General features: G+C 35.7%; 52 protein-coding genes and 1 pseudogene (2 of these 53 only partly in view). 23 read left to right on the forward strand and 30 right to left on the reverse strand.

Annotation, left to right across the window (positions count from 1 at the left end; all coding sequences use genetic code 11):
* The 10 genes from AC07UM_RS15465 to AC07UM_RS15510 form a co-directional block, all read right to left on the reverse strand.
* Positions 1 to 749, reverse strand: the 5' portion of a protein-coding gene (locus AC07UM_RS15465) for a hypothetical protein (protein ID WP_494684002.1). The gene continues 16 nt to the left of window position 1, outside the view; the window shows 749 of its 765 coding nt (coding positions 1–749); the start codon lies at positions 747 to 749; the stop codon falls past the left edge of the window.
* 211 nt (positions 750 to 960) lie between these two features.
* Positions 961 to 1,341, reverse strand: coding sequence for a VOC family protein (locus tag AC07UM_RS15470; protein WP_494684003.1), 381 nt, complete (start codon positions 1,339 to 1,341; stop codon positions 961 to 963).
* A gap of 276 nt (positions 1,342 to 1,617) precedes the next feature.
* Positions 1,618 to 2,295, reverse strand: a complete 678-nt coding sequence (locus AC07UM_RS15475; protein WP_494684004.1) for a DUF2306 domain-containing protein — start codon at positions 2,293 to 2,295, stop codon at positions 1,618 to 1,620.
* A gap of 26 nt (positions 2,296 to 2,321) precedes the next feature.
* A complete protein-coding gene (locus tag AC07UM_RS15480; RefSeq protein ID WP_494684005.1) occupies positions 2,322 to 2,780 on the reverse strand; it encodes a DUF2750 domain-containing protein in 459 nt (152 codons plus the stop codon).
* Between the two features lie 62 nt (positions 2,781 to 2,842).
* Positions 2,843 to 3,217: a hypothetical protein gene (locus tag AC07UM_RS15485; protein ID WP_494684006.1), complete on the reverse strand. Its 375-nt coding sequence runs from the start codon at positions 3,215 to 3,217 to the stop codon at positions 2,843 to 2,845.
* Between the two features lie 98 nt (positions 3,218 to 3,315).
* Positions 3,316 to 3,897 carry a GDP-mannose pyrophosphatase NudK gene (nudK, locus tag AC07UM_RS15490; RefSeq protein ID WP_494684007.1) on the reverse strand — a complete coding sequence of 194 codons (582 nt, stop codon included), beginning with the start codon at positions 3,895 to 3,897 and terminating at the stop codon, positions 3,316 to 3,318.
* Positions 3,898 to 3,952: 55 nt separating this feature from the next.
* Positions 3,953 to 4,858: a TIGR01777 family oxidoreductase gene (locus AC07UM_RS15495; protein WP_494684008.1), complete on the reverse strand. Its 906-nt coding sequence runs from the start codon at positions 4,856 to 4,858 to the stop codon at positions 3,953 to 3,955.
* A 27-nt stretch (positions 4,859 to 4,885) separates the two neighbouring features.
* Positions 4,886 to 5,230: a hypothetical protein gene (locus AC07UM_RS15500; RefSeq protein WP_103233509.1), complete on the reverse strand. Its 345-nt coding sequence runs from the start codon at positions 5,228 to 5,230 to the stop codon at positions 4,886 to 4,888.
* Between the two features lie 3 nt (positions 5,231 to 5,233).
* Positions 5,234 to 5,836, reverse strand: a complete 603-nt coding sequence (locus AC07UM_RS15505) for an HPP family protein (protein ID WP_494684009.1) — start codon at positions 5,834 to 5,836, stop codon at positions 5,234 to 5,236.
* Positions 5,837 to 6,742, reverse strand: coding sequence for an arginase family protein (locus AC07UM_RS15510; protein ID WP_494684010.1), 906 nt, complete (start codon positions 6,740 to 6,742; stop codon positions 5,837 to 5,839). It abuts the gene before it with no gap.
* A gap of 157 nt (positions 6,743 to 6,899) precedes the next feature.
* Here AC07UM_RS15510 and AC07UM_RS15515 point away from each other — a divergent pair, with 157 nt between their 5' ends.
* Entirely contained in the window at positions 6,900 to 7,925 is a 1,026-nt protein-coding gene (locus tag AC07UM_RS15515; RefSeq protein ID WP_494684011.1) for a methyltransferase, read from the forward strand.
* 65 nt (positions 7,926 to 7,990) lie between these two features.
* On the opposite strand, the gene AC07UM_RS15520 is transcribed toward AC07UM_RS15515, so the two are convergent.
* The 3 genes from AC07UM_RS15520 to AC07UM_RS15530 all read right to left on the reverse strand — a co-directional run bounded on the left by AC07UM_RS15520 (position 7,991) and on the right by AC07UM_RS15530 (position 10,971).
* The gene (locus AC07UM_RS15520) at positions 7,991 to 8,713 is read right to left on the reverse strand and encodes a polysaccharide lyase family 7 protein (protein ID WP_494684012.1); all 723 of its coding nucleotides are present in this window, start codon (positions 8,711 to 8,713) and stop codon (positions 7,991 to 7,993) included.
* Between the two features lie 148 nt (positions 8,714 to 8,861).
* Positions 8,862 to 10,028, reverse strand: coding sequence for an iron-containing alcohol dehydrogenase (locus AC07UM_RS15525; protein WP_494684013.1), 1,167 nt, complete (start codon positions 10,026 to 10,028; stop codon positions 8,862 to 8,864).
* Positions 10,029 to 10,095: 67 nt separating this feature from the next.
* Positions 10,096 to 10,971, reverse strand: a complete 876-nt coding sequence (locus AC07UM_RS15530; RefSeq protein ID WP_494684014.1) for an AraC family transcriptional regulator — start codon at positions 10,969 to 10,971, stop codon at positions 10,096 to 10,098.
* Positions 10,972 to 11,331: 360 nt separating this feature from the next.
* On the opposite strand from AC07UM_RS15530, the gene AC07UM_RS15535 reads away from it, so the two are divergent.
* From AC07UM_RS15535 to AC07UM_RS15585, 11 genes are all read left to right on the forward strand, one after another.
* Positions 11,332 to 11,664, forward strand: a complete 333-nt coding sequence (locus AC07UM_RS15535; protein WP_123871508.1) for a single-stranded DNA-binding protein — start codon at positions 11,332 to 11,334, stop codon at positions 11,662 to 11,664.
* Positions 11,665 to 11,678: 14 nt separating this feature from the next.
* Positions 11,679 to 12,134, forward strand: coding sequence for an HRDC domain-containing protein (locus AC07UM_RS15540; RefSeq protein WP_494684015.1), 456 nt, complete (start codon positions 11,679 to 11,681; stop codon positions 12,132 to 12,134).
* Between the two features lie 124 nt (positions 12,135 to 12,258).
* Entirely contained in the window at positions 12,259 to 13,611 is a 1,353-nt protein-coding gene (gene hisS / locus AC07UM_RS15545) for a histidine--tRNA ligase (protein WP_494684016.1), read from the forward strand.
* A gap of 192 nt (positions 13,612 to 13,803) precedes the next feature.
* Complete coding sequence (locus AC07UM_RS15550) at positions 13,804 to 14,667, forward strand: SHOCT domain-containing protein (protein WP_494684017.1); 864 nt, start codon at positions 13,804 to 13,806, stop codon at positions 14,665 to 14,667.
* A gap of 12 nt (positions 14,668 to 14,679) precedes the next feature.
* Positions 14,680 to 15,522: a PH domain-containing protein gene (locus AC07UM_RS15555; RefSeq protein ID WP_494684018.1), complete on the forward strand. Its 843-nt coding sequence runs from the start codon at positions 14,680 to 14,682 to the stop codon at positions 15,520 to 15,522.
* A 17-nt stretch (positions 15,523 to 15,539) separates the two neighbouring features.
* Positions 15,540 to 16,190, forward strand: coding sequence for a GNAT family N-acetyltransferase (locus tag AC07UM_RS15560; RefSeq protein ID WP_494684019.1), 651 nt, complete (start codon positions 15,540 to 15,542; stop codon positions 16,188 to 16,190).
* 20 nt (positions 16,191 to 16,210) lie between these two features.
* Entirely contained in the window at positions 16,211 to 17,293 is a 1,083-nt protein-coding gene (locus tag AC07UM_RS15565) for a leucine-rich repeat domain-containing protein (RefSeq protein ID WP_494684020.1), read from the forward strand.
* Between the two features lie 115 nt (positions 17,294 to 17,408).
* A complete protein-coding gene (locus AC07UM_RS15570) occupies positions 17,409 to 17,948 on the forward strand; it encodes a PH domain-containing protein (RefSeq protein WP_494684021.1) in 540 nt (179 codons plus the stop codon).
* Between the two features lie 262 nt (positions 17,949 to 18,210).
* Entirely contained in the window at positions 18,211 to 18,663 is a 453-nt protein-coding gene (locus AC07UM_RS15575; protein WP_494684022.1) for a hypothetical protein, read from the forward strand.
* A 27-nt stretch (positions 18,664 to 18,690) separates the two neighbouring features.
* The gene (locus AC07UM_RS15580; RefSeq protein WP_494684023.1) at positions 18,691 to 19,428 is read left to right on the forward strand and encodes a hypothetical protein; all 738 of its coding nucleotides are present in this window, start codon (positions 18,691 to 18,693) and stop codon (positions 19,426 to 19,428) included.
* A gap of 20 nt (positions 19,429 to 19,448) precedes the next feature.
* Positions 19,449 to 20,240: a class I SAM-dependent methyltransferase gene (locus tag AC07UM_RS15585; protein WP_494684024.1), complete on the forward strand. Its 792-nt coding sequence runs from the start codon at positions 19,449 to 19,451 to the stop codon at positions 20,238 to 20,240.
* Between the two features lie 137 nt (positions 20,241 to 20,377).
* Here AC07UM_RS15585 and AC07UM_RS15590 read toward each other — a convergent pair whose 3' ends face one another.
* The 3 genes from AC07UM_RS15590 to AC07UM_RS15600 all read right to left on the reverse strand — a co-directional run bounded on the left by AC07UM_RS15590 (position 20,378) and on the right by AC07UM_RS15600 (position 22,672).
* Entirely contained in the window at positions 20,378 to 20,614 is a 237-nt protein-coding gene (locus AC07UM_RS15590; RefSeq protein WP_124531899.1) for a YtxH domain-containing protein, read from the reverse strand.
* Between the two features lie 99 nt (positions 20,615 to 20,713).
* Positions 20,714 to 21,556: an isoaspartyl peptidase/L-asparaginase gene (locus AC07UM_RS15595; RefSeq protein WP_494684025.1), complete on the reverse strand. Its 843-nt coding sequence runs from the start codon at positions 21,554 to 21,556 to the stop codon at positions 20,714 to 20,716.
* A 228-nt stretch (positions 21,557 to 21,784) separates the two neighbouring features.
* Positions 21,785 to 22,672: a cyanophycinase gene (locus tag AC07UM_RS15600; RefSeq protein WP_494684263.1), complete on the reverse strand. Its 888-nt coding sequence runs from the start codon at positions 22,670 to 22,672 to the stop codon at positions 21,785 to 21,787.
* Between the two features lie 201 nt (positions 22,673 to 22,873).
* Here AC07UM_RS15600 and cphA point away from each other — a divergent pair, with 201 nt between their 5' ends.
* Positions 22,874 to 25,504 (forward strand): cyanophycin synthetase, encoded by a 2,631-nt coding sequence (gene cphA / locus AC07UM_RS15605; protein WP_494684026.1) that lies wholly within the window; start codon positions 22,874 to 22,876, stop codon positions 25,502 to 25,504.
* 193 nt (positions 25,505 to 25,697) lie between these two features.
* On the forward strand, positions 25,698 to 27,116 hold the full coding sequence (locus AC07UM_RS15610) for a tetratricopeptide repeat protein (RefSeq protein WP_494684027.1): 1,419 nt from the start codon (positions 25,698 to 25,700) through the stop codon (positions 27,114 to 27,116).
* A 49-nt stretch (positions 27,117 to 27,165) separates the two neighbouring features.
* Here the strand turns inward: AC07UM_RS15610 and ampC are convergent, their stop codons facing one another.
* The 3 genes from ampC to AC07UM_RS15625 all read right to left on the reverse strand — a co-directional run bounded on the left by ampC (position 27,166) and on the right by AC07UM_RS15625 (position 32,549).
* On the reverse strand, positions 27,166 to 28,335 hold the full coding sequence (gene ampC, locus AC07UM_RS15615; protein ID WP_494684028.1) for a class C beta-lactamase: 1,170 nt from the start codon (positions 28,333 to 28,335) through the stop codon (positions 27,166 to 27,168).
* Positions 28,336 to 28,654: 319 nt separating this feature from the next.
* Positions 28,655 to 29,839 carry a hypothetical protein gene (locus tag AC07UM_RS15620; protein WP_494684029.1) on the reverse strand — a complete coding sequence of 395 codons (1,185 nt, stop codon included), beginning with the start codon at positions 29,837 to 29,839 and terminating at the stop codon, positions 28,655 to 28,657.
* An 802-nt stretch (positions 29,840 to 30,641) separates the two neighbouring features.
* Complete coding sequence (locus tag AC07UM_RS15625) at positions 30,642 to 32,549, reverse strand: S8 family peptidase (RefSeq protein ID WP_494684030.1); 1,908 nt, start codon at positions 32,547 to 32,549, stop codon at positions 30,642 to 30,644.
* A gap of 732 nt (positions 32,550 to 33,281) precedes the next feature.
* Here AC07UM_RS15625 and AC07UM_RS15630 point away from each other — a divergent pair.
* Positions 33,282 to 34,508: pseudogene (locus AC07UM_RS15630) on the forward strand (IS3 family transposase).
* A 235-nt stretch (positions 34,509 to 34,743) separates the two neighbouring features.
* Here the strand turns inward: AC07UM_RS15630 and AC07UM_RS15635 are convergent.
* The 7 genes from AC07UM_RS15635 to AC07UM_RS15665 form a co-directional block, all read right to left on the reverse strand.
* On the reverse strand, positions 34,744 to 35,580 hold the full coding sequence (locus AC07UM_RS15635; protein WP_494684031.1) for a type 1 glutamine amidotransferase: 837 nt from the start codon (positions 35,578 to 35,580) through the stop codon (positions 34,744 to 34,746).
* A gap of 33 nt (positions 35,581 to 35,613) precedes the next feature.
* Positions 35,614 to 36,732 carry a carboxylate-amine ligase gene (locus tag AC07UM_RS15640; RefSeq protein ID WP_494684032.1) on the reverse strand — a complete coding sequence of 373 codons (1,119 nt, stop codon included), beginning with the start codon at positions 36,730 to 36,732 and terminating at the stop codon, positions 35,614 to 35,616.
* Between the two features lie 27 nt (positions 36,733 to 36,759).
* On the reverse strand, positions 36,760 to 37,713 hold the full coding sequence (locus AC07UM_RS15645; RefSeq protein WP_494684033.1) for an ATP-grasp domain-containing protein: 954 nt from the start codon (positions 37,711 to 37,713) through the stop codon (positions 36,760 to 36,762).
* A 56-nt stretch (positions 37,714 to 37,769) separates the two neighbouring features.
* Positions 37,770 to 38,483, reverse strand: a complete 714-nt coding sequence (locus tag AC07UM_RS15650; RefSeq protein ID WP_124531883.1) for an alpha/beta hydrolase-fold protein — start codon at positions 38,481 to 38,483, stop codon at positions 37,770 to 37,772.
* 271 nt (positions 38,484 to 38,754) lie between these two features.
* Positions 38,755 to 39,969 (reverse strand): ATP-grasp domain-containing protein, encoded by a 1,215-nt coding sequence (locus AC07UM_RS15655; RefSeq protein WP_494684034.1) that lies wholly within the window; start codon positions 39,967 to 39,969, stop codon positions 38,755 to 38,757.
* Between the two features lie 141 nt (positions 39,970 to 40,110).
* Positions 40,111 to 41,526, reverse strand: coding sequence for a leucyl aminopeptidase family protein (locus AC07UM_RS15660; protein WP_494684035.1), 1,416 nt, complete (start codon positions 41,524 to 41,526; stop codon positions 40,111 to 40,113).
* Positions 41,527 to 41,605: 79 nt separating this feature from the next.
* Positions 41,606 to 42,730 (reverse strand): alpha/beta hydrolase, encoded by a 1,125-nt coding sequence (locus tag AC07UM_RS15665; RefSeq protein ID WP_494684036.1) that lies wholly within the window; start codon positions 42,728 to 42,730, stop codon positions 41,606 to 41,608.
* Positions 42,731 to 42,926: 196 nt separating this feature from the next.
* Between AC07UM_RS15665 and glgB the strand changes: the two genes are divergently transcribed.
* The 7 genes from glgB (at position 42,927) to apaG (ending at position 53,622) form a co-directional block, all read left to right on the forward strand.
* Complete coding sequence (gene glgB / locus AC07UM_RS15670; protein ID WP_494684037.1) at positions 42,927 to 44,873, forward strand: 1,4-alpha-glucan branching protein GlgB; 1,947 nt, start codon at positions 42,927 to 42,929, stop codon at positions 44,871 to 44,873.
* A gap of 3 nt (positions 44,874 to 44,876) precedes the next feature.
* A complete protein-coding gene (locus tag AC07UM_RS15675; protein WP_494684038.1) occupies positions 44,877 to 46,283 on the forward strand; it encodes a glycogen synthase in 1,407 nt (468 codons plus the stop codon).
* A gap of 98 nt (positions 46,284 to 46,381) precedes the next feature.
* The gene (locus AC07UM_RS15680) at positions 46,382 to 47,650 is read left to right on the forward strand and encodes a glucose-1-phosphate adenylyltransferase (RefSeq protein WP_494684039.1); all 1,269 of its coding nucleotides are present in this window, start codon (positions 46,382 to 46,384) and stop codon (positions 47,648 to 47,650) included.
* Positions 47,651 to 47,879: 229 nt separating this feature from the next.
* The gene (locus AC07UM_RS15685) at positions 47,880 to 48,920 is read left to right on the forward strand and encodes an SRPBCC family protein (protein ID WP_494684040.1); all 1,041 of its coding nucleotides are present in this window, start codon (positions 47,880 to 47,882) and stop codon (positions 48,918 to 48,920) included.
* A 125-nt stretch (positions 48,921 to 49,045) separates the two neighbouring features.
* Entirely contained in the window at positions 49,046 to 51,859 is a 2,814-nt protein-coding gene (locus tag AC07UM_RS15690; protein WP_494684041.1) for a 2-oxoglutarate dehydrogenase E1 component, read from the forward strand.
* 39 nt (positions 51,860 to 51,898) lie between these two features.
* A complete protein-coding gene (gene odhB / locus AC07UM_RS15695; protein ID WP_109738590.1) occupies positions 51,899 to 53,152 on the forward strand; it encodes a 2-oxoglutarate dehydrogenase complex dihydrolipoyllysine-residue succinyltransferase in 1,254 nt (417 codons plus the stop codon).
* Positions 53,153 to 53,232: 80 nt separating this feature from the next.
* Positions 53,233 to 53,622 carry a Co2+/Mg2+ efflux facilitator ApaG/CorD gene (gene apaG / locus AC07UM_RS15700; protein WP_065398091.1) on the forward strand — a complete coding sequence of 130 codons (390 nt, stop codon included), beginning with the start codon at positions 53,233 to 53,235 and terminating at the stop codon, positions 53,620 to 53,622.
* A 37-nt stretch (positions 53,623 to 53,659) separates the two neighbouring features.
* Here apaG and AC07UM_RS15705 read toward each other — a convergent pair whose 3' ends face one another.
* The 3 genes from AC07UM_RS15705 to AC07UM_RS15715 form a co-directional block, all read right to left on the reverse strand.
* Entirely contained in the window at positions 53,660 to 54,214 is a 555-nt protein-coding gene (locus tag AC07UM_RS15705) for a 3'-5' exonuclease (protein ID WP_494684042.1), read from the reverse strand.
* A 194-nt stretch (positions 54,215 to 54,408) separates the two neighbouring features.
* The gene (locus tag AC07UM_RS15710) at positions 54,409 to 55,386 is read right to left on the reverse strand and encodes a glycosyltransferase family 2 protein (protein WP_494684043.1); all 978 of its coding nucleotides are present in this window, start codon (positions 55,384 to 55,386) and stop codon (positions 54,409 to 54,411) included.
* A 6-nt stretch (positions 55,387 to 55,392) separates the two neighbouring features.
* Positions 55,393 to 56,277 (reverse strand): lysophospholipid acyltransferase family protein, encoded by an 885-nt coding sequence (locus tag AC07UM_RS15715; protein ID WP_494684044.1) that lies wholly within the window; start codon positions 56,275 to 56,277, stop codon positions 55,393 to 55,395.
* 80 nt (positions 56,278 to 56,357) lie between these two features.
* On the opposite strand from AC07UM_RS15715, the gene AC07UM_RS15720 reads away from it, so the two are divergent.
* Positions 56,358 to 56,930 carry a thioredoxin family protein gene (locus tag AC07UM_RS15720; protein ID WP_494684045.1) on the forward strand — a complete coding sequence of 191 codons (573 nt, stop codon included), beginning with the start codon at positions 56,358 to 56,360 and terminating at the stop codon, positions 56,928 to 56,930.
* Between the two features lie 102 nt (positions 56,931 to 57,032).
* Here AC07UM_RS15720 and AC07UM_RS15725 read toward each other — a convergent pair whose 3' ends face one another.
* Positions 57,033 to 57,671 carry the 3' portion of an aldehyde dehydrogenase gene (locus AC07UM_RS15725; RefSeq protein ID WP_494684046.1) on the reverse strand. 723 nt of this gene lie beyond the right edge of the window, so the window shows 639 of its 1,362 coding nt (coding positions 724–1,362); its start codon lies off the right edge, out of view — the gene reads right to left on this strand; the stop codon is at positions 57,033 to 57,035.

Consider the following 57,671-nt stretch of genomic DNA (forward strand, 5'->3'; position numbering starts at 1 on the left):
GTTCTCTTCAGTTTTGTAAAGATCTTGTCAAAATCCTTATAAGATGTTTCTTCATCATTACGTTTTTGTCTGAAGCTGCTGTTGGCACAGTTATGAAAGCCCAGACCTATCATATCGATCAAAGCATAATCTTCCTTTTGTGGGTCACTCATCTTCGTATTGAATCTTGACATTACCCCCTGTGGATCAGAATTGTTTTTGCTTTTAAGCTCAATATAGTTTTTCCAGGCGGCAAACATCTTTTCTCTGTCAGGAGACGATATAGCGTCAATCTGCTCTCTGCAGGTATTATAATATTTACTGTTTTTAAGGGTGAAAGGATCAGAATACGCGATAATTTCTTCTTTATTCAGCTGGTATTCGTTTTCAAATGATTCCATGACTTCTTGCTGAAGCTTTTTCCATCTTGGAAGATCAATTATTTTAAGGCTGTACAATTCCTTTTTCTTTTCCTCATACTGCTTTTCAAGATTCTCTAGGTAAGTTTCTCTGTTTTGACGGATTTCTTCAAGCTGGGAAAGTTTAAAAACAGGTCGGGTATCAAATACAACCCCATTGAATTGGTATAAAAGCTTATTGACTCCGTCTATTTCTTCTTTTTTATATTTAGCCGAGTCAAAATACCCTTGATTGTCACAATTAAAAGTCTGATAGCTGTAAGGAGTCAGATTGTTTGCTTTAGCAGGAGTTTTTTGCCCCCATATAGTAATGGATAAGGCCAAAGCAAGCCCAATCATCATTTTTTTCATGCACATAAATTGTTGAAAGAATCCGAATTTTCTGAATTTCTATGCAAAATTAAGGCTTTAAATTCGAAATCTAAAGGATTAAATAGATTTTTTCAATTGATTTTGCAAATTTTATATAGATTTTGTACCATTATTCTAAAATGGTACATGTTGAAGAAAATGGAATACTAAAAAACGGGTGAAGAAAAACGAATATCAGGATCGATTTTACTTAGTAATAGTTACTTACCTCAATGAGATTCTGATCAGGATCGCGGAAATAAACCGATTTTATTTTTCCTACCGCTCCTGTTCTGTCTACAATTCCTTCAATGATGTCCACATTTTTCTGCTTGAGTTCCTCCATCACATCACCAATGTTGGTGTGAGCAATAAAACAAAGATCTGCGGAACCACAGGTTGGACTTTCTGCTTTGGGCTCAAATTCATGTCCTTTCTGATGCAGATTGATTTTTTGATTTCCGAAAATCAGAGCTTTTCTGTTGTCTCCAAAAGTAACCTCTTCAAATCCCATTATTTTAGTATAAAATTCAATGGTTTTATCAATGTTGGCCACTGTTAATACAAGATGGTCCAGATTCTTTATTTCCATAATTTACCTTTTGTTTTCACTCATAAATATTGATCAAAAATAAGGTTATTTTTAAGCCTGTTATTGCTATTACTGATTGTTTTTTTGGATTTAAAATAATAGATTTACACGAATTAACACAAGACTATGATATATTATTTTTTTCTTTTATTTATTATCGCTGTTTTTGGAGGGATCGCTTATCTGATGATGCGTTTTTTCAGCAGATGGACCCGGAATAATAAATATGAAGTGCTTTTTAACACCTTATTATTTATCGGATCATTTTTTCTGGTATCATTTCTCAGTCTCTATATTTTCTTTTCCACTGTTGATTTTTCCAGGTAAGACTGCACTTTTTCTGAGAATAAAATAAGCAATGAAAAGGTTTATAGAAAGGGCTGCCCAGACATTCAAACCATAAAAAAGCTGGTAATCATGATGTCCTTCATTATAAAACATATTTTTAACGATTCTGAAAGTAATCGCTGTGGTAGTTACTGCATAGCTTAAAATCATATAAGTTCTATGCCTGCTGACATCTTGTTTTTTAATAGAAAGTACAGCAGCAATGGTGAAAAAAGCCCAAAGGATATCCTGTATCAGAAATCCTGTAATTCCGATAATTCCTCCGTTGGAAAAAATTCCCAGTACAAAACATGCCGGAACATTGATGATAAGAATGTTATAAACATATATTTTACCAATGATTCTATGAAGCTTTCTGTTTTCAACCAAAAAGCGATTTGAAAACTGAGTCAGACCAGCCAAAAGACAAAGTGTGATTGAAAAGATATGAATGTAGAAAAAAGCCATCCAGTATGGATTGCCTACTACCTGCTGCTTAAAAGCCAGAAATCCAATGTTTTTGTCAAGAGCGGTGTACTGCGAAATAGTTTTCAGCATCAGAATACTGAAAATAAGAATTGAAAATAAACCGGTTATTTTAATGATTTTTATTCCCAAAGACTTCATCTTTTCTTATTAAAAGTTTTGAATATCTAATCTTTCAAAACTTCCCTGATCTGATTTTCCAGATCTTCCATATTTTCAAATTTTCTCAGTTCCACAGTTTTCCCTGTGCTTCTTAGTTCTGTAATAACATCAAGGATCAATTCTAAAGGCTCTGCTTCATAACCAAACAGATTATTGTCAAAATTGGTTCCCACGATGAGTCCGTCACTATTCATTCCTAAGCACCAGTTTTCTAGGAATTCATTCAAGGGAATAGAAGAAGCCTCATACTGATTCCACTCATTTTCTATACACGATTTTGCTCTTGCAGCATCTGACCAGAAACAAATGATCTGTACGGGTTCACCGTCTTCATACTCTATTTCGCTGGAATAGGAGGTAGCATATCCTTTTTCATCCTTTAAGGCATACACTATTTCTGTCTCACTGATTTTTTTGATAAAGTCTTTATGGCGGTTCTGAACCGTAGCATGGTCTTGAAGCATTATTTTAATTATAAATGATTAGTTATGAATGATGAATTGACTGGTAAGTCTTATATTATATTTTATGAAATTTCACTGCTGTTGATATGAATAATTTGGGGATTTTGACCATCTGAATCTCTTTTAGATCTACCGTAAAGTCCTATTTCAAGATCATTTGGGGATTCATTGTCCAGTTCGGAAGGATGTACATACGTATACATACCATATCCATGCCCGGACACCAACCATCCTTCAGTAAGGGTTAAATGAATTACACTGAAATCTCCGGCAGGACCTCCGGCAGAAACCGGGCCGAATTCTTTCATTAATTGTAATGCTTCCTCTTTTACATTTTCAATAGTACTGATATCATCAAAAATAATATAAGTGTCATTTTCAAAAAGAACCCAATCCTGAAATTTGGGATTAATGGCAAGCTTCACATGTTCAATCATCTGTTAATAGTTTAAAATAAGAGTTATAAGTTAATATTTTTATTTGGATATGCAGTTTTCAGGTATCAATTATGATCGTCATTATTGATATCTCATTCCTACAATATCCCTTTGATGCGTAAGTGCTGCAAAAGCATAATGGTTTTAGCATCCTTGATCTCTCCCGTGTCTACCATGCTAAGGCCTTGCTCAAAAGGTAATTCCAGAACTTCTATATTTTCTCCTTCTTCTTCCAATCCACCACCATCATTAATTTTCATTTCATGAGAATATTCTGCAATAAAGAAATAGAGTATTTCTGTCACAGATCCGGGCGACATATAGGCCTCAAATATCTTTTCAACTTTGGAAATTTTATACCCGGTTTCTTCTTCTGTTTCTCTTTTTATACAGTCCTCCGGATTGTCATTATCCAAAAGTCCTGCACAGGCTTCAATAAGCATTCCTGTAGAGTTTCCGTTGATGTAAGTAGGCAGTCGGAATTGTCTGGTTAAGATGACTGTGTTGGAAGTTTTGTTGTAAAGAAGAATAACAGCTCCATTTCCGCGGTCATACGCTTCTCTGCTCTGGGTTTCTGTGGTTCCGTCTTTTTTTGAAACGGAATAGGTCACTTTATTTAAAGTATACCAGTTGTCTGAAAGAATTTCTGTGTTTAATAAGGTTATATTAGGATTTTTCATTAGGAATAAGTAGGTGTGAAATTTTTTTATTTGAATATGATGTTCTATTGTGTGGTTACTTTTTTAATAAATCTTTTAAGGCCTCAGTAAGATCCGGAAATTTAAAATGAAAACCCGCATCCTGAATTTTCTTTGAAGAAGCTCTTGAACCTTCCAATATAGCGGTAGCCAGCTCTCCAAAGATCAGTTTTAAAACAAATCCTGGAACATTGGGCATAAATAAGGGCTTTTCAAGCACTTTTGCTATTTTTTCTGTCAGATCACGATTGGTGGCATGTTGTGGAGAAACCGCATTATAAGCGCCTTCTGCCGCTGGATTTTTTAAAGCAAATTCATAGATAGAACAGATATCCTCAATATGAATCCATGGCATATACTGTTTGCCACTTCCTAGGGGAGAACCAATATAATATTGAATAGGAGGAACCATTTTCTTTAAAGCTCCGTCTTTCTCAGAAAGTACGACAGCAGTCCGTATTTTGACCACTCTTTCAGCCAGATTTTGCTCCTTAAATTCATCAGCTGCTTTTTCCCATAGAACAACGACTTCACTTAAAAAATCATTGCCCGGCGGATCGGTTTCGGTATAAATTTTTTCTGAAGTTTCTGTACCGTAAAAATTGATTCCTGAAGCTGAAATAAAAGATTTAAGCTTTATATTTTTTTTTCTTAAAGTAGTTCTGAGTAACTCCGCTGAATCAACTCTGCTGGAAATCAGTTCTCTTTTTCTTTCCGTTGTCCAGCGTTTTTCTGAAATATTGGCACCCGCAAGATGGATAATATGGGAGACATGATCTAAGGCAGACTCATCCATACTTCCTTTTCTGATGTCCCATTCATAGTCATAATCATGCTTCTTTTTTCGGGTCAGAAACCTGATTTCGTATTCCTTACCTATTTTTTTTGCCAGTTCTTTGGCGATCATACCGCTGGCTCCAGTGATCAGAACAACTTCTTTCATAATATTCTATTTAAGGTGTGTAAGGTTTTATGCCTGATTTTTTACAATCAGCACAAAGTCTTCTTCCAGAAGTTTATAACCGTAATCATAAATAAACTTGTATTCAGAACCGTTTTTATAAACTTTCAGGTTGGTGAAATAGTCAAAATCAAAACCTAAGCCATCCAGTCTGGCTCTCGTAACTTTTGTTTTGCCATCGGTATTGATTTCCATAAGGATGCGGTAGTTTTTGCGGAGTTTGTTGTTCACATTCCGCATCAGATTACTAGAATCTTTATTCTGCTTATTGTTGTAGGCATTCCGGCAGGCGTCGTTGCAGAATTTTTTATCTGACCTTCCGATTATTTTCTCGCCACATTCCAGACAATTCATTATTTATTTTTTTATTTTGTGAGCATGTGTGTGTCTTTTCTTCAGCAGCTTTTTAAACATGCTGTGCGTAGGATAGCTTCTGTTGGGCGTAATATTATTAAAAAATAAGGCTATAATGAGAAGAATAATACATCCTGAAAGAACAGGAGAGATGACATACCAGTAGCCTAATTCCGGAATTTTTCCCGTAGAACTTACTGCAATCAGAGCGGTAGCACCACCCGGCGGGTGCAGGGTTTTTGTATACTGCATCAGTACAATAGAAAAAGCCACTGCCAAAGGAGCCGAAAGCCAGATGATATCTGGGATGAACTTATAGACTGTAACCCCCACTAATGCTGACAGAACATGTCCGCCTATAAGATTTCTGGGTTGTGCCAGCGGACTCTGAATGGCTCCATATATAAGAACACTTGAAGCTCCAAAAGAACCAATCAGAAATATATTCTCTGTCTCCGTTAATGAATGAGATTGGATAAATGCGATGATCCCAATCCCAAAAAATGCACCCAGAAATGACCAGAAATGTTCTTTGTAATCTACAAGGGTTTCTTTATAGATCACATATTTGGAAACTCTGAACGTTCTTTTTATCGTCTTCTTCATTTAGTCTTCTTTATTTTTTATAATTTCAATTAAGTTTTCTACAAACGGGCGGGTATAAGTCCCATCTTTATCATAATCAGGATCTAAAATGGTAATTTCTATCCCAAAGCACAATGAACTTTGAAATAAAGGTTCCAGTATTTCTCTGAGATTATTGTAGCTGATACCGTCCTCCATTCTGCTGTCTACAGCTGGCATTACCTCATCTTTCAGAACATCTACATCAAAATGAATGAAAAACCCATCCAACCCTTTTTCATTAACCATTTTCAGGAAATTATCAGCCGTTTTTCGGAAGCCATTTTTCCTAAGCTGATAAAGATCAAAATAATGTATATCGGAATTCATGATCTGGCTGACGTATTCATCATCATCTGTTTCTGCATTTCCACAGCAGAAAATATTTTCCTCGGATATGTAAGGCTTTAAACCATTAATATTAGTCAGCTTTTCATGGCCTGTTCCGGTAATGATGGCGAGATCCATTCCTGCGATGCCTCCGGTTTCAGAAAGTTCCGGCGTGATAAAGTCGGTATGTCCGTCAAGATAAAAAAGTCCGAAATTTCCCAGTTTTTTCAATGCAATCGCGTTTCCGATCAGGATGCTGCAGTCTCCTCCAAGAATAATATTGAATGTGTCTTTTTCATAATTATTCAGAATATAGTCAGCTTGCTTTTTTGCATATTCAATAATAGGGTCTGCATTTCTAGTATTTGACTCCTTATCAAAACCCATTGAATACTTTGGGGCTTCAAGCCTGAAAACGTTGTTAGGAGCAATTCTACTATGAAAATCAAATTTCCTGAGCCAATCCGGAAGTTTTCGAACTCCGGGTTCTGTCTCATGTTCCTTTTTTGTAAGTCCCAAATTGAGAGGAAACTCAAAAATATTGATGTCCCTTTTCATAGATGAATTTTGACAAAGATACGGAATTATCCGTTTGTAAATGGATAGGATTTCAATGCGATCATCGACTTTTCTTTAAAAAGAAGTTAAAGGTTTAATATAAATTATTAAATTCACATACTGATGAAATATTTACATCTAACATAAAACTATTACTATGAAAAAACAACCCATTAAACCGGAATCTACTTTCAAAATGTTTGAAATATTAGGTGGTTTGTGGCTCACCGGGTGTGTAAAAACAGCTGTTGAACTTAATATTGCAGATCTTTTGACGGGTGGTCCGAAGACGGTCTCTTTGCTGGCTGAAGAAACTCAATCACATGAAACACAATTGTACCGGATCATGAGAGCATTAAGTAGTGCAGGAATTTTCGAAGAGTCAGAGAACAGGACTTTTGCCCTGAATGATTTAGGGGCAGCATTACAAACCGATGTTCCCGGAACTGCAAAAAATTTCATACTCACTATTATGAATGAGCATTTTCCTGCGTATGGAGATCTTACCTATGCTGTTCAGACAGGGAAAATCCCATTTGATCATATTCATGGAAAAGATCTTTGGGGATTTTATAAAGAATACCCTGAAATAGGAGAAAATTTCGGAAAGGGGATGACTGGAATGTCCGGGATGGAACTGAAAGGTATTATAGAAAACTATGATTTTAGACCCTATAAGAAAATGGTAGATATAGGTGGTGGTAACGGGGTAATGATTCATACAATTCTGGATAATACTCCAAACAGTGCCGGAATTATTTTTGATGAAGCGAATGTGATTGAAAAAACAGTTCAGATGATACCCGACCGTCTAAAAGAAAGATGTTCTGTAGCCATTGGAAGTTTTTTTGACAAGATTCCGGAGGGAGCAGATCTGTATATGATGAAATGGATCATTCATGACTGGAGTGATGATGAATGTGTGCAAATTCTGAAAAACTGTTATAATGCGATGCCCCAAGGAGCAAAGTTACTCATAATAGATGCTGTGATTCCCGATGATTCTTACAATCAGCCTCATATGGCCAAGCTGTTGGATATTGTTATGATGGCTTGTCTTACGGGAAGAGAAAGATCTTTACAAGAATTTAAAATGATTATAGAAAAAGCTGGACTACAATTTAATCGGCTCATTCATATCGGTACAGAAGCAAAAAGCATCGTTGAATGTGAAAAAATATAAATTTCAAATTTTAGTTGCATGATTAAGTAAGAGGTACTTAATAATTTTGTTGAGTGCCTTTTTATTTATTCTGAGATATTGATTTTATAAATGGCTGTCAGTCCCGAAGTCACAGGCGACGGATTGTTATCCTGCAAATAATTCCCTGCTTTAAAATATACAGATTCAGCTTTCCAGCTTTCTCCAAGATTAAAAGTCATAGTTTGTTGATTAATAGTGACCTGGGTCTCCAAATTATTTTGCTGGATACTATACTCAAAGATCTGTCCTAAAGCTATATTTTTCAATAGGGTAATACGCTGCTCCTTACCTTCAACTTCTTTTTTAAATCCAGCCTGAATTTCCCCATTATTCCACCAGATTTTTACAGCTTCTGTACCCTTGGAGCTTCCATGGATCTGACCAATAATGATTTTCCCGGTGCTGGGCTGTTTTAGAACAGCCATTTTAACCTGCAAATTATGTCCGTTTTCAAAATGCCATTCGTTTATCTGGCGCAATTCCGTTCTTGGATAATGAGATCCCTGAGTAGTTTCTCCATCTGAGGAACAAAAAAAACGAATGCTTTTATCCTCAGTTGAATAATAGAAATTTTCTGACGAAAATTGAGCAAGTTCTGAACCCTTAATAATGGTAATAGAATTGTTTTTTTGAATAGGGAGCTGGAGATTAAAGCCTTTCAGGTCAAATTTTGTTGTAGGAACTGTAGTATAATTGGTTTTTTGTGCATGAAAAATAATAGGACACAATAATCCGCAGTGTACTATGATGTTAAAAATGTTTTTCATAGTAAATTTATTACTGTTAAATATATAATACGAATGTATATAATTACTTTGATAATAGCTTCAAATAAAGACTAATTTCTATTGATCTCCTGTACAAAAAACAGGAAGACAATTAGACTTCCTGCTTTTAAATGCTAAAATTTAAAGATTATGCTAAAACCAATTCCTCAGTATACACAAGGCCTTCATAACAAGCATTATAAATAGTCTTTAAATCATCTAAAGAAGGAACTCTAGGATTGAACCCTGTACAAGGATCTGCCAGTGCATTGGCTGTGATATAATCAATATTTTTATCCCAATCTTCTCTTGAAATTCCGAATTCTTTTATGGCTGACTGATTGTTAACCTCTGAACGTAATGTCTCGATTGCCTGAGCAAGATCTTCAGCCGTTTCTTTACCTATAACTCTGGCTAAATCAGGATAACGTTCTGTAGCCTGGGCGTTATAACGGATAACATTAGGAAGGAAAATAGCATTAGATGCGCCATGAGGAATTCCGTATAGAGCTCCAACCTGGTGAGATAATGAGTGAACAATTCCTAACCAAGCATTATTGAATGCCAGACCTGCCATAAAAGAAGCATCGTGCATATTCTGACGGGCTGTAATATTGGTTGGGTTTTCTACCGCTTCCTTTAAGTTATTGAAAACAATCTCAAGTCCACCTTTTGAAAGTGCATCTGCAATATTATTGTCAATATTGGAAACAAACGCCTCTACACAGTGCGTTAATGCATCAAGACCTGTATTTGAAGTAACATGGGCAGGCATTGAAGCGCAAATCTCACCATCTACAATAGCAATATCCGGCGTTAATTCATAAGAAACGATTGGATATTTTACCCCTTTTTCTCGGTCCGTAATCACAGCAAGACCTGTTGTTTCAGTTCCCGTTCCACTTGTAGAAGGAATAGCAATAAACTTTGCTTTATTTCTTAAAATCGGAACTGTGAAAGGTTTAATCATCGCATCAAAATCAGCATCAGGATATTCATAAAATACCCACATGATTTTAGCGGCATCAATGGCAGAACAACCTCCTAATCCGATAATCCAATCCGGCTCAAATGTTTTGATCATTTCAGCTCCTTTCAGACATGTTGCTGATGATGGATCTTCCTCTACACCTTCGAAAATTTGAGTTTCGATTCCTGCTTCTGTAAGGTAAGCAATCGCTTTATCAAGAGTTCCGCTTTTTCTCATAGAACTTCCTCCCGTTACAATGACTGCTTTTTGCCCTTTAATATTTGCTAATTCTGAAAGACTTCCGGCACCATGGAATACTTCTCCTGCAATAAATAATTTGCTCATTTTTTTTGTTTGATTTTAATGAGGCAAAATTAGAGAAGTGCAGTCTCACGATGCTATACAAATAGGATTATGTGTTATACATTTGCGCCAATTCCTGCTGAAGAGCAGTAGGTGTTTCCTTTAATTTTGCTTTTACAAATTTGTTGAGGGCAGAAGGAGAATTAAAACCAAGGTCAAAAGCAATTTCCTTATGAGAAAGATCAGAAAACATCAATTGTCGCTTAATCTCCATTAAAATTCGGTTGTGAATGGCCTGAATAGCCGTTTCTCCACAATGCTTCTTCGTGATAGCGTTTAATTTTTTTGGAGTAATGGCCAGTTCATTAGCATAGTATTGAACGGTTCTGTATTGTTTATAATGTTCATTCAATAATTTTTTAAAACGGACATAAATAGGTTTGTCTGCCGTTTCTTTATGCAAAATAGGATGTAACCCATGAACAGATTCAATTAAACCTAACAGAAAAATTTTGATCTGAAATCTTGCCTGCTCTTTTTTGATGAGACTTGGCTGTTGATAAATTCCTTGAATGATGGATATCAAATATAAACTCTGCTGGAAATCTTCTGAAGATAAAACAGTACAATGAAGCTGTGTAGAAAGATTTACATTATAAGTACTCAGTTCGTTTTTCAAAATATCCGAACAGAACAGTATTTCTTCAAACAGGATGATTTTTCCTTTCAAATTATCGCATGTATCAGAAATAAAATGGACCTGCTCCGGGAATACTACAGAGATTTTTCCGGGTTTTAAAAAATGAATTTTATCCTCAATATGAAGTTGTAATGTTCCCTTTTCAATAACGATAATGAAAAAATGGTCTTTCTTGTGAGGTTGATCATAATCTTTCAAATATTCATTAGTCAAGTCAAAAACCCGAAAAGAAAGATTCTTATCTTCTTCCTTCTGAATGTTCTTTTTAATTTCCAGCTTCTTCATAAACTCATTTCTTTATATTAAAAAATAACCACAGTTCCTTCTTAGTTAAGAAACAGAAAACAAAATTAATTTAAATCTCAATAAAATGGGCGCTAATTCACGAATAAAAAGAATTCGTGCATTAGTAGGTAATTGCTTTATAATTTTTCATTTTTCAAATTGAATCATTATTTTTTTACTATTAAAGCAAGTATTCCTAAACATTTTTAATTTTTATTACCCGATCACAAACGACTACAAACGGATTTAAATAGTTTACAACCGACTGATTTTTGGGGATATCGCAAACTTTGCAACAGAGATTTGAGAAAACAGTGAACGTCTCTTATCTGAATTATTAATCTTTAAAATCTAAAATCTATGTCACTAAGAAACAAAGTAACATTAATTGGTTACACAGGTAAAGAAGTTGAAATGGTAAACTTCGATAACGGAAATGTAAAAGCAAGTGTATCTTTAGCTACAAGTGATCATTACACAAACGCTAAAGGCGAAAAGGTAGAAGAGACGCAATGGCATAATCTGATTGCTTTCGGGAAAGTTGCAGAGATTATGGAAAAGTATGTTCCTAAAGGAAAAGAAATTGCGATTGAAGGTAAGCTTACGTACAGATCTTATGATGATAAGGATGGCGTAAAGCGTTACATCACGGAAATTAGAGTAGACGAGATCCTGTTGTTGGGAGGTAAATAATTCTAAAAACTCAAATGATGAAAGTAAAAGTTTTTAAGATCAGGCTTCCGGAAGAATTACTCTACAGAGATCAGAAAATACTGGATGATTTTCTGGAAAGAAACGAGATTATAAAAGTGGAGACTGCTTTTGTAAACGATGAATGTTATTGGTCTGTAATCTTGTATTTTGAAGAACTTAAATTGGTCAAAAATACAGTGAAAGAACCAAAGGTTGTTAAATACTCTGCGGATAATGATTTCCTGAATTCCGATGAAGAACAAATTCTCAATGCCCTGAAACTTTGGAGATCGGAGAAAGCGAGAGAACAAAATCTGCCTACTTACTTCATAGCAAGCAACAAAGAACTGATGTCTGTAGCCAAGTATAAACCTGCCAGAAAAGAAGAACTATTGGAGATTAAAGGATTCGGAAAACATAAGATTGAAAATTATGGTGAAGAAATACTGGAAATCCTTGAAAGTGTATGATTTTTCGGAATAAATGATCTTATTAACTTTCCGAGCTGGAGAAGATTGCTTCTCCAGCTTTTTCTACTGTGTAAAATTCCTTGCAATTCCGTACTTTTGTACTTATCAAAATGACATACAACAAATGAAGCCAAGTTTAGCAAAAGGGACGAGAGATTTTACTGCACAGGAAGTTTCCAGAAGAAAATATATCATTAATATTTTACAGAATAATTTTGAATTATTCGGGTTTCAGCCACTGGAAACACCAAGCTTTGAAAATCTTTCTACATTGACGGGAAAATACGGAGAAGAAGGTGACCGTTTGATCTTTAAGATTTTAAATTCGGGAGATTATACTTCTGAAGTCAATCAGGAAGACTGGGATAATAAAAATCATCAGAAGCTTACTTCTCAAATTTCAGAGAAAGCTCTTCGATATGATCTTACAGTACCCTTTGCAAGATTTGTTGCTATGAATCATGGAAAGTTGACATTTCCATTCAAACGTTCTCAGATTCAGCCTGTATGGAGAGCTGACAGACCTCAGAAGGGAAGATACAGAGAGTTTTACCAATGTGATGCAGATGTTGTAGGAAGTGAGAGTTTATTGCAGGAAGTAGAGCTGGTTCAGTTGTATCTGAAATCTTTTGCAGATCTGAAAGTTCCGGTAACCATTCATATGAACAACAGAAAGATTCTTTCCGGATTGGCAGAATATGCAGGAATCACAGATAAACTGATTGACTTTACGGTAGCATTAGATAAACTGGATAAGATTGGAAAAGAAGGAGTTGTAAAAGAACTACTGGAAAGAGAAATTGCTCAGGAATCTATTGATAAACTGGATTTTCTATTCAGCCAGTCAGACGATGCGCTGGAAAATCTTCTTCAACTGAAAGAAAAATTTGCAGGAAATGAAATCGGTCTGAAAGGAGTAGAAGAACTTGAATATGTTCTTACACAGTCCCTGAACCTTGGTGTGGATATGCAAAACCTTGTATTCAATATTACCTTGGCAAGAGGACTGGATTACTATACAGGAGCTATCTTTGAAGTGAAAGCAGACGAGGTTGCTATGGGATCCATCGGTGGTGGAGGTAGATATGATAATCTTACAGAGGTTTTTGGAGTGAAGAACATTCCGGGAATAGGAATTTCATTCGGATTAGACAGAATTTATCTTGTCATGGAAGAATTGAATCTTTTCCCTGAAGAAGCATCTTCTAAAATTGAATACCTGTTTGCTAATTCTGGAGGTGAGGAAATGACAGAAGCTTTGAAGCTGATCATGCAGCTAAGAACAAAAGGAATCTCAGCAGAGTTATATCCTGAAAATGCAAAAATCAATAAGCAATTTACGTACGCAGAAAAGAAAGGAATAAAGAAAGTGGTTTTTCTGGGTGAAGAAGAACTTAAAAATAATACCGTTACTTTTAAAGATCTTGAAGCTGGAGAAAAGAAAACGGTTTCTTTAGAGGAATTCTTAGGAAAATAATATTATACCATATTAAAAGATAAACCAACCACAAAAGTAATTTTTGTGGTTGATTTATTTGATGGATGCTAAGATTTAAATATTTTTGATCTTTAAAATCGGTTTAGAATTTGTAATTTGGATCGGTATTATTAAAATAGAGTAAAAAATAAGCTCTGTATTCACTAAAAAACTTTTAAACATAAAAACCAAATGAACACTATTTGCGCATTGTGTGGAACACCACTTACAGCAACAGATATGCTCGTAGGTAAAAATAAACTTGCAGATGGCGGTTACCTATGTGCCGGATGCTTTACGAAAGCAGTTAATATCAACAGGGACCTCATCAATAATCTTGATCAGTTTTATTTCGCAGAAATTACAGGAATGATTTTGAAAAGTAAAATTGATGCAGGCCAGAGCCAGGGAGCATCTCAATATACGGCTGGCAGTCATTATGAATATGATGCCCCTACCAGACTGGATGAAATCAAAGATCAGATTGTAGCTCTTAACGCAAGACTAAGCGTTCTGGCGAATGAAGAGGTTAAAGAACTACCCAGTGTTCTGGACAGAGATGAAAGACTGTTGGCCATTGCGGAAGGCATAGACCTTCAAAGCAACAGAGAAGGGATTATATTTTCAACCCAGAAAAGAGTTGCCTTTATTGATAAAAAATTTCTGGGAGGAGTCGTTAAGAATGAATTTCAAATTCAGGATATTTCTTCCATTGATCATATTGAAAACCTTTTGTATTCAATACTGAAGATCAATACCTATGGAGGTTCTACACAGTTTAAACTGCACAATAAAAATGACGGAAGAGCATTTTCAAATGTCAAAAGTAAAAGCATGAATTATTCTGAAAACGAATTCAGACCGGATCCAAGCCCATTGCATGCATTTTCTCAAACGATTCCGGATTTGGTGCAGGAAAATGTATACAGTACGAATAAGGAAGATTCCGGAACTATTCTTGAACAACTGGAAAAATTAGGTAAACTCAGAGAAAGTGGAATCTTGACAGATACAGAATTTGCAGAGCAGAAGAAAAAACTGCTGGATAAATTATAAAAAATAAAAAAAATGAGCAATAATTGTGCATTGTGTAAGGCAGAATTAACATCTATGGATACGCTTTTGGGAGCTAATAAACTTTCAGACGGCAATGTGTTATGCAATAAGTGTTTGAACAAAACAAGCAATATTAATGAAGAATTGCTATACAATCTTAATAAATTCAGTATTGATGATATTCATGCAATGCTGAATGCTGAAATAGCAGAGCCCGTTCAGACATTGGTAATTCCAGAACAAAACCTGCCTGCAGCTATAGATTCAGGATCTCGTCAAATTTCAAAAGAGATTTATAAAAAGAGGCAGCAGAAAATAAAATATGAACTAGAAAAGCTGAATGCCAACCTTTCTATATTTACCAAAGGAGAAATCAAAGAACTTCCTTATCTGATTTCAGAAGAGGAACAAATAATAGCGATTACAGATGCCCAGTTTGTCAATACACTGGCTGCAGGAATATTGGTAGCGACTTCCAAAAGAATGATCTCTGTTTCAAAAGCAATGTTTGGAGCAGCCACGATCAATGATTATTCTAATGAAGCCATCAAAAGTGTAAGTTTTGTAACGGATCCGAGATCTCCAATCATTAAATTACATCTTGATGAAAGAATAGTAGAGTTTGAATGTTTTATGGATAAAGATGATGCAGAAAACTTCTACGATAAGATAAAATCAATCTATAATAATCCTCAGGAGCCATCAAAGCAAATTGATAATGTTGCCAATAAAAGCGTTTCATCAGAAGAAATTTTCAACCAGCTTGAAAAATTAGGAAAACTGAGAGAAAACGGAATTTTAACGGATGCCGAATTTGCTGAACAGAAAAAGAAATTATTGGAGCAATTACAATAAACTTCTAATAACAAATCATGAAGGATAAAGTATCGGCAGAAATAGTAGAAAAATGGCTGAAAGGATGGTGCTTATCAAGAGAAGTGCCTTTTCCTGTTCCCTATAAATCCGGATTACATGTGATTGTGGGAGATGAAAAACAAAAAGAACGTTTTGTATTTCCTGAGCTTAATGAGGATTTTTTCCAACTTGCCCATTCAATTGATAGCCCATGGATCTATCTGAAAGTATCTACTTCCCCTGATGAATTGATGGGGGGAATTCCTGAACGATGGAAACTTCAGCCACAGGGATATATGATGACCTGTTTTCAGCCGATGACTTTCCAGGAAATCAGCCTTGCAGAAGGATATCACTTAGAATTTTCAGAGTACAATACAACTTTTGTGGTCAGAATTGTAGCAGAGAATGGTGAACAGGCTTCTATAGGCCGTGTCTCTTTGATAGATAATATTGCTGTTTATGACAGGATTATCACTGAGAATCATCACCAAAGGAAAGGACTCGCTACTTTTTTATTGAAAGAACTGGAGAAAATAGCTTTGTCAAAAGGATTTTCAAATAATCTTTTAGTCGCCACAGAAGAAGGAAAACGATTGTATGAAACTTTAGGCTGGGAAATATACGCTTTGCATTCCTCAATTGTAATCCCTGGGGAAGAAAAATAAAATATTTAAAAATTTGATTTATGAAAAAAAAATATATACTTCTTTTTACCATAGCATTTCTCAGTGGCAATGCTCAGATGATGCCACCACCCGCGCCACCCGCTCAACAGGTAGAAGAGTTGAAACCTTCAGATAATATAAAGCTATATGATATCAATGAAATTCCGGATAAAATTTTTGCATGGAATGTTAAAGGACTTGATATAAACTGTGGACCAAATTTTACAATAATCCCTGGCAAAATAGGAAACCTGAAAGAATTAGAGGCATTTTCATTAAAAGGAGGAGATGTAGTCAAATTACCTAAAGAATTTGGAAACCTCAGAAACTTAAAGCATCTATATATTAATTCTAATAAGTTTACGGAGATTCAACCCGAAATTCTAAAAATAAAAAATTTAGAATTTTTAGATTTTCAAAGCTATAAATTAGACAGTTTTCCTAGTGACCTTGGAAATTTGATTAACTTAAAGCAGTTAACAATATCTAAAAGACTTTTTTTTGGAGGGGCGATTACTAATGATAACCAGGTGTTTAAAGAGTTGGTTTTGCCAGCTTCAATAGGTAAACTCACTAAACTTGAGAAGTTAAACCTTCCATCCAATAGGTTAAAAAAATTACCTGTTGAAATAGGTAATCTTGAAAATTTAAAGGAGTTTGATTTATCAAATAATTTATTGGAAAATCTTTCTTCTTCTGTCACAAAGCTTAAAAAATTGGAATCTATTTTATTAACAACTAACAGTTTTAAAATTTTTCCTAAAGAATTATATGAAATACCTAATTTGGAAAATATAGACCTGAGCAGGAATAATATTACCTTAATTTCTCCAGGAATACAGAAATTAAAAAAAATAAGGTACTTAAATCTGGCCAATTGTAAACTTTCACAGCAATCATTGTCGGAGATTTATAAATTAGAGAGTTTGGTGACTTTACAACTTGAAGATAATCAATTAGAGGATATTCCACCAGGAATAGATAAGCTGAAAAACTTGGAAGTTCTAACGATCTGGGGAAATAATATCTCTTCGGAAAATATGATAAAACTAAAGAAGATACTGCCTCGTACTTCAGTTGTGGAAAAAAAACCTTATCAGTAAATATGTGTCAAGAATAAATAAAAAATCCTGGAATCCAAAAACATAGCCGCATTGAGGGTGAATTTCTACTTTGTAGATGGATTTTAAAAAGAAATACTAATTTAGTTCCATAACTATGAAAGAAAAATCAAGACTAGACGAAATAAGGGAAGAACTTGAAAAGCTGGATATCAGTCCTACCATATTTGCCAGAAAAGAGATCCGTGAATTGCCGGACATCATCTCAAAGGAGGAAAAAATTGTCTATCTCGTTGAGGGCAGAAATAAAATAAACAATCATCATATCATTTTAGTAGCCACGGATAGAAGAGTGATCTTTGTGGATAAGGAATTCATGTACGGATTAAAAGTAGAAGATTTTTCTTATAGCAAAATCAGTTCAATACAGTATGAAACTTCATTATTGCTGGCTTCTATAGATATTCAGGTTACAGATGACATCGTGGAAATTGATGGAGTAGGAAAGTACCATGCTGAGCTGTTTTGTGAAAAGGTAAGAGATTTCATGTCCCGTCCTGAAGAATACCTTCAGCCAAAATCTGAACCCAGTGTTTTGGACCAGCTCGAACAATTGGGAAGGTTAAAAGAAAACGGAGTTTTAAGCGAAGAAGAATTTCTGGAGCAAAAGAAAAAATTAATGGAGAAACTGCCATAAAATGTGGAATTTTTTTAATGAAAGATGGAATAATGCAGTTATAGCCTGTGTCTTTATAGCTTTTCTCTGTTTTTGGGGACTTTCTATACCTAACAGATATATATTCTATACCTGCTGTTTTCTTCCTTTTATTTTTCTTCTGATTACCTCTATTCTAGGTATTATCAGAATTGTCAAAAAAGATTATTTGAAAGGAATTTTGCAAATCCTTTCAACTGTGATACTGGCGGTACTGACCTATGGATATTTCTCTTTTGCCTTGATGTTTTATCCTTATGATTTCTTTGCGGAGGGATTAAAAATTCCAGATAATATTAAATTTGAAAAGCCATTAAAGCTTAATGATACAAAAGACAAAATAAATACTAATCAACAAGATTTTATTCTTTATGATTATTTTCAGCCGGGTATTTATAAATATGATCTGTTTTTAAATAAGATTGAAAAAGGAAAAGTATATCTTAAAATATTTGAAATCACCAAAAACCAAAAACTTTCAGAGAGAAGTATAAAAGAAGAAAGCCAGATAGAAGTAGAAAATAAAACAGATGAATTAAAAAGATTTGAGTTAAAAAATGAATTTACGATTTTTGAAGGTGATTGGGAACAGTTTTATGGAGCTAGAATTGAAGTGTGGCTTAAACCCGATGATATAAATAAACCTGAAAGAAAATTAATGACAAAAAACTATATTGTTCAGGGATGGATGAGATAGTTTTTTAAACAAAGTAAAAAATAAATTATGATAAAAGAAGTCGTTTTTAGAGCTTTAAACTGGAGGTGGTATTTTACCTCTTTTATCGCCTTGTTTATTGGAATTATCTGCTGGCTATTGATCCTTATTTTACCAATTAGCAGTTTTACATGGAATTTTTTCTCTGCTGTACCATTTTTGATCGCTTTTATAAGTTTTGTCTTGGGGATTTCGAGAATGTTCAAAAAAGATGAATTTAAAAATGGTCTTTGGCAATGTCTTCTTAGCTTTATGATGTTCTTTGTCATTGGTGGCTTATTTGCTTTTTGTCCGCCCAAAAGCCCTTATAAAGCTTACAACAATGATATTAAGAATCCAAAGAATGCAAAGTTTTCAATGCCTTTAAAACTGTTTTCAGATGAGAAAGAACTGGTTGAGGTTACCCAGCCCGATGTACTTATTTATGATTACTTACAACCGGGATCTTATAAATACGATGTTTTTCTGAATAAAATAGAAAAAGGGAAGGTATATTTAAAAGTGTATGATTTTAATACCAACAGGATTCTTTCTGAAAAAGAAATAAAAAAACAATCCATCAGAAATGTCTTTAATCCCAATGATGAGCTGAAAGAGTTTTCGAGTGAAGAGAAGGGTTTTACAGTGAAAGAGGGAGATTGGGGCGATTATTACGGAAGCAGGGTTGAAGTATGGTTTCAGCCGGATGCTTCTAATCAACCTGAAAGAAAATTAATAGAAAAAAATTATATTATTCAGGGAAACTAAAATTATTTTAAACTTAAACCATGGAAAATTATTTAGAAATAAACAAAAAATCGTGGAATGCTAAAGTAGAACCGCATTTGAAGTCGGATTTCTACTTTGTAGATGAATTTTTAAAGGGAAGAACCTCGCTAAATTCAATAGAACTGGAACTTCTGGGAGATGTAAAAGGAAAGACTATTCTTCATTTGCAGTGTCATTTCGGGCAGGATTCTATTTCACTCTCAAGAATGGGTGCAAAAGTTACTGGGATTGATCTTTCTGATAAAGCGATTGATACAGCCAGAGACCTTGCACAAAAGTGTGGAACTGATACAGAATTTATCTGTTCGGATGTCTATGAACTTCCAAATGTTCTGGATCAGAAATTTGATATCGTGTATACGAGCTATGGTACAATAGGCTGGCTTCCAGATCTTGAAAAATGGGCAGGTGTTATCAATCACTTCCTAAAACCCGGAGGACAATTTATCATGGCAGAATTTCATCCTGTCGTTTGGATGTTTGATGATGACTTTACAAAAGTTACCTACAACTATTTTAATGAAAAACCGATTGTAGAAACGTATGAAGGAACCTATGCAGATCAGTCTGCAGCTATTGTACAGGAATATGTAATGTGGAATCATTCTTTATCGGAAGTTCTTGACAACCTGATTAAAAAAGATTTGCAACTGAATGCTGTTCAGGAGTTCGACTGGTCACCCTATGCGTGTTTCAGGCATGTAGAAGAAGTTGAAAAGGGAAAATGGCGAATTCCACAATTCGGAAATAAAATACCTCTTGTGTATGCATTGGCAGCACAGAAAAAATAAAAACTTAAAATAAGGTATTTTTAACCATTAAGATGGGTTCGTAATCTTAGTGGTTTAATAAAACTAAAAAGTCATCGTAGTGCTATTACGATGACTTTTTCTATATATGAATGTTAAAAAAAACTGTTCTTTGTGGGTTAGCTGAGAGAATCTTCAGCCTTTGTTTTTACTTCGTCCACTTTATCCTGAACTTGGGAAGCAACATCATTGGCTTTGCTTTTAAGATCATTTCCCCATTTGTTAAGATTATCTTTTGCTGTATTAAGTTTATCCTTAACAGCTTGTTGATCTTCAGGACTTGAATTCTTATATTTCCAATAAGCTAATGCACCTAAACCTAGTAAAGCTAATAATCCTTTTGTTTTGTTTCCCATGATTTCTATTTTTTTATGTATTAATATTAAAATTTGTTGTTACTATTAATGTAAAATACGTGCCAAAAAAATAAATAGAATTATAAAAAAATGTTAAATTTAAGAGAAGACTTTGAAATTTTTGCCGTCAAAACTAGCAAAGACCATAGTAGGATAGGAATCCTGATGGTATATATTTCCATGCTTATCAATGGCAATAGCACCTGCAAATCCGTCAATGGTTTTAAGCTCATCAAATGTCTTGCTGAAAGCCTGTTCAAGACTCATTCCGTCTGTAACTCTTGTTACAATTTTTGCGGCAGTGGCATTGCTTACAATATCTTCACCCACACCAGTACAGCTTACAGCACAGAATGCGTTGGCATAATTTCCTGCCACCGTGGCGGAATCTGAAATCCTTCCGGGAATTTCAAAACCTTTTCCTCCGGTAGAAGTAGCAACAGCAAGTTTTCCATCATGATCTATTGCTACACAGCCAACAGTCCCTTTTCCGCCGTTTTTAAGCTTAGCTTCATATTCTTTTCTTCTTTGAGGGATTTCCGTAGAGAAATTTTCAAAACCATGTTCATTAGCATAATTCTTCGCGCCCTGTCCTCCTAATACTCTATCATCTTCACTGATCAGGTCTTTAGCAACAAAAATGGGATTCTTTACATCCTGAATATTGATCACTCCGCTCAGCTTTTGAGTGTCTCCATTCATAATCGCAGCACTCATGCGGATAATGCCGTCACTTTGAATCTGAGAGCCTATTCCCGCATTGTATAATGGATTATCTTCCAACAGTGAAACAGCATAAGCCACTGTATCGAAAGCCGAATGGGTTTCAAGATAATCAAAAGCTTTCTGTGCTATTTCTTTTAAAGATTCCTGCTTTGCAGTTTTTACTTCATGGCTTTGGTCGCTTTCGGAGAAAAAACCGCCGTGGATAATGATTTTCATAATAGATATAGGTTTCGTGTTCCGGAGTTTTGTATTTATAATAGTCAATAATACAAATCCCGGTTATTAATACGAAGAAAAGATAAGAATTTTATTAATATTCTGCATCAACGCGAGTTTCGTGTTCCGTGATTTCGAGTTTTATAGTACTTTCAAAATGAATCTCGAAAACCTGCACCTCGCACCCCGAATCTCAAGATCTCGCATCTCAAAATCCTACAACCCTTACTATTTATCCTGTGGTATCGGATTAAACTGAGAGTTCTCGATAGTTAATGTTTTTGTTGTAAGATCATAATGATCATTCATGGACATCACATGTACCGTTAAATTATCAATAGAGATAGGTTCTCCAAGGTTGATATTGGTAAGATTGGTATCTTTAATAAACCTTCCGTCTACCAAGATAACAAGACCTGAACCAACAGCAGTCATTACATCATTATGAATGAAAAGTCCTGTATCTTCTCCAAGCCCGATTCCCAATGTTCTAGGATTGTTAACTACTGCCTGAAAAAGACGTCCGATTCTGCCTCGTTGTACAAAATGTGTATCAATAATTACGTTATCTATAAGACCCAATCCCTGAGTTGTTTTGATTTCTCCTTTTAAAAGAGCTTCAGAGCTGCTTCCCTGATAGATCATATTTTCAGAAGCTGCCGCAGCACCTGCGGAAGTTCCGGAATAAATAAAATCCTGTTCCTGATATTTTAATAAAATGGTATCATGAAATCTCGTCCCTCCCAGAATAGAAGTCAGTCTCAGCTGATCTCCTCCTGTGAACATCATTACATCTGCAGCATTGGCTCTTGCCACCATTGCATCAGAATTGGCCTCTTCACGGTTGTGGATGTCAAGGACATTTACATTTTTAGCACCGAGGAATTCAAATGCTTTTTTATATTCAGAGCCTACGATCTGGGGAATTTGAGAAGCGGTGGTAACGATTTCAATGACAGAATTTTCTTTATTTTTTGATTCGTTAATGATCTTTCGTAAGATCCCACGTTCAAAAAAGTTAAGATTCTTTTCTATATTCTGATCATAATCGGTTTCAGCAAAACTTCCTTTGTTTACAGCTCCTCCAATAACTATTAATTTTCCAACAGGTTTCATCATGGTACAAAATTAAAAAATAATTAACATTCTTTCGCGAATTTTATGCCATCTTTAATTGATTTTTAATGATTTAGAAATGTTAATGGAAATTAATATTTTTTTAATAAATCTTTAATTTACCTATGGTTTCATTTAGGGTTTTACATTATCTTTGGCTATGAAAGGAGTTATTGTTAACTGTTAAAATGCCAATAGACTATGAAAATCGAAAAGATTCAGGCACTACGAGGTCCTAACATCTGGAGCATCAGAAGAAAGAAGCTGATCCAGATGAGGTTGGACTTAGAAGAAATGGAGGATTATCCTACCAATAAAATAGAAGGTTTCCGCGAGAGGATTGAAAAATTAATTCCTTCATTGATTACCCACCGATGCTCGGAAGGAGTAGAAGGAGGCTTTTTCCATAGAGTGGAAACAGGAACCTGGATGGGGCATGTCATTGAGCATATTGCTTTGGAAATACAAACGCTTGCAGGAATGGATGTGGGGTTTGGAAGAACCCGTGAAACAAAAACTCCGGGAGTGTATAACGTAGTATTCAATTATATTGAAGAAAATGCCGGTATTTATGCTGCGGAAGAAGCAGTGAAAATTGCGGCAGCTATTGTAGAAGGGAAAGAGTATGATATGCATGCATGCATTCACCGATTAAAAGAAATCAGAGAACGTGTCCGCCTGGGACCTTCTACAGGAAGTATTGTGGAAGAAGCTGCTTCCAGAAGAATCCCATGGATCAGGTTAGGAACAAATTCCCTGGTACAATTAGGGTATGGGGTGAATCAACAGAGATTTCAAGCTACTATTACCGGAAAAACAAGTTCTATTGCGGTGGATATCGCATGTAATAAAGAACTGACCAAAAGAATGCTTCATGATGCAGCGATTCCGGTTCCGATTGGAGATTTGATAGCTGATGAAGAAGGTTTGAATGCTGTGATCAGAAAAATACAATATCCCATTGTTTTAAAACCTTTGGATGGAAATCACGGAAAAGGTTCGTCCATTAATGTCAACGACTGGGAATCTGCTAAAATAGGGCTGGAACATGCTCAAAAATATTCCAAAAAAGTAATCGTTGAGAAATATATCACAGGCTATGATTTTCGTATCCTGGTCATCAATAATAAAATGGTGGCAGCGGCAAGAAGAGTTCCTGCTCATGTTGTAGGAGATGGTGAGCTTAATCTTCAGCAGCTTATTGAAAAAGAAAATAAAGACCCAAGAAGAGGATATGGTCATGAAAATGTCCTTACCGAAATTGAGGTAGATAAAGATACATTGGAGCTGCTTGAGAAGCTTCACTATACACTGGAAACGATTCCTCAAAGAGGAGAAGTAGTTTACCTGAAATCAACAGCCAATCTTTCAACGGGGGGAACATCCATTGATGTAACGGATATGGTGCACCCGGAAAATATCACAATGGCTGAAAGAGTCTCCAAAATTATTGGTCTGGATGTCTGTGGTATTGATGTGATGGCAGAGAACCTTACACAACCCTTGAAAGAGAGTGGTGGAGCGATCATAGAAGTTAACGCAGCACCGGGATTCAGAATGCATCTGGCACCAAGTGAAGGATTACCAAGAAATGTAGCAGCTCCGGTAGTGGACATGCTTTATCCGCAGGGGAAACCTTTTACCATTCCAATCATTGCTGTGACAGGAACCAATGGTAAAACAACCACAACAAGGCTTATTTCACATATTGTAAAAAGCAACGGCTATAGAGTAGGGTTCACGACTTCGGACGGGATCTATATTCAGAATACGATGCTGACAAAAGGAGATACTACAGGACCTATTTCTGCAGAATTTATTTTAAAAGACCCTACGGTAGAATTTGCAGTTCTGGAAACTGCGAGAGGAGGAATTTTACGTTCCGGACTTGGTTTTTCACAATGTGATATCGGAGTTCTTACCAACATTGAGGAGGATCATTTGGGAATGAATGATATTCACAATTTAAAAGATCTTACCAAAGTAAAAAGGGTAGTGCTGGATAGCGTAAAGAAAAGTGGTTGGAGTGTGCTGAATGCAGACAGTGAATATTCTATGAGGATCGTTAATGATCTTGATTCTAATGTTGCGATTTTCAGTATGGATGAAAATAATCCTCATATCGTAAAATTTGCGAAAGAAGGAAAAATCACGTGTGTATATGAAGAAGGTTTTGTCACCATTAAAAAAGGAGACTGGAAGATCAGAATAGGAAAAGCCAAAGATTTCCCGATTACGATGGAAGGGAAGGCAAGATTTATGATTGAAAACGTATTGGCGGCAAGTTTGGCGAGCTACCTTTATGGATTCGGGATTGAAGATATTTCCAATTCTTTGAGAACCTTTATTCCAAGTGCTCAGCTTACGCCGGGAAGACTGAATGTTTTTAAATTCAAAAACTTTAAAGTTCTCATCGACTTTGCCCATAATCCTTCAGGATACGAAGCGATTGAAGATTATCTGAAGAATGTAGAATCTACGAAGAAAATCGGTATTATTTCCGGTGTTGGAGACAGAAGAGACAGCGATATCAGAGAATGCGGAAAGATTGCAGGAAGAATGTTTGATCATATCATCATCCGAAATGAAAAACATCTTCGTGGAAGAACCGAGGAAGAGATCAATGGGTTGATTATCGAAGGAATGCAGTCTGCAGGAAAAGATGTAAGCTATGAGATTATCCCAAAGGAAATAGAAGCATTAAAACACGCTATGGGAATGGCAGAAGAAGGAACGTTTATTACGGCTCTAAGTGATGTTATTTCCAATGCCATTGATCTTGTACAGGAATATCAGGCAAGAGAATTATTGGAAGACGATAAGAATGTATAAGTACATCTTTATATAACTTATTAAAATTGCAATACGGAATTAATAAAACGTATTGCAATTTTTTTTGCTCCTATAGCACTGTAGATGATTTGAAGATAGTTTTCTAATAATTGAATATAGTTTGTAAACACTTTTAACTTTTTTTAAAGTGAAAAAAAATAAAAATTATTAACTTGCCATATGATTGGTTTTTATGAAAAAGGCACTGTTTACTTTCTTTCTTTATGCTTTTATACAGTCTTATTCTCAAAGCTATACTCCGGAAAAGTTAGATAGCATTACGAGTATCTATAAAAATAAGGGAGAGTATGAAAAGGTCTTTCAATACAATATAGATGCACTTCAGTATTATAAAGAACATGATAACCCTGAGGGTATGGCATTAGCTAATATTAATATTGCCAATGCACTTTCTACATTTGACGAGCACCAGAAAAGCCTGCATTATCTGGATGAGGCGAAAAAACAACTTAAATTGGTTAATAATAATGGACTGAATGCCAGATTGTGTAATGAAATTGCAAGGAATTATGCTTTTTTAGGCCTTTATAATCAGGCCAATATTCAGCTGAATAAATCTATAGAATATCTTAAACAAGCCCCTGATACAAAAGAGAACAGAAATTCTTTATTTTTTGTTTACATCTGGAAGTGGTCCAATTTTGAGGATTTAAAACTGCCTGATTCTATTAATACGATGCGGAAAAAAGGGTTAAGAACTTTTCCTAATGAGCCTAAGATTTATGTAAGAATTGCAGAACAGTTTTTATCAAAAAAACAACATCTTGATTCTGTAGAATATTACCTGAACAAAGCATCTGTATTAGCCGTGAAAAATAACAGTTCACTCCACGCTTATGGAGCTATTGCAACAAGACGCGGAAATCTATATACTCTGAAAAAAGATTACCCAAGGGCACTCCAATATTATCAGGAATCCTTGCCCATCTATCTGAAAATAAATCGTGGTGCGGATATTATAGATACTTATAAAAAGATCTTTCAAACTTATCTGGCTTTAAATAATATTCCAAAAGCAAATGAATATCTGGTTAAATATACCCAACTCAATGACAGTATTCATTCTGGTGAAAGAAAAGCGGTTGCTTCTGTAATTAACAATCTTGCCATTGAACAGGAAAAAGAACGAAGTAATCTCCACATTATCATTGTTGTTATTGCAGGTATTGCTATTGTATCTATTACTATAATATTTATGATCAGGCACCGGAATAAAAGGAGAAATCAGCTCCTTGAACAACAGAAGAAAATCATCATCGAAAAAATAGTAGAAACGGATCAACTGAAAAGGAAAGTAGACACTTCAATTAATGATTTGTCTAAAATGGCTACATCCAATAATCCTTTTTTTATAAGCAAGTTTAAAGAAGTATATCCGGAATTCTATGAAAAACTGACTTCACAATATCCTGAGCTTACTAATCATGATATAAAATTTATCATTTATTTAAGGCTTAATTTAACCAATAAAGAAATCGGACAATGTGGAAATGTAACAGTACGAGCCGTTGAAACCAAGAAATACAGACTTAAAAAGAAGCTCGAATTACCCGCTGGCATGGACCTAGGGACCTGGGTTTTAGAATTATAATTTAAATAAAAATGCCTCAGGTATTTCTGAGACATTTCATTGTGATATATTATAATTTTTCAGACTTTTCTATATAAGATAAGATTTTATAAGCAATATCAATCCTTTCAGAATTGGGATAGTTTTTATTGGCAAGAATTACGATACCAATTTTTTTCGAAGGAACATATATTACATAAGCTCCAAAACCATTTGTAGCCCCTGTTTTATTAATCAATACGTCTGTTGTCGGTTTTTGATGGGGAATAATTTCCTTCACAGGATTGGGCTTAAAGGCCATATCTGCTGAATTTCCTTTTTGAAGCTGTTCCAGTGTTACGGGATAATTATATTGTTCCCAGATAAGATCCTGCGTCATTTCTGAGCTGTTAAAGTAGCCGGTATGAGTATTCATTATTGCGGTAGATAATGGATGGTCAATATTTCCAATTCCCATATTGGCATCCACAAATGTAATCATATCCTGTGTACATGATTTCACTCCATAAGCTTCATCCGCCAAAACTCCTGGGTTTACACGGATGGGTTCATCATTTTTACTGTAACCGAATGCATATTGACTCATATTTTCGGCGGGTACTTCATAAAATGTATTATTTAATCCAATTTTAGCAAAAACATTTTCAGTAACAGCTTTTGTGAAAGGTTGATTCATCGTTTTTCCTGCAATAATCCCTAACAGGCCAATGCTTGGATTGGTGTATATTCTTTGAGTGCCTGCAGGATAATCAGGCTTCCATGTTTTATAATAATGGATGAGTTGTTCATGATTAGTAATCTCCTCAGGTAGTTGCAGCGTAAATCCGCCTGCAGTATGTGTTCCCAGATTATAAAGCTTTATTTGGTCAAAAGCTGTATTTTTCAGTTCTGGCATGTATTTGCTCACCGGATCAGATAGGTTAAGTGTTCCGTTAATTTGTGATAAACTGGCTAAGGTAGCTGTGAAAGTTTTGCTTACAGAACCCAGTTCAAATAAAGTTTTATTGGTAACTGCTATCTGATCTGCTTTTGAAGCTAATCCGTAATTGAAAAAAGTATGTTTTCCATGTATTGTTATGGCAATACTTAACCCCGGAATTCTATTTTTATCCATCACTGGTTTTACCAACGTATTCAAATAATTATCAAGATCTGATAACTCCTTTTTTTTCGAAGAATTACAGGCTGACAAAAAAGATAAACATAATACCGCAACAGATATGTTTTTTAAACTTCGCATAATTTTAAGATTTTATAATTGAATTTTGTACTATTGTTTACAATAAGAAATTTTCGAAAATTTTAAGCGAAAGTACAAGGAATTTGTTGATGCTGTTGTACTACAATTGCACTACATTAGTTTAAGTTATTTTAAATCAGCAAGATATGATTGGTCTGGTAGAGCTTTTGAAATAGCAAGAAGTTTGTATAAAAGAATTATCTGAAAGAATGTTATCCTTAAAAAAGAGCTAATGAATAGGTATATGGCAAATTGACTATGGCTGAACCCAAGGTTCAGCCATAGTCAATTTTATATCAAATAATTATAATAATGAATCTTATCCTTCAGCAAAAAAAGCATTTGAGCTTCCGATCCAGATGGCATCTTTTTTATTGAAATCTACATTTACCATTGCAGCTTTGGTCATTCTTCCCAAATTTTCCAATAGGATAGGATGTTCATCATTTTCCCGCCAAATATACAACAAACGGATCTCTGCTTTTGAAAACTCTCCATTGATATCTTCAAAAATAGGCGCGTAATGTACTTTTCTCTGTAAGATATAATTTTCCTTATCCTGAATAGAGTCTGTAATTTCTTTTGTAGGATTTAAATCAACACCGCTTCCTGCGAAGGAGAATAAAGGTTTCAAGACAAAATCTTCAAGGTTTTCGTTGTTGGGAAACTCATGTAAAAAATAACTCTTTGGAACAAACTGATGCTGTAACAGTGGCAAAAGGAACTTTGAGATTTTAAAGAACCAGTTGGGATGAGTGATCCATTTTACATCAACTTCTTCGCGGAAATCAAACTCTGTGGTTAGATCAGGAATATTGTCCAGTTCATCAAATATAACACGGTTGTAAATTCTTTTAATTTCAGTCAGCTTTCCATTATTTTCATAATACAGTTTCTTGCCTTCCTTCTTTACTTTGGTAAGACATACTGTTTTGATTCCCAGTAGTTTCTCTGTCAGAGCAAAATCAATGGCTGTTTTCTGTCTTTCCGGGAATATTTCAAGCAAGATGACATTTTCAGGATTTTCATCACCTACAATGAGTTCCTTCAAATAATTTTTGAATGTTTCACGGGGCATAGGATTTTTGATTTCTGAAATAAAAGGATAGACTTCACAATACGTTTCTTCATATACTTTTTGGAAAGCATACAGAGAAGGAAATGCCTGAAGCTCTATCAGCTGAGGTTCTATTTCGTCGTTTTCATTTTTACAGATTCCAAAATCTATGGTAAAAAAATGAGGCTGATTGGTATCATTGGGAACTCTGCAATGGTCAGGAATGGCTTTCTGAAGTGTTTCTGCAGGAAGCGCTTTAATCTGGCTGATAATGCTTTCACTGGCATCAATGAGTTGGGTCTCAAATTTTTTAGTCAAAAAAATAGGACTTTCTGAAACTCTGAAAGTAGGTTCTATCCCTCCTTTTTCTGTCAGTATATTTTTTAATTGACTGTATTTTTCTTGTGAAAACTCCTGATTGAACTGTTGTCTGTATTTTGGGATCATATTTTTGTGGTGTTAAAAAATAAAAACGATTTAACCATACATTTTTAAATATTGAATATCTGTTTTGAGTAATAATTCTCTAATATTAGTAATGATAATCCTTTTAGTATAATAACTTTCTCATTTTCTGAAGTTCTTATTTTCATTTTTAGCTTCTATCTGCTCAGTATTCCTAGAAAACAATAACTGTCCTTCAGAACCTTTTGCATCATATATGGAATAGAAGATTTTAACATTGTCAAAGCATTTTTATTATCTGAATTTTTATTTACCTTGTCTTGAACGCTTTCCAAATACTCCAGCAATAGATGGACGACATTCTTCCATATTATTCTTGTCAATCGTTTCAAAGTCTCCGTCAGTTGTATGTGGATTTCTTTTCTGATTTGCACTTTATCTTTTTTGATGTTCCACTTACTTCAACCACGGATCTCCTCTTTCCCCTCCATTCTGGTGTAGTTTATTTTCATACTACAATTTCGTTAAAAATTCTCTTAATCCATAAAAAGAGACTAAATTAGAATAATAATTTTTGAGAAAAAATTATGAGAACGAGATATAAGGGTTTTTCCACGTTTGATTTCTTATAATGAAACACTGTCACAAACATTTATTTGTGACAGTGTAAAAATACATAAATTTACCATTCAGCGTCCCACAAAATTTATTTTTGCTGTTGAAAGAAGAATGGTTTTTGAAATTCTGGATTCTTTACGGCAGTTTAGAATCTCCTACAAATATTGTTTGCTTTATGCCACCTTGGGACGTCGATCAAACCGAACCTAGTTGGACAATACCATTTTTAATAGTTAACAAATTTTACAGAATAGGTTTTATTTTTTAGATTATATTTAAGAATATAGATACTTTTATCCTTTCCATTAAATTCTATTTCGTTTGAATTTGCAAAGCCTGTTTTAATAAGTTTACCATCAACTGAATAAATTTGAAATTCCTTAATTAAATCATTATTTGAAATTAATTTAATTTTTTCAGAATTTCTGTCATAAAATATAATATTTTTTGAATTTTCTACTTCATTCACTCCAAGTAGATTTGTTTTTAATCCTGTGATTATTAAAGCCATTTCTCTTATTGTAGCTGGAGAAGTAGTGCTTTTTCTTATACTTACCTTACCACCTGCATTATCAGTTGTAGAAGATAAATTTGCTTGAATATAGTTATTAGCACTTTGAAACCAATTGGAACCAGCTATAGCGGCTACACTTGGATTAGTAACGGATAAATTATTAAAAGGAAAAGCAGAAAGAGATGGAGAAATCTGTTCTAATTTCATTGAAAAATTATAGACCATTCTGCTTGTAGTATTATTTACACCGTCATCGCTTGTTTGTTCTGTACCTTCATCATCTGTCCAACATAAGGATGCTCTTACTCCGTCTGCACCAAAAGTGTAATTATTTACTATTTCATCCGTCTCGTTGTTAATAGGATTAGATGTAATCATCATCATTTTTGAATTACCATTTGTTGTGCTATTTTGTTTGATTATATTAGCGGCTTTTTCTACATTAAGAATTCCCCAACCAAATTTAGCATCAGGACCGTTTCCGGAAGTATCATCGTCTGCACTGTGCAACAATAGAGCCTTTAACATAGAGGCTTTCATATATGAATTGTTTAATGAATAATAATATTGTTGTAGCAACAATCCACTTGCCGCAGCAGCTGGGGATGCATAGGAAGTTCCAGTTGACTCAATTATATTACCTGTATATGCTGTATTGCTTGAATATAAAGGAACATCTATTGCGGTACCAAGGGTAACAATATCCGGTTTAATTCTTCCGTCATCAGTTGGTCCCCAGTTACTGTAATTTGACATTTCATTATTACTATTTATTGCACCAACTGTTACAACATTTTTACTGGATGAACTGCCAGTAATGATGTCATATCCATTTGCGCTGTTATTACCATTATGTGCTTGTTCATTCCCTACCGCTATAAAAGGTAAATAAAAGGGTTTAGATTTTAACAGCACATCCCAAGCTTGGCTCACGTGGTCATACGCTCCAAAAATCCAAACAGGGATATTTGTATCATTAGGATATCCATAAGAATGATTTGAAATTAAGAATCCATTATTAGCAAAAGTATTCATTTCGCTTAAGTCATTATTCCAATCGTAATTTTGCGTAGTAGCATTAAAAGCAATTCCCTGTGCATTACTTATATTTTTCCCCACCATAATTCCGGTAACAGCTGTCTGATGGGCATTTCCGCCAGGGCTACTTTCGGATTGTCCAGGTTGCATTGTAGCTTGTCCGGTAAGTGAAATATGTGATTCGTTGACTTGCCCGCCATCCCACACACCAGCAACCATATTAGTTCCTGTAATATTTACCCCAATACTTCCACTGCTATACAAACTATTGGATTTAGAATTTACTTGTTGAGGTATATCCTTTGTTGTGATATAGATGGGAAAGCCATCTTCTGATATAGTATATAAAAAATGTTCTTTTCCATTTTTTGAAAAAGATCTACTCTTACCTGGATTTCTTTTTAAAAATTCTAAAATCTTTTTTTCTCTGTCTAAAGAAATTTTATTAATTGCTTTAGATGATTTTTGAGCAATTTCATTATTCATAGATGCCTTGATTACTGCTCTCTGTTCTGCTGTTTGAGCAGTTGCAATAATTGAAACAGTCAATAGAGCTGTTGAAAAGCTTGATTTTTTAAACATATTGTAATATTTTATTGTTTATTTTATGATTTTCTTTTGTTCTTTTTAATTGTGAACTTGTCTAAAGTTTCCTGATTAGAATACAGCAAGAATAAATTAATTGAATACATTTCCAATGTAAAGCTCTGGTTTCAAAACGAATTAATAAGGCTTTTTTCTTGTTAAAGTATCTGTTACATATGATGTATACTGCTTGTTTTTCAGAAGAAATACATCACCCTGTCTAATCGCATCTCCCTCCTGCTGGATTTAAGGTAGCCTTTCCATCTATGATAAATACCAACTGATAATCTGTTTTGTATTCTTCTGCTGGCTCAGTTGCCCTGGCTGTGAGATAAAAAAAGGATAAAGTGCTGTTTCCATATGCTTTGTGTTTTATGGCGCTAATATCTTGGTATTACCGGAATTTTAGATTTTGTATAAGGCTCAAATTAATTTTAGTATTTATTTATAAACACACACAAAATCATAGATCATCCTATAAAATTCAACTGTTAGTGAATAATCTATTGTTTTTTTCAGATAAGTAAACAAGAGCCTTTGAGAAAAGTTTGCTTTCCTTCCTTCTTAAAACCTTTACTAAAGAATGATTATGGGGATATGTTTTAATTTTTGATATATCATTATGAACTTTACACTTATTTTTTGAATACCCTAAATCCAAATAAGGGCTAAACTCTGTTTTATTATCTTGTCCCGTCCTAAAATTAGTTGACATAAAATAGACTTATTATGGAAAATCGAAAACAATCGAAAGAAAACCGTACGCAACGCGATTACACGATGGCTTTTAAATTAGGTAGGGTCAATCGGATAGAAAAAGGTGAATTCACCTATAAACAGGGACAACAACATTATGGCATCCAAGGGAGAAGTACCGTTTTGGTCTGGCTCAGGAAATATGGTAACTTAGACTGGAGCAAACCTATTATTCATACGATGTCACAATCCAGAGAAACACCTGCCGAAAAGATCAAAAGATTAGAGAAATAAATGGCTGATGAGAAACTTAAAAGCAAGGCTCTCAATATGATGATCGATATCTCCGATAAAGAATACGACACTCAGATCCGGAAAAAGTTTTCCCCCAAACAATCAGACAACTCCAGTAAGAAGGACTGAATTTATCAAAAATCTGCAGATTGTTTGGGATAAGCAGGCAAGGCATTTACCAGCAGCAGGGCCAAAGAATTTGTTTTCGGGAAAAAGAATTGCAAAAAGTAAAACAAGCCGTTGAGCAGATCCGTGTGGAACAACCCAGAATAGGAACAAGAAAACTTTATTTTTTACTTAAAAACAAGTTCAGGCTGGAAAAGATAAAAATAGGCAGAGATGCACTTTTCGACTATCTTCGGAGAGAAATCTTCTTATCTATCCTAAGAAAAGATATACCAGGACCACTTTCTCCAGGCATTGGCTCAGAAAGTACCCTAACCTTTTGAAAACAACCTCTTTGAAAAGAAAAGAACAGGTGTTTGTAAGCGACATTACCTATGTAAAAACCAAGACGAATGTCTGTTTAGTTACCGATGCCTACAGCAGAAAGATTATGGGATAAGAGCTAAGCGAGAATATGAATGCTGAAAGTGTGCTTAAGGCTCTAAAGATGGCTATAAGAAACCGGATTACCCCATCAGTCATCGAATGTTGTATGTTTTTTCTCCAAGCATTTTTTGATAAGTTTCAGAGCAATACTGGAGTCCTCTATCCGAATGATGGATAAGCGCAGATGGCTATGACTGTTATCAGAATGCTTTGGCAGAAAGGATAAATGGAATATTGAAGCAGAAATTTTTAGTGTACAGATGCAAAAACATTCAGGATCTGAAACAAATGGTGAATGAAAGTATTTGTATTTACAACAACAAAAGACCACATCTCAGTCTGAAGATGAGAACTCCGGAAATGATGCATAAAAAATCCGGAAAATATAAATCTTCCGGATTGGTATTTAATTAAATAACTTGTCAACCTATTTTAGGACTAGTCATATCTTTGTCTAACACAACTTGTTTGAAAGAATGATACTACTTTTTAGGAAATATTATTCTTTCTTTTACTTTAGACAAGTTCTGTGATATAAATAGGTCTTCCATCATCAAAAATATCTAATTCCCGTTAAGTAACTCAGACATTTTTTAGCAAGAATGAGAAGGAAATCCAAATGCTTAAATTATCCTTTAATGATTTTTAGTTAGAATGCCAAAGATTCAGCTTCTTTCAATATTTTTTTTTTTGCGAACTGAAGGAATCTCGGAAGAATCTGATTTCTTGTCAGAATGATCTTGTCTTCATCATCTATTCTGTCCATGGTCTCAAGATATTTTTCCATTCCGAAATTTTCGATCATCGCTTCTCTGTTTTTTTCATCTTTCAGATTTTCAATCAAAGATTCAGGATTAGCTTCAGGATGAAACTGTGTTCCGAATATTTCATTGGAGAAACGAACTGCCATTACCGCTCTTTCCAGATTGATATGAGGACGGAATTTTTCAATCGCCATTACGGTCATTCCAAGTTCTTCTAAACGGTCATGATCCGGCTCAATAAACTGGTAGGCTCTGGAGTCTACAGCATAAAAAGGATCTTTAAGATTTTTGAATAAAAATTCTTCTCGCCCTTCTTCAGTTTTATGAACAGGCATTACTCCAAAGGAATACGATTTTCTTTTGCAGATATTACCCAGTTTCCAGTGAATACTTGCCAGCTGAAAAGAATGGCAGATAAGGAAAAGGTATTTTTTATCTTCGCTGTATTGATTGTGTTCAAAAATGGCATCTAAAAAATGAGCAAATCGGTCTTCCCAAGCCACCCCTTCACGGTGTGGATCTCCCGGTCCGCCTGAAGAAATAAAAATATCAAAGTCTCCAATTTCCGGCATTTCATCTTTAAATCTCACATCAAATGTCTTGATGACAACATTTTCTTCAGAGTTCTGCTGAAATGCTTCAGAAATTTCTTTAATGTTTCTAAAACCTTGATTCACATGATTGTTGTTCATGTCCAGCAGAGCAATTCGAATATCTTTCATTACATCATATTTTTTGTAAAGTTACCAAAAATATTATGAAGCATTTTCACCATGTGTTATGCCATACTCTGTTTCAGAGATCATATAATCAACGACTTTTTTCAGATCACCAGTCTCCTTAAAGATTTGGAGCTGTCTGTCTGCACCCGTTCCGTTTTCCAGGATTTTCCAGGCATATTCAACTTCATGACGGCATCCTAATTCGTCTACCACATCATCAATGAACTCTAAAAGTTCTTTTAACAAATGAGGATAAGGAACAGATTCTTCTTTTCCGAAATCGATCAGATGGGCTTCGATACCACTTTTGGAAGCACGCCATTTATTTTCATTCAGCAAAAGCCTTCTGTAACTTCTGAAACTAAGGTTTTGCTGGTGAAGTTTATAGATTTTAGCAACTAAACACTGCATGATCGCTGCAAGACATACGGTTTCATCAATTCTTAACGGCATATCACAGATTCTGAATTCAATCGTAGGGTAGAAAGGGTGTACCCGTAAATCCCACCAGATTTTCTTAGCATTGTCTATGGTTCCTGTTTTTATAAGAAGGTCAACATAGCTGTCGAATTCCCCCAGAGAGTTAAAATAACTTGGAATACCGGTTCTTGGGAATTTTACGAAAATTTCCTGTCTGTAAGATTTAAAGCCGGTGTATCTTCCAATCCAGAATGGTGAATTCGTAGAAAGGGCATACACGTGAGGTAGGAAATAACGCATTACATTTTGAATTCTCACACCTTCTTCACGGTTTGGAATTCCGATGTGAACATGCAGTCCGAAAATAAGATTTTCACGGGCTACATCTCCCATATCATCTACGATTTTGATGTATCTTTCTCCCTGAGTGATATTGTTTTCCGACCAGTGAGAAAATGGATGGGTGCCTCCTCCGGAAACACGCAGTCCCTGTTCATGGGCGGTATTGATGAGATGCCGCCTTAAATTTGTTAATTCTGCCCGGGCTTCCTGAATATTCTGGCAGATCCCGGTTTCCATTTCAATCATAGATTCGTGCATTTCGTGCTTTAAATTTTCACTTAAAACCGCTTTTCCGCCTTCAATGATTTTTGAAACGTGAGAAACCAGATCTCTGCTTTCTACATCAATGATCTGATATTCTTCTTCAATTCCAATAGTAAACTGATGCATTTTTCTTGTGTTTTTTGTTTTTTAATATTATTTTATGGAATCTTTCACGAAAGTTCCCCAGGCAATATTGGGTTTACCCGGAACATATTCTTTGGCTTTTTCGATAGCCAGTTTTGCAGCATGTTCTATGATCCACGCAAAATTCTCTTCTCCTACAGAGTTTTTGTCTGCATCCGGAGCCGGATTACAAAAATCGATTGCATAAGGAATCCCGTCTCTTACAGCAAATTCTACCGTATTGAAATCATATCCCAAAGCTTCATTCATGGTAATCGTATAATCATGAATAGTCTTCAATAGTTTTTTGAGTTCTTCACCCTGTGTCTGATGGGTGGTAGCGTATCTTAAATGAGGAGCATTTCTAGGCTCATAGGGCATAATGTGAACATATTTCCTCCCCAGACAGTAAACCCTGTAATAATCATCAAAGACAATTTCTTCCTGTACCATCATGACCAACTGTTCAGTTTCTCCTAATTTGTTCCAAAGATCATCCGGATTCTCAACTCTGTAAACACTTTTCCAGCCTCCGCCATCATGAGGTTTCATATAAGCAGGAAAACCTACATAATTGAAAATATATTCCCAGTCATGCGGAAATTTCAGGTTTCTAAATGAAGTTTCCGAAGTGTTCTCAGGTCTTTCGTGTGAAGGAAGCAAAACTGTTTTAGGAAGTGGAATTCCCAGTTTGGACATCAGGGCATTGTTGAAAAATTTCTCATCAGCACTCCACCAGAAAGGATTGTTGATTACATAAGTACCGTTAAGTGCTGCATTTTTAAGATAAGCTCTGTAAAAGGGAACGTCCTGTGAAATTCTGTCGATGATTACTGCATATCCATAATCTGCACCCTGTTCTAATTTATCAATATGAACGGGTTCAGCTATGATATCTCCGCCTCCCAGTTCATTTACTTTGTCTATAAATGCCCAGGGAAATGTGTCTTCCATACCGAAAAGAATTCCTACTTTTTTTGTCATAATTTTTGTTTTTAAGGTGAGTGTATATTTTTTTCTATTTGTCTTTTCTATTGTTTTTAAGAGAAAAAGGCTCCTATGAAGGTAGGGAAAACCATTCTCCACAAAGGCCAGTCGTGGCCGATCCATTTTCTTTCATCATACCAGAAGTCTATGCCTTTTACCCTTAGGATCTCTGCCATTTCAACATTTTTTTCTTTACAGATGTCCTGATCAGAGGTGCTTAATACGATATGCATGTGTTTGTACTTCCATGCTTCATCATTTCTTATAAACTCTCTTGGGCAGTTGAAGTATACCAGCTCATCAGAATAACCATCCATGAAATTTCTTATACTGAACGCCCCTGAAAGGCAAAAAAGATGAGAAACCACATCAGGAAATCTAAAAGCAAAGTTGGCAGCGTGATATCCTCCGAAACTGGCTCCGGCAACCGCTACGCGATGGGTCTTATGAAGTTTTTGAATGTAGGGTACAAATTCTTTGATCAGGAATTGTACATATCGTTCATAGTTTCTTATTCTTTGCTGAGGAGATATATTGTCATCATAAAAGCTCCATTTGTCGATGGTCTGCACATTGTAAAGTTTTACTTTTCCTTGTTCTATAAACCAGTTGATGCTTCCATTCAGATGAAAATCATGGTTCTGGGTATATTGTCCCTGAGAAGTAGGAAACATGATGATAGGATGACCATAATGTCCGGTCACCTCTACCTGAAGACTTGTTCCCAATATATTTGAATAATATTCTGTATGTTCTATGTGAGGCATTTTTCCTTATTTAGTTTTACTATTGTGTTTTATATTAAATTGATAAATTCTATTCCTCCAGGCTGATCTTTTTCTAAAACATCCGGTACAAGGGTCCCTAATTTTGGATGTGCCAGAATGATTTTTTTTTAAAATTCATTTTGAGGCCGGTGTATTGGCGTCAACGAACTGATAATATGCTTTCTAAGTTACGTTTTACAATAGATTCTGCTGGAAGATTATATATTATGAATTCAATAACATTTTTGATGTCAATATTGGACTTCATGATCTAGGAAGTAAGCTTGTTGCTTTTGGGAGGCAGAATGTTCAGCATATCTGCATGAATCATTTCTGCGGCAGAATCCAGCCTGTCCTGTATAATGGAGGCATCACTGGATTTGTAAACAATCCCGACATGATAATCTATCGGAAGAAATTTCACGACCTCCTCACATTCAAAATTACTGTAATCGGGTTCTTTATCTTTAATCAGGGCAATGATCAGCCCGGAATAATATCCTGTAGGAGGGGAGATGTTGTAATGATTGCCTCTCAAGAGAGCATCTTCAATTTTAGCCCATTCCCTCCAGATATTAATTCCGCTTGAGGCCTCCACCAAATCGGGAATGTGAGCGCCGCCAACTCTTGATGACGTTTCAAGGAAGTACCATTTTCCGTCTTCCTTTCCGCGGATAAATTCTGTATGGGTAGCACCATTGATAAGCCCAAAATTGAAAAGGACTTTGGCGTTAATTTCTTCCAGCGCTTTAAATTCTTCAGAGTACCTTCCCAGAGTCTTGGAACGGAATACACCTCCTTCATGCGAAACCTGCATGGGAGGAGCCAGATATTTTGAAGCAGAAGTAAATACAATCTCTTTGTTGAAAGTCAGGCTGTCTACATGGTAAACATCTCCTGGTTTAAAACTTTCCAGTAAAAAAAGATGGCGTTCTTCCCCAAGAATGTCTAACGCTTCATGCAGCTGTTCTTTGGTCGTTATTTTCTTAATTCCTGATGCAGAAGCTTCCGATCTGGGTTTTAGTACCCATGGTGCCGGAACGAGGTCTGTAAATTCATTGACTTCATTATCATTGAATACAGCTATAAATTCAGGAACACTGATCCCGGAATCTTTAGCTTTTTGCCGCATAGCCAGTTTATCCCTAAAATATCGGTGTGTGGTTTGTCCCATTCCCGGAATACGGAATGTTTCTCTGATTAATGCTGCTTTCTCTACATCATAATCATCCAATGCCACTACAGCATCTACTTTTCTGGTTTTCATGAGGTGGGAAAACCCCTGGATCAGATGTTCCAGATTCCATACGGACGGTTTGAGTTCAGGCATATAAAATGCCTCTTCAATGGCATGCCAGGGCCAGTTTTTTTCTTTAAGGTTTTCCGAAGTTACCAGGATAATTTTATTGCCGAGATTCTTCATTTCGTCCATAAAATCGTAGCCTTTGTAATAGCACGAAATACACACAATAGTTTTCTTCTCCATATAATGTTTTTTAATATTTAGTGAATTTTCAAAAATAAAAGCGTTTGTTTATTATTTTATTAATATTAAAAAAAGCAATATTGTGTGTTTTTGAAAATTCACTAATCAATTATACAGAGATTTTTTGTAAAAAACTAATTTTTAGTGATAATTTTCGATTAAATCCGCGAGCAATTGAACTCCAAAACCGGTAGCTGCTTTTTCCTTGGCATAGCCTACACTTCCGAAGGCTACTCCTGCAATATCCAGATGAGCCCAATTGGGGTGGTTTTCAATGAATTGTTCTAGAAATTTTGCGGCAATGATACAGTCTCCGATAGGCTTCAGAGAGATGTTTTTCATATCAGCTACATCAGACTTAAAGTCATCTTTCCATACATCCCATAAAGGAAGATTCCAGAGCCTTTGATTGGCTTGGTCTCCGGTTTTTATAAGCGTATTTTTCAATTCTTCATTATTGGAGAACATCGCGGCACAAGTATCCCCGAACATTCGTACTGAGCTTCCTGTTAAAGTAGCCAGGTCAATCAGCAAATCGGTCTTATAGTTTTTAGAAAGATAAGACAATCCGTCGGCAAGAATCAGTCGGCCTTCAGCATCGGTATCGATGATTTCAATAGTCTTTCCGTTATAAGCCTTGATAACATCACTTGGGATGAGTGCTTTTTCGGAAATGGCGTTGTCTGTGATCGGAAGAACGGCTACAATATTGACAGGGAGTTCCATTTCCGCAGCATAGATTAATGCTCCCAGAACGGCTGTAGCTCCTCCCATATCAGACTTCATATAATGCAGATTCGTTGAATCTTTCAATGATATACCGCCTGTGTCAAAAAGTACACATTTTCCGACCAGTCCGAAAGTTTTGGCATTTTTAACCGTAGTTTTATATTCTAAAATAGTGAAGGCTGCATCATAGGCACTTCCCTGGTTAACGGCAAGGTAAGCGCCCAGTCCAAGTTCCTCACATTTTTTTCTATTGAAGACCGTATATTTTAATTCGTATTTTTTAGCCAGATTTTTTAGATAGGCACTGAAAATATCCGGTTTTTTAAGATTAGCAGGTTTGTTAAGCCAGTCCTGACAAGCGGCCTGTCCATTAATTAAAGCTTCTGTTTTCTGACTGATATGATCTAATTTCTTTTGGCTTAAATTCTCAAAATGCAATTCAAATTTTGTGTTCCAGAAAGCATGTGTTTTTTCAAAAGGGTAGTTATAAGTTCCAGCCAATAGACCTTTTACCAACTCTTCAAATTGTTTTTCATTCATGAAATCTGCCAGTGCCAGCGTAGGAACAGCCTGAAGTTTTTCTTTTTGCGTCTGTGAGAATTTGGCAGCAACCTGCTGGATTTCGAAATTTTGTAATGTTGCTTTTCCTAATCCGATGAAATAGGTAATTCCCTCTTCATGAGCATTGATGAAAACTTCATACTTCTTTCCTGTGAAAAAAGTGGAAATATTTTTATTGAAATTTTTACTGGTTTTAGTCCATTCTTCCTCGGTGAATATGTGGAAAACCTGAGTGTAATTTTTGTTTTTTTTATTAATTAGTTTCATAAATAGATATTATTTTTTCTAAGATCATACGCAATCACCATCTTCATATGCCTGAATTTTATTTGGCGATTTTGTATCCTTAGTTTTTAATGCTTTGTTGTTGTGGTTTTACTTCTACAGGGTTTTCTGTATTGTCATAAAACAGCCATTCAATAGCTCTTGGGAATTCCTGTGACCAGTAAAATTCATTATGGGTTCCTTCAGGATTGATATTGGTTTTAAATTCAAAATCAAAAAGCTTTTTCTCTTCCCATCTTTTCAGATATTCTTCAAAAATATGAATCCTTTTGACCATTTTAGAGCCTTCCTGGCCTCCGCCGTAGAGATAGATTTTTGTTGTAAAAGGAACCCGGAAGTTCATCATGGGGAAGTTGTTATTCGGTTCTACCCAAAGAGAAGGGGAGAAGATCAATAATTTGGAATATACTTCAGGATAAAGGAATCCACTGTAGATGCTGATTAGTGCGCCTAATGAGCTTCCTCCGATTCCAGTATTGTCGCGGTCCTTTTTGGTTCTGTAATTTTCATCCACAAAAGGCTTTAAAGTATCTGCGATAAAGCGGATGTATTTTTTTCCTTCTGAACCGTTGGCAACATGATCATTATCGAAAATATATTCTTTGATTCTTTCTTCGCTGCCATGCTCTATTGCGATGATGATAAGATCACCACGGCCATATTCTGCAAGGATAGATAGTTTTTTGTCTATTTCCCAGTTCCCGAACCCACTTCCTTCATTAAACAAATTCTGTGCATCCTGAAGATACAGCACCGGATAACGCTTATCAGTAGTATGATAGTCGTAAGGAAGCAATGCCCATACTTTACGATAACGGTCGAGCTGCGGGATATAGAATTTTTCGGAAATTACCTCTGCAGTGGGGAAATATTCTTCTTTGAACGGTCCCCAGTTCAATCTCCATTTTTTTATAGTATCAGATGCTTTACCTGCTGATTTTTTTACTTTCCGGTTGGGGGTGATATTGCCATATTGGTCCAGTTCCCCATTCTCCCAGCCTCCTCTCGTGAATTTGTATTCAATGTCTTCAGGAAGGAGCTGATCCTCGATTTCGATAAAATAATGAAAAGAATCTTCTTGTTTAAGCTGAAAATTGTAGTCCTTAGGGTTCCAATTGTTGAAATTCCCGGTGATAAATACCGGTCTGTCGTCCTTTTCTTCTGTATAAAGTTCAAACCTCATCATATGTGTTTAATAAAATGTAGTGCTAAATTTATAAAAAAGATTGTTTTGAAATCATAAAAAATGTGAGTTAAAAAATGATATATTTGATAGATAGACGAAATCCGAAATTAACTTGATAATTATTTGACGAATAATTAATCGCTGTTGTCAGTATTTTTCGTAGTTTCAAACAAAATATAAATATAAACCGATCTTGATGAATTCTGTCAAAACCTATACGCTTTTCACCGATCATGATGTGTATCTTTTCAAGGAAGGGAGGCACTATAAGCTGTATGGTAAATTTGGAGCACATTCTGCAGAAAAAGATGGAGTAAAGGGAGTGTATTTTTCAGTATGGGCACCCAATGCAAAAAAAGTTTCTGTCATCGGAAATTTTAATAACTGGAATCATAAGGATCATATTTTGTTTCCAAGATGGGACGAATCAGGAATCTGGGAAGGATTTATTGAAGGATTAACCTGGGGAACATTATACAAATATGCTATAGAAACACCAAGAGGAGAGATTCTGGAGAAAAGTGACCCTTATGCTTCAAGCTGGGAACAGAACGTTCAGGCGGCTTCATTGGTTTCCACAACCTGGTATGAATGGAGTGATCAGGAATGGATGGCTAACCGCTGGAAAAAAAATACGCTGGAAGCTCCCCTATCTGTATATGAACTTCATCTGGGTTCATGGGTAAGGGAAGGGGATCATCCCGACCGTTTTCTGAATTACCGGGATATTGCTGAAAAACTGGTTCCTTATATCAAAGAAATGGGTTTTACTCATGTAGAATTTATGCCGGTGATGGAATATCCATATGACCCAAGCTGGGGATATCAGATTACGGGCTTTTATGCAGCAACTTCACGTTTCGGTTCACCTCAGGATCTGATGTTTCTCATTGAAGAACTTCATAAAAATGAAATAGGCGTTATTCTGGACTGGGTTCCATCACATTTTCCGGGAGATGCTAATGGCCTTCATCGTTTTGACGGGTCATATCTCTATGAACATGAAGATCCGAGAAAAGGGTTTCATCCCGATTGGAAATCACATATTTTCAATTATGGAAGAAATGAAGTGAAATCTTTTCTGATTTCAAATGCGATGTTCTGGCTGGACCGCTATCATGTTGACGGATTGCGTGTAGATGCAGTAACTTCTATGCTTCACTTAGATTATTCACGAAATGAAGGGGAATGGGAGCCTAATATCTATGGCGATAATGTAAATCTGGAAGCGAAAGCCTTTTTGCAGGAATTCAACACAGCGGTTTATAAGGAATTTGGAGACTCTATTATGACGATTGCTGAGGAAAGTTCAGATTTTCCCATGCTTACAAAACCCGTTCATGATGGTGGAGTAGGTTTTGGAATGAAATGGATGATGGGATGGATGCATGATACTTTGGATTATTTTAAAGAAGATTTTGATAATCGAAAGTTCCATCACCACAAGCTGACCTTCGCCTCTATGTACTTGTATAATGAAAATTATATGATGCCTTTGTCACATGATGAAGTGGTACACGGAAAAGCAAGTCTTATTTATAAAATGAAAGGGGACGAATGGCAGAAATTTGCCAACCTGCGTACCTTATATGTATATATGTACACCCATCCCGGAGCCAAATTGCTTTTTATGGGCGACGAATTCGGGCAGACCAGTGAATGGAACTTTACAAAAAGTCTCGACTGGCATTTGCTGAAATATCCTGTTCATAAAGGAATGCAGGAAATCGTCAAAGAACTTAACCATTTGTACACATCGGAAACAGCATTGTATGAAAATCAGTTTGACAAGCACGGTTTTGAATGGGTGGAGGCAGATGATATAGAGAACTCAGTATATGTATATCTCAGAAAGGGCAAAAAAAAAGACGATATGATGATGGTCGTTCTGAATCTGGCTCCAAAAGTACTGGATTATAAAATTGGGATTCCTGCAGGGAGTCACTGGGAAGTTGTTTTGAGTTCCGATGATGAAAAATATAGCGGAAGCGGCGTAGAACCTGAAATATTAGAAGAAAAATATGAAGAATGGAGAGGACATCAGAAATCAATGACTGTAAAGCTTCCTCCGTTGTCAGGTATTATTTTGAGACAGAAGAAAGATAAAAAGTATAAATTACACAGAATTAAACATAAGAGATAAAGGATGGTTATTTATCATTTAAGCACAGAATGTTATCCTGTAGCCAAAGTAGGAGGTCTTGCGGATGTAGTTGGAGCGCTTCCGAAATATCAGAATAAAATAAAAGGAATAGATGCCAAGGTCGTGATGCCATGGTACAATAAACCCTTTGTTTATGAACATGAATTTGATCTGGTTTTTGATGGATTTATTCATCAGGGACCTGACATGTTGAATGTTCAGGTCATGAAAGAAAAAACAAATGTTCTGGGATTTGAATTATACATGGTGAAAATTCCCGGATTATTAGATAGAGACAATCCTTATGGATACCAGGATGAAAGTTTCCAGTTTCTGGCTTTTCAACATGGAGTATTGCATTGGTTGTGTGCCATGGAAATCCGTCCGGATGTACTGCACTGCCATGATTATCATACCGGATTGGTTCCCTTTATGGTAGAGAACTGCCCGGAATTTGAATTCCTAAAAGGAGTAAAAACAATTGGTACTATCCACAACGGTGAATATCAGGGAATGATGAGCTGGAATATGGCGAATTATATGCCTTTTTTTGACTCTTACAAAGGGGGACAAATGGACTGGAATGGGTTCATAAACCCATTGGCAAGTATGATCAAATGTGCTGATGCCTTTACTACCGTCTCCGAAGGATACCTGGAAGAACTTTTTATAAGCTTCCGCGGACTGGAAAGTCTCGTTCGTCAGGAATTCGGGAAAGCATACGGTATTATCAACGGTATTGATGCAGAAGTCTGGAATCCTGAGACCGATCCGATGCTGGATTTTAATTTTAACAGTAAAAATGCAGTCGCACGGAAGAAAAAAAATAAAGAAAAACTGTGTAAGGAATACGGTCTGAAGCCTGAGCTTCCTCTTTTTGCTTTTATTGGAAGATTTGCCACAGAAAAAGGAGCAGATCTCTTACCGGATGTAGTATGGCGAAGCATCAAGCAAAGTTATGGCGCCTTAAATATCATGATTCTCGGCTCAGGAAATACATATATAGAGAATAAGCTGAAAGAATACGACTATACTTATACCAATTTTGCCCTGGATTTGGGATATAAAGAACATCTTTCTCATAAAATATATGCTTCGGCAGATTTCCTTCTGATGCCTTCAAGGGTAGAACCTTGCGGGTTGAATCAAATGTACTCTATGAGATACGGAACGGTTCCTGTAGTAAGATATACGGGCGGCCTTAGAGATACCGTAGAAGATATTTCAACCGGTGGAGCAGGTCTGAATTTTACCTATCCGGGTGTGGATGATGTTGTACATGCGATGAACAGGGCGATGGCGATCTATAATCAAAAAGGAGTGATGGAAGATCTTATCTATGCTAACATGAATTTTGATTTTGCATGGGAGAAATCTGCGGAAAAATACATAGCTTTATATAATAGCTGATCAAGATTCAAATATGAAAATAAAGAATGCTTTAGAGTGATAGTAAACACTAAGAATAGAACAGTAAACTTAATAAAATAAAAAAACGCAAGATATTTATGAATCGAAATGTAATCTCCATTGTTTTAGGAGGAGGCAGAGGGACAAGGCTATTCCCGTTAACGTATTCCAGATCAAAACCGGCTGTACCTATCGCAGGAAAATACAGGCTGGTAGATATTCCTATTTCAAACTGTCTGAATTCGGGATTGAATAAGATTTTGGTTTTAACGCAGTTTAATTCTGCTTCCCTCAATTCACACATCAAGAATTCTTATCACTTTGATATTTTCAGTAAAGGGTTTGTTGATATTCTGGCAGCCGAACAGAATGTAGAAAATGAAAGCTGGTATCAGGGTACTGCAGATGCTGTACGCCAGTCAATGAAACACCTTGAAAAATATGATTATGACTATATCCTGATTCTTTCAGGAGATCAGTTGTATCAGATGGACTTCAGGGAAATGCTCAATTTTCATATCGAAAACGGGGGGGATCTTACCATTGCAACTATTCCGGTGAATGCAAAAGATGCTACTGGTTTTGGGATCTTAAAATCGGATGATGAAGGAAATATTACCTCTTTCTATGAAAAACCCGATTATGATATGCTGGAAGGGCTGCAATCTGAAGTTTCAGAAGAAAATAAACGGGGCGGAAAAGAATATCTGGCGTCTATGGGAATCTATATTTTTACCAAGAGTATCCTTAAAAAGATGTTTGATGAAGGAGCGGGTGATGACTTTGGAAAAGATATTATTCCAAATTCTATTGGGAAATACAAGACTTTGAGCTATCAGTATGAAGGTTACTGGACAGATATCGGAACCATAGAATCTTTTTACGAAGCCAATCTGGACCTTTGTTTGGATCTGCCGCAGTTTAATCTTTTCTCTTCTTCTCCTATCTATACCAGAGCAAGGATGCTTCCTCCATCAAAAATCAACGGATCTTACGTGAGTAAGGCGGTTTTTGGAGACGGATGTATCATCATGGCAGATAAAATTGAAAATTCGGTGATCGGAAACAGAACGAGAATTGATAAAGGAAGTACGATTGTGAATTCCTACGTCATGGGCGCTGATTTTTACCAGAATACAACAGAAATTGTGCTGAACGACAGAAGTGGCCGCCCTAATATGGGGATCGGGAAATATTGTTATATAGAAAAAGCAATCCTTGATAAAAACTGTTATATTGGTGACAATGTGAAGATTATTGGAGGAAAACATATCCCGGATGGAGATTATGGAACCTATTCGGTACAGGATGGGATTGTGGTAGTGAAAAAAGGGGCTGTAGTGGCGCCGGGAACCCATATAGGGTAAAAGAAAGGAAGATGGAGGTTATTGAAGTCGGAAAATAATTAGAGATCTTATCATATAAAATTCAGGCTTATTGAGAAGGTTGAATATTTTTAATCAAAAAAGGATTAGTATTTATTCGCCTGATAGTAATCTCCAGCTTTCCGCCATAAACTAGGTTAATTATTGTTAAACATAAAATCAGAGTGATCAGCATATTGGTCACTTTTTTTATTTGTATTACTTTTGTGCGATGCGTATTTTTAAGATATTAACTTTTATCATTGTTCTGTTGGGGGGAGCTTATGCTGCTTCCATGTACTATTTTGTGGAGGAAAGCAAAAATTTCACGATTGAAAAAGAGATCGATTATCCCGTGGATAAAGTTTTTGCTCAGTTTAATAATCTTCAGAACTTCACAAGATGGAACAATTTCTTTACCAGTTCACAATCTATAGATATCGATTATTATACGCCTTATGAGGGGCAGGGAAGTGCAATAAGCTATGTAGATCCTAAAAATGATAGCGATGGGGAAATGTTCATCAGATATGAGAATCTTAACAAGACTCTGAAATATCAGCTTTTTCAGGATGAAAATGAAAACCCAACACTGGTTGACGTTAAATTTAAGCCGGTTTCTGCAGAAAAAACAAAAATAATCTGGTACGTACATACCCCTAAACTATCTGTTTGGAGAAGGGTAGAGAACTTCTGGACCGAAGACCGCTTTGCTGAAAATATTGACAAGAGCATGGTGAATCTTAAAAACTCTTTAGGAAATAAAGTAGAAAAAGATAACCAGATGGCAGCCATCAAATATGATAGTCTGATGGTGGAAAAAGAAGAAGACAAGCAGTTATTGGGGATCAATGTGAGTACATCCAATAAAAAAGATGCTCTTTACAAAAATATTGTGATGAATTATAACAAAGTTTATAATTTCGTGACGATGGATCTTGGTAAAAAAGATGATGAATTCGGATATCCGATCCTGATTACTGATGCGGATAATTACAAAGACAAGGAGGTTTCTTATTTCCTCGGAATTCCACTTTCTAAGAAAATTGGAGTATCTGATAATAATTTCAATTTTAGGTCCGTAAATCCGTCTCAAAATTACGTTATTTACTATAAAGGGAACTATGAGGGACGAATTCGGGCAATCCAGCAGTTGATTCAGAAAGCCAAAAAAGACGAGATGCGCTTCAATGAGATTCGTCAGACCTTTATTGAACGTCCGATGGAAGGACAGGATACTAATGTTAAGCTCTCATTATCAGTATATAAGTAAATTTCCTTTAATTATTTTTTTCTTAAGTTTTTTTAACGGTTTGAGACTGTTCTAACTCGGTTTTTTTTATTAAATTTGAAGATTAATTCTACAAATAAATTTTAATAAATAGATAAACTGTAATAATGGACAGATTTTCATTCCTAAACGCAGCTCATTCTCAGTTAATTGAGGATTTATACCAACAATACTTAAAATTCCCGGACTCTCTAGAACCATCATGGAAAGCTTTCTTTCAAGGCTTCGATTTTGCTTTAGAGAACTATGGAGATGACGATAGCATTCAATTTATCCAGGCTTCGGCCAATGCTGCCCCGGCAGTACAACAGATTTCTCAGGCGGTATCAAATGGAGAAGTTCCTGAGCACATCAAAAAAGAATTTAAAGTAGTAAACCTTATTGAGGCTTACAGAACAAGAGGACACCTTTTTACAAAAACTAACCCAGTTAGAGAAAGAAGACATTACACCCCTACTTTAGACATCGAAAACTTTGGTCTTTCTAAAGAAGACTTAAATACAAAATTCAACTGTGCTGTTGAAACAGGAATGAAAGAGCCTGCTACTTTAGCAGATTTGATCAAGCATCTTGAAAGCATCTACTGTGATTCTATCGGAGTAGAATATATGCATATCAACAATGTTGAAGAAAAAGATTTTATCAAGAGATGGCTTCAGGTAAACGAAAACCACCCGAATCTTTCTGCGAATGAAAAAACAGAAATCTTATTAAAATTAAATCAGGCTGTTGCCTTTGAAAACTATCTTCATACAAAATTTGTAGGTCAGAAAAGATTCTCATTAGAAGGAGGAGAAACATTAATCCCGGCTTTAGATCAATTGATCTCAAGATCTTCTCAGTTAGGAGTAGATGAAGTGGTATTAGGAATGGCTCACAGAGGTAGACTGAATGTACTGACGAATATTTTCGGAAAATCTTACAAGCAGATTTTCTCAGAATTTGAAGGTAAAGAATTTGAAGAAGATGTATTCTCAGGTGACGTTAAATATCACTTAGGATCATCTAAAAAGATCAAAACGGCTTCAGGAGAAGAAGTTTGTATCAACCTTACTCCAAACCCATCTCACCTTGAAACGGTTGCTGCTCTGGTAGAAGGTATCTGCCGTGCAAAAGTAGATGATAAATACAAAGATTATTCTAAAGTATTGCCAATCATTATCCACGGTGATGGAGCTATTGCCGGACAAGGTATTGCTTATGAAGTGGCTCAGATGATGACATTAGAAGGATACAGAACAGGAGGTACAGTTCATATCGTTGTAAATAACCAGGTTTCATTTACAACAAACTATATGGATGCAAGATCTTCAACATATTGTACAGACATCGCAAAGGTTACAGAATCTCCTGTAATGCACGTGAATGCTGACGATGCTGAAGCGGTTGTTCATGCCATCCATTTTGCTGCTGATTTCAGAGCGAAATTCGGAAAAGATGTTTATATCGACCTTTTAGGATATAGAAAATACGGACACAACGAAGGTGATGAGCCAAGATTCACTCAGCCTAACTTATATAAAACAATTTCCAAGCACCCGAACCCAAGAGAAATTTATAAAGATAAATTACTTAAAGACAGCGTTACTTCTAATGATGTAATTGCTAAAATGGAAACGGAATTCAAAGCTCTTTTAGATAAAGACTTTGATGCTTCAAAAGAAATTGAGAAGAACATAATGGATTTGTTCATGGCTGAAGACTGGACAAATTATCCAATTGGAAAAAGAGGTGCTGTTCAGCTGCCGGTTGATACAAAATATGATATCGCCAAACTGAAAGAATTGGCGCTTAAAATGTCAACACTTCCTGTAGATAAGAAATTTATCAATAAAATTACAAGACTTTTCGAAAACCGTATCAAAGCTATTGAAGGTAATTCATTAGACTGGGCGTTAGGAGAGTGGTTAGCTTATGCAACACTCCTTGTAGAAGGTCACAACGTAAGAATCTCTGGAGAAGATGTAGAAAGAGGAACATTCTCTCACAGACATGCTGTTGTAAAAACTGAAGATACGGAAGAAGAATATATCCCGTTAAGACATGTATCTGAAAGCAGATTTGATGTATTCAACTCTCACCTTTCAGAATACGGTGTTCTAGGTTTCGACTATGGATATGCAATGGCTTCTCCTAATACATTAACAATCTGGGAAGCTCAGTTCGGAGATTTCGTGAACGGTGCTCAGATCATTGTTGATCAATATCTAGCAGCTGCAGAAGAAAAATGGAAAATCCAGAACGGATTGATCATGTTATTACCTCACGGTTCAGAAGGACAGGGTGCTGAGCACTCTTCAGCAAGATTGGAGAGATTCCTTACCCTTTGTGCTAATGAAAATATGGTGGTAGCCAATATTACTTCACCTGCCAACTACTTCCACTTATTGAGAAGACAGTTGAAATGGGGATTCAGAAAACCATTGATCGTAATGAGCCCTAAATCTTTATTGAGACACCCTAAAGTGGTTTCTCCACTTGAAGATTTTGCAACTGGTTCATTCCAGCCAATCTTAGACGATCCTACTGCAGATCCTAAAAAAGTAGAAAAAGTAGTTCTTTGTTCAGGTAAATTATACTTCGAATTATTAGCGAAGAAAGAAGAACTTAATTGTGAAAATATTGCATTAGTAAGATTCGAGCAGTTATATCCACTTCAGGCAGATGCTATTGAAGGGATCTTCAACAAATACGAAAACAGAAAACAACTTGTGTGGGCTCAGGAAGAACCTGAAAACATGGGGGCTTGGTCTTATATCCTGAGAAACTTCAGAGATACAGGTATTCAGGTAGTAGCTCCGGTACCAAGCGGTGCTCCAGCTCCAGGTAGCCACAAAATGTTTGAGAAAAATCAAAATGCCGTAATCAACAGAGTTTTCGACAGAGATGATGCTCCGGCAAAAAGACCAGTTACAGCTTAATTTAAATAATATTCCATTAAAAAATAAAAAATACTCGATATGTCAGTTTTAGAAATGAAAGTTCCTTCACCAGGCGAATCAATTACAGAAGTTGAAATTGCAACTTGGCTAGTAAAAGATGGTGATTATGTAGAAAAAGATCAACCTATCGCCGAAGTGGATTCAGATAAAGCAACTCTTGAATTGCCTGCAGAACAAAGTGGTGTGATCACTTTAAAAGCAGAAGAAGGTGAGGTAGTACAGGTAGGTCAGGTAGTTTGTTTAATTGATATGGATGCTGCAAGACCAGAAGGTGCTGCACCTGCTGCTGAAGCTCCAAAACAGGAAGAGGCTCCGAAAGCTGCTGAACCTGCTAAACAAGAAGCTCCAAAACCAGCTGCTCCGGTAGCTGCACCACAAACTTATGCAACAGGAGCTCCATCTCCGGCTGCTAAGAAAATTCTTGATGAAAAAGGAATGAATGCTGGTCAGGTTTCAGGAACAGGAAGAGACGGAAGAATTACTAAAACTGATGCTGAATTAGCAGCTGTTCCTGCATTAGGAGGAACTCCTTCTACAGCAACAGGGGCAAGAACTACCACTACGACTAAACTTTCAGTTTTAAGAAGAAAAATCGCTCAAAGACTAGTTTCTGTAAAGAACGAAACAGCGATGTTGACGACTTTCAACGAAGTGGATATGTCTGAAATCTTCAGATTAAGAAAACTATATAAAGAAGAATTTGCTCAAAAACACGGAGTGGGACTTGGTTTCATGTCTTTCTTTACAAAAGCTGTTACAAGAGCATTACAAATGTATCCGGATGTAAATGCATCTATTGACGGAGATTTCAAAATAAACTATGATTTCTGCGATATTTCAATTGCAGTTTCAGGTCCTAAAGGATTGATGGTTCCTGTATTGAGAAATGCAGAAAACATGTCTTTCAGCGGAGTTGAAGCAAACATCAAAGATCTTGCTACAAAAGTAAGAGACGGTAAAATTACTGTTGACGAAATGACGGGTGGTACATTTACTATTACCAATGGTGGTACTTTCGGATCTATGTTGTCTACACCGATCATCAACCCTCCACAATCTGCAATCTTAGGAATGCACAACATCATCCAGAGACCGGTTGCTGTTGACGGGCAGGTAGTAATCAGACCAATGATGTACGTAGCAATGTCTTATGACCACAGAATTATCGACGGAAAAGAGTCTGTAGGATTCCTTGTAGCGGTAAAAGAAGGTATCGACAATCCTGTTGAAATATTAATGGGAGGTGACGAAAGAAAAGGCCTTGGATTATAAGTTTTAATAAATTTTTAACATAAATATATAATCTCGCCTTAAAAAGGCGAGATTTTTGTATTTATTAAGAAAATGCTACAATGATGTTTTCAAAAATGACTTCCAATATCAAAGTTTCAGTAATACCTGAATATGATAGTAAAAACAGTTATCCATCCGAAAACCGTTACGTTTTTAAATACAATATCACGATAGAAAATGACGGAAGCTTTCCTATCAAAGTTTTGAAAAGAAAATGGTTAATTTTTGATGTAGGATTTGGATACACAGAGATTATAGGTGATGGCGTAATCGGCCTTACTCCTGAAATAGGAACAGGTGAAAATTTCGCTTACTTCTCCAATGTAATGCTTCGTTCCGGAGTAGGGAATATGAGCGGAAAATACCTGGTTAAAAACCTAGAAACACAGGAGACTTTTGAGATTGATATTCCAAAATTCAATCTGTTGTCTGAAGTGTTGAGTAATTAATGATTAATAAATGGCAGACTAAGAACCCGGGTTCTTATTAAAGCTTTTTGATTTTCGCTTTCATATAATCGTTTACTTCATCATTACTGGTGAGAAACAATTTCTCAAAAGCCAGTAGAGAGATCTTAGCACATACTTCAGCATCAGCTCCCGCTCTGTGGTGGGTAAAATCAATTTTGTGATATTCTGCCAATGGTTTTAAGCCGTATTTCGGAAGGTAATTCCATGATTTTTTTGCAAGCTGTATACTGCACAGATAGTTCAAATTGGGGGTAAACATCCCATAATGCTGAAGACATCCTCTTAAAACAGAAGCATCAAAACTTGCATTATGAGCAATCATAAGACTGCCATACATCATTTCCTGAGCCTCATACCATACTTCATCAAAACTCGGTGCGTCTTTTACATCTTCAGGATGAATTCCATGCACCGCAATATTGAATCTACTGAAATACGGAAAACTCGGAGGTTTGATCAGCCAGGTTTTAGTTTCTACAATGTTAGAATCCTGTACCACACAAATTCCCATCTCACAAGCTGAACTTTTCTCGTGAGTGGCCGTTTCAAAATCTATTGCACAGAAATCCATTGTATTAAAGTTATAATTTATAAATTGGTGGTTGTAGGTTCTCTAGTTTAGTTTTTAATGTTCTAAGTTCAAAGTTGATGAAAGATATATATTTTTCTCGTAATAGTTTTCAGTTCTTAGTAATACAGATATTTGTATTTCCCTAATTCCTATAACCTATTACCTGCCACCTATTACCAGCCACCTTTTATCTTCTACTTTCCTCCCAAAAAGTGTTTAAAAATCAACCATTTCGATTGATAGAACTGCTTCTTTTGATTTTTCTGACGCAGCCTCCATGTTCCCGGAAGTTGTCCGTAGAATCCGAAATGAGCCCTTACTACCGCCCATAGGTGTGGGAAACCATGTTTTAATCCAAAATAAATTCCGGCAACACTATCCAGACATAATCTGAAAAAAATCAGCCAGATCAATTGAGGAAAAGGAAGATTCTTAAGCATCATAGAAAGGTTATTTCTGATGTTGAGATAGGTCTTTTGCGCACTCTGCTTGTTGAGCGTTCCACCACCCACATGATATACGGTGGATTTTCCGGTATAATAAATCTTTTTTCCAGAATTGATGAGCCTCCAGCACAAGTCGATTTCTTCCTGATGGGCAAAAAATCTTGCATCGAAACCATTCTGCTCCCAGAAGTCTTTTGAACGGATGAATAAACAGCATCCTGATGCCCAGAAGATCTCTGTTTCATCATTATATTGCCCTTTATCTTCTTCCAGATCATCAAAAACTCTTCCTCTGCAATAAGGATATCCAAGATTATCAATCAAACCACCGGCTGCTCCGGCAAATTCGAAAGAATTTCTATTATGATAAGATAAGATTTTAGGCTGCACTGCAGAAGCTGCAGGATTTTTTTCCAATAATTCCAGTGCCGGTTCTATCCAGTTCTCTGTAACTTCTACATCAGAATTGAGAAGACAGTAGTATTCACTTTTGATGGATTGTAATCCTTCATTATAACCGCCTGCAAACCCATAGTTTTTATCATTTTTAATAATGTGTACTGTGGGAAAATTCTTTTGTAAAAAATCTATAGAGTCATCGGTAGAAAGATTGTCAATAACATAAATATCCGCATTCTGGGAAAATTGAACTACACCCGGAAGAAATTTCTCAAGCCAATTTCTGCCGTTCCAGTTTAAGATGGCAACTGCCAGTTTTTTCTGCATTTCACTCTAATTTTTTTCAGAATCAAAATTTTTGATAGAGTCCTGATATTTCCATTTTCTGTGTGACCAAAGATAATTGTCCGGATTTTTATGCAGTGTATTTTCCAATAATTTATGAAACTTTCTCACGACTTCATTTTCCGTGAATTTTTCACCATCCGGGTATATTCTGTGATAATTAACCTGATAATAACCTCGTTTCACCTTTTTCATTTCACAATAGATAATAACAAGATCCATTCTTGTAGCGAGTTTATCATATCCTATAAAAGCGGGAGTTCGTTGGTTCAAAAATTCTAATCCATAAGTAACATGAGCATGGTGAGGGGTTTGGTCAGCAACAAACATATAAGCTGATTCACCATTGTTTATAGATCGGAAAATATTCAGAATTACTTCATTGGCTTCCAATGCTTCATTTCCGAATTTGTTTCGGACCTTCTTCATCTGGTTCTCCCAAAAGTCATTATTTACCTTTCTGTATACAGGGTGACAGTGGGCCTGGGGAACAATCTTTGCCAATGCATTGATCCATTCCCAATTGAACACATGTCCTGCCAGCAGGATAATATTTTTACCCTCCTTTTTAGCTTCATGAAACAGTTCCTGATTGATATGCTGCATTCGCACTCTGGCCTCTGTCTCAGAAATACTGAAAGATTTTATAGTTTCTACCAGATAATCTGAAAAATTAAGGTAGAATTTTTTTCGTATCTCTTTGATCTCTTCTTCTGATTTCTCCGGAAATGAGTTTCTCAGGTTCTGAGTAATGACCTCTTTTCTATATCCTACGAGATAATAATTTAGGAAGAAGATGACGTCCGAAAAAATATACAATATTTTAAGCGGAAGCTTAGAGATCAGATATAATATTTTGATTAGGAAATTCATAAAACAGGCAAATTTAGTGATAATAAAATTATGGTTCTATTTTTGCAGAGGGATATATATTATTTTTTTACTTTTATGTTATGAAAAAATTGACAATATTGGCTTTCGTGGGATTAAGCACTCTGGCTTTTTCACAGGATGCAAAGAATTTACCCGATAAAGGAAAGCAAAAAACTGCGCTTATCGTACCGACTGGGCAGGCAGAATTAGAAGCTAAGAAAAAAGCGGCTGAAGAAAAAGCTAAACTTCCTAAACCATATGATCCAAAAGCAGATGCTCAGGCAGATATCAATAAATTAGTCGCTCAGGCTAAGAAGGAAGGTAAGAATGTAATGATCCAGGCTGGTGGAAACTGGTGTATCTGGTGTCTTCGTTTCAATAATTATGTACAGACAACTCCCGAACTGAAGGAAATAGTAGATAAAAATTATGTATACTATCACCTGAATTTTTCTCCCGATAATAAAAATGAAAAAGTTTTTGCCCAATATGGGAATCCGGGTGATAAATTTGGTTATCCAGTCTTTATTATTTTAGATAAAGAGGGTAAAATGATCAAAGTTCAGCAGAGTGATGTTTTGGAAGAAGGGAAAGGATATAGTAAAGATAAAGTAAAAGAATTCTTTACTACCTGGGCTCCTAAAAAAGGATAAAATACAAAAAACTGCTTCAGCAATGAGGCAGTTTTTTATTTCTTTAAATGTAAGAAATCAGCTCAATCAGATAGATCTACGGGAAAATAATATGCTCTGAATTTATAATAACTTTTTAATCCAGCTTAATTTTTTCTCAGAATAAGGCGGATATTTGATGTTGGGTTCACCCCAGGTCGCTTTTTCAAGAACCGCTTTTTGATGGGAAAAGATTTCAAAACCATATTTTCCGTGATAATTTCCTATTCCTGAACTTCCCACTCCTCCAAATGGCAGATTATCATTGCTTAAATGCATAATAGTATCATTAATACAGCCCCCTCCGAAAGACAATTTCCGGGTAAACATCTCTTTTTCCTCAGAATTATTCGTAAAAAGATAAGCGGCCAGAGGTTTTTCAAGTTCCAGAATAGAATTTAGTGCGGCATTGTAATTCTGAAAACTGATAACAGGCAGGAGCGGACCAAAAATTTCTTCCTGCATAATCTCATCCTTCCAATCTACATGATTCAGAATTGTGGGTTCTATGTAGAGCTCTTCTTCACTGAAGTTTCCACCGGAATAGAGTTTTTCTTTATCAATAAGGCGTATAAGGCGCTGAAAATTCTTTTGATTAATAATTCTTGTATATTGTTCAGAATCGGGATCATATCTGAATTCTTTGATGTATTTCCTGAGCATTTCCAGAAATTGCTCATGAATAGTTTCCTCTACCAACAGATAATCGGGAGCTACACAGGT

The organism is Chryseobacterium sp. GW821-FHT04C04 (assembly GCF_059420365.1).

What these genes read in the sequence shown, in the direction of transcription:
- AC07UM_RS15535 (WP_123871508.1), top strand. Translation starts at nt 11,332, where the DNA reads ATGTCACTAAGAAACAAAGTAACATTAATTGGTTACACAGGTAAAGAA.
- cphA (WP_494684026.1), top strand. Translation starts at nt 22,874, where the DNA reads ATGAAAATCGAAAAGATTCAGGCACTACGAGGTCCTAACATCTGGAGC.
- AC07UM_RS15610 (WP_494684027.1), top strand. Translation starts at nt 25,698, where the DNA reads ATGAAAAAGGCACTGTTTACTTTCTTTCTTTATGCTTTTATACAGTCT.
- ampC (WP_494684028.1), bottom strand. Translation starts at nt 28,335, where the DNA reads ATGCGAAGTTTAAAAAACATATCTGTTGCGGTATTATGTTTATCTTTT.
- AC07UM_RS15690 (WP_494684041.1), top strand. Translation starts at nt 49,046, where the DNA reads ATGGACAGATTTTCATTCCTAAACGCAGCTCATTCTCAGTTAATTGAG.
- AC07UM_RS15600 (WP_494684263.1), bottom strand. Translation starts at nt 22,672, where the DNA reads ATGAAACCTGTTGGAAAATTAATAGTTATTGGAGGAGCTGTAAACAAA.
- glgB (WP_494684037.1), top strand. Translation starts at nt 42,927, where the DNA reads ATGAATTCTGTCAAAACCTATACGCTTTTCACCGATCATGATGTGTAT.
- AC07UM_RS15645 (WP_494684033.1), bottom strand. Translation starts at nt 37,713, where the DNA reads ATGACAAAAAAAGTAGGAATTCTTTTCGGTATGGAAGACACATTTCCC.
- AC07UM_RS15570 (WP_494684021.1), top strand. Translation starts at nt 17,409, where the DNA reads ATGAAAGAAAAATCAAGACTAGACGAAATAAGGGAAGAACTTGAAAAG.
- AC07UM_RS15530 (WP_494684014.1), bottom strand. Translation starts at nt 10,971, where the DNA reads ATGAAGAAGCTGGAAATTAAAAAGAACATTCAGAAGGAAGAAGATAAG.
- AC07UM_RS15660 (WP_494684035.1), bottom strand. Translation starts at nt 41,526, where the DNA reads ATGAAACTAATTAATAAAAAAAACAAAAATTACACTCAGGTTTTCCAC.
- AC07UM_RS15520 (WP_494684012.1), bottom strand. Translation starts at nt 8,713, where the DNA reads ATGAAAAACATTTTTAACATCATAGTACACTGCGGATTATTGTGTCCT.
- AC07UM_RS15495 (WP_494684008.1), bottom strand. Translation starts at nt 4,858, where the DNA reads ATGAAAGAAGTTGTTCTGATCACTGGAGCCAGCGGTATGATCGCCAAA.
- AC07UM_RS15580 (WP_494684023.1), top strand. Translation starts at nt 18,691, where the DNA reads ATGATAAAAGAAGTCGTTTTTAGAGCTTTAAACTGGAGGTGGTATTTT.
- AC07UM_RS15595 (WP_494684025.1), bottom strand. Translation starts at nt 21,556, where the DNA reads ATGAAAATCATTATCCACGGCGGTTTTTTCTCCGAAAGCGACCAAAGC.
- AC07UM_RS15500 (WP_103233509.1), bottom strand. Translation starts at nt 5,230, where the DNA reads ATGAATTGTCTGGAATGTGGCGAGAAAATAATCGGAAGGTCAGATAAA.
- AC07UM_RS15475 (WP_494684004.1), bottom strand. Translation starts at nt 2,295, where the DNA reads ATGAAGTCTTTGGGAATAAAAATCATTAAAATAACCGGTTTATTTTCA.
- AC07UM_RS15680 (WP_494684039.1), top strand. Translation starts at nt 46,382, where the DNA reads ATGAATCGAAATGTAATCTCCATTGTTTTAGGAGGAGGCAGAGGGACA.
- AC07UM_RS15710 (WP_494684043.1), bottom strand. Translation starts at nt 55,386, where the DNA reads ATGCAGAAAAAACTGGCAGTTGCCATCTTAAACTGGAACGGCAGAAAT.
- AC07UM_RS15585 (WP_494684024.1), top strand. Translation starts at nt 19,449, where the DNA reads ATGGAAAATTATTTAGAAATAAACAAAAAATCGTGGAATGCTAAAGTA.
- AC07UM_RS15650 (WP_124531883.1), bottom strand. Translation starts at nt 38,483, where the DNA reads ATGCCTCACATAGAACATACAGAATATTATTCAAATATATTGGGAACA.
- AC07UM_RS15565 (WP_494684020.1), top strand. Translation starts at nt 16,211, where the DNA reads ATGAAAAAAAAATATATACTTCTTTTTACCATAGCATTTCTCAGTGGC.
- nudK (WP_494684007.1), bottom strand. Translation starts at nt 3,897, where the DNA reads ATGAAAAATCCTAATATAACCTTATTAAACACAGAAATTCTTTCAGAC.
- AC07UM_RS15505 (WP_494684009.1), bottom strand. Translation starts at nt 5,836, where the DNA reads ATGAAGAAGACGATAAAAAGAACGTTCAGAGTTTCCAAATATGTGATC.
- AC07UM_RS15640 (WP_494684032.1), bottom strand. Translation starts at nt 36,732, where the DNA reads ATGCATCAGTTTACTATTGGAATTGAAGAAGAATATCAGATCATTGAT.
- AC07UM_RS15515 (WP_494684011.1), top strand. Translation starts at nt 6,900, where the DNA reads ATGAAAAAACAACCCATTAAACCGGAATCTACTTTCAAAATGTTTGAA.
- AC07UM_RS15620 (WP_494684029.1), bottom strand. Translation starts at nt 29,839, where the DNA reads ATGATCCCAAAATACAGACAACAGTTCAATCAGGAGTTTTCACAAGAA.
- odhB (WP_109738590.1), top strand. Translation starts at nt 51,899, where the DNA reads ATGTCAGTTTTAGAAATGAAAGTTCCTTCACCAGGCGAATCAATTACA.
- AC07UM_RS15655 (WP_494684034.1), bottom strand. Translation starts at nt 39,969, where the DNA reads ATGGAGAAGAAAACTATTGTGTGTATTTCGTGCTATTACAAAGGCTAC.
- AC07UM_RS15705 (WP_494684042.1), bottom strand. Translation starts at nt 54,214, where the DNA reads ATGGATTTCTGTGCAATAGATTTTGAAACGGCCACTCACGAGAAAAGT.
- AC07UM_RS15525 (WP_494684013.1), bottom strand. Translation starts at nt 10,028, where the DNA reads ATGAGCAAATTATTTATTGCAGGAGAAGTATTCCATGGTGCCGGAAGT.
- AC07UM_RS15635 (WP_494684031.1), bottom strand. Translation starts at nt 35,580, where the DNA reads ATGAAAGATATTCGAATTGCTCTGCTGGACATGAACAACAATCATGTG.
- AC07UM_RS15685 (WP_494684040.1), top strand. Translation starts at nt 47,880, where the DNA reads ATGCGTATTTTTAAGATATTAACTTTTATCATTGTTCTGTTGGGGGGA.
- AC07UM_RS15590 (WP_124531899.1), bottom strand. Translation starts at nt 20,614, where the DNA reads ATGGGAAACAAAACAAAAGGATTATTAGCTTTACTAGGTTTAGGTGCA.
- AC07UM_RS15625 (WP_494684030.1), bottom strand. Translation starts at nt 32,549, where the DNA reads ATGTTTAAAAAATCAAGCTTTTCAACAGCTCTATTGACTGTTTCAATT.
- AC07UM_RS15715 (WP_494684044.1), bottom strand. Translation starts at nt 56,277, where the DNA reads ATGAATTTCCTAATCAAAATATTATATCTGATCTCTAAGCTTCCGCTT.
- AC07UM_RS15550 (WP_494684017.1), top strand. Translation starts at nt 13,804, where the DNA reads ATGAACACTATTTGCGCATTGTGTGGAACACCACTTACAGCAACAGAT.
- AC07UM_RS15675 (WP_494684038.1), top strand. Translation starts at nt 44,877, where the DNA reads ATGGTTATTTATCATTTAAGCACAGAATGTTATCCTGTAGCCAAAGTA.
- AC07UM_RS15575 (WP_494684022.1), top strand. Translation starts at nt 18,211, where the DNA reads ATGTTTTATCCTTATGATTTCTTTGCGGAGGGATTAAAAATTCCAGAT.
- AC07UM_RS15720 (WP_494684045.1), top strand. Translation starts at nt 56,358, where the DNA reads ATGAAAAAATTGACAATATTGGCTTTCGTGGGATTAAGCACTCTGGCT.
- AC07UM_RS15665 (WP_494684036.1), bottom strand. Translation starts at nt 42,730, where the DNA reads ATGATGAGGTTTGAACTTTATACAGAAGAAAAGGACGACAGACCGGTA.
- AC07UM_RS15540 (WP_494684015.1), top strand. Translation starts at nt 11,679, where the DNA reads ATGATGAAAGTAAAAGTTTTTAAGATCAGGCTTCCGGAAGAATTACTC.
- AC07UM_RS15555 (WP_494684018.1), top strand. Translation starts at nt 14,680, where the DNA reads ATGAGCAATAATTGTGCATTGTGTAAGGCAGAATTAACATCTATGGAT.
- AC07UM_RS15470 (WP_494684003.1), bottom strand. Translation starts at nt 1,341, where the DNA reads ATGGAAATAAAGAATCTGGACCATCTTGTATTAACAGTGGCCAACATT.
- apaG (WP_065398091.1), top strand. Translation starts at nt 53,233, where the DNA reads ATGATGTTTTCAAAAATGACTTCCAATATCAAAGTTTCAGTAATACCT.
- AC07UM_RS15485 (WP_494684006.1), bottom strand. Translation starts at nt 3,217, where the DNA reads ATGATTGAACATGTGAAGCTTGCCATTAATCCCAAATTTCAGGATTGG.
- AC07UM_RS15480 (WP_494684005.1), bottom strand. Translation starts at nt 2,780, where the DNA reads ATGCTTCAAGACCATGCTACGGTTCAGAACCGCCATAAAGACTTTATC.
- AC07UM_RS15560 (WP_494684019.1), top strand. Translation starts at nt 15,540, where the DNA reads ATGAAGGATAAAGTATCGGCAGAAATAGTAGAAAAATGGCTGAAAGGA.
- hisS (WP_494684016.1), top strand. Translation starts at nt 12,259, where the DNA reads ATGAAGCCAAGTTTAGCAAAAGGGACGAGAGATTTTACTGCACAGGAA.
- AC07UM_RS15510 (WP_494684010.1), bottom strand. Translation starts at nt 6,742, where the DNA reads ATGAAAAGGGACATCAATATTTTTGAGTTTCCTCTCAATTTGGGACTT.